This window comes from Halorubrum zhoui (genome assembly GCF_051194155.1).
Taxonomy (GTDB): domain Archaea; phylum Halobacteriota; class Halobacteria; order Halobacteriales; family Haloferacaceae; genus Halorubrum.
The window spans coordinates 389,096-444,561 of record NZ_JBLZNJ010000002.1; the positions used below are offsets into that span (position 1 = coordinate 389,096).

55 protein-coding genes and 2 tRNA genes (1 of these 57 cut by a window edge) are annotated in these 55,466 nt (G+C 69.0%); 25 read left to right on the plus strand and 32 right to left on the minus strand.

Annotated features, from left to right (window positions below; genetic code table 11):
• Positions 1-30: 30 nt before the first annotated feature.
• Complete coding sequence (locus ACNTAO_RS03750; RefSeq protein WP_435160609.1) at positions 31-870, minus strand: YkgJ family cysteine cluster protein; 840 nt, start codon at positions 868-870, stop codon at positions 31-33.
• Positions 871-1,032: 162 nt separating this feature from the next.
• Here ACNTAO_RS03750 and ACNTAO_RS03755 point away from each other — a divergent pair, with 162 nt between their 5' ends.
• A complete protein-coding gene (locus ACNTAO_RS03755) occupies positions 1,033-1,473 on the plus strand; it encodes a DUF5788 family protein (RefSeq protein ID WP_435160684.1) in 441 nt (146 codons plus the stop codon).
• Between the two features lie 28 nt (positions 1,474-1,501).
• Here ACNTAO_RS03755 and ACNTAO_RS03760 read toward each other — a convergent pair whose 3' ends face one another.
• The 5 genes from ACNTAO_RS03760 to ACNTAO_RS03780 form a co-directional block, all read right to left on the minus strand.
• Positions 1,502-1,972: a Rieske (2Fe-2S) protein gene (locus ACNTAO_RS03760; protein ID WP_435160610.1), complete on the minus strand. Its 471-nt coding sequence runs from the start codon at positions 1,970-1,972 to the stop codon at positions 1,502-1,504.
• Between the two features lie 407 nt (positions 1,973-2,379).
• Positions 2,380-3,285 (minus strand): aminotransferase class IV, encoded by a 906-nt coding sequence (locus ACNTAO_RS03765; protein WP_435160611.1) that lies wholly within the window; start codon positions 3,283-3,285, stop codon positions 2,380-2,382.
• A complete protein-coding gene (locus ACNTAO_RS03770) occupies positions 3,282-3,968 on the minus strand; it encodes an anthranilate synthase component II (protein WP_435160612.1) in 687 nt (228 codons plus the stop codon). Before ACNTAO_RS03770 ends, ACNTAO_RS03765 begins: the two co-directional genes overlap by 4 nt.
• Complete coding sequence (locus ACNTAO_RS03775; RefSeq protein WP_435160613.1) at positions 3,965-5,674, minus strand: anthranilate synthase component I family protein; 1,710 nt, start codon at positions 5,672-5,674, stop codon at positions 3,965-3,967. The genes ACNTAO_RS03770 and ACNTAO_RS03775 overlap by 4 nt, the downstream gene beginning before the upstream one ends.
• Positions 5,675-5,754: 80 nt before the next feature.
• Complete coding sequence (locus ACNTAO_RS03780; protein WP_435160614.1) at positions 5,755-6,306, minus strand: helix-hairpin-helix domain-containing protein; 552 nt, start codon at positions 6,304-6,306, stop codon at positions 5,755-5,757.
• A gap of 101 nt (positions 6,307-6,407) precedes the next feature.
• On the opposite strand from ACNTAO_RS03780, the gene ACNTAO_RS03785 reads away from it, so the two are divergent.
• A complete protein-coding gene (locus tag ACNTAO_RS03785; protein WP_435160615.1) occupies positions 6,408-6,872 on the plus strand; it encodes a transporter in 465 nt (154 codons plus the stop codon).
• A gap of 24 nt (positions 6,873-6,896) precedes the next feature.
• Here the strand turns inward: ACNTAO_RS03785 and ACNTAO_RS03790 are convergent, their stop codons facing one another.
• From ACNTAO_RS03790 to ACNTAO_RS03810, 5 genes are all read right to left on the minus strand, one after another.
• Positions 6,897-7,703 carry a shikimate dehydrogenase gene (locus ACNTAO_RS03790; protein WP_435160616.1) on the minus strand — a complete coding sequence of 269 codons (807 nt, stop codon included), beginning with the start codon at positions 7,701-7,703 and terminating at the stop codon, positions 6,897-6,899.
• 35 nt (positions 7,704-7,738) lie between these two features.
• On the minus strand, positions 7,739-8,908 hold the full coding sequence (locus tag ACNTAO_RS03795; RefSeq protein ID WP_435160617.1) for a DUF373 family protein: 1,170 nt from the start codon (positions 8,906-8,908) through the stop codon (positions 7,739-7,741).
• A 78-nt stretch (positions 8,909-8,986) separates the two neighbouring features.
• Positions 8,987-9,922: a signal peptide peptidase SppA gene (gene sppA, locus ACNTAO_RS03800; RefSeq protein ID WP_435160618.1), complete on the minus strand. Its 936-nt coding sequence runs from the start codon at positions 9,920-9,922 to the stop codon at positions 8,987-8,989.
• Positions 9,923-10,001: 79 nt separating this feature from the next.
• Complete coding sequence (locus ACNTAO_RS03805; protein ID WP_435160619.1) at positions 10,002-10,925, minus strand: coiled-coil protein; 924 nt, start codon at positions 10,923-10,925, stop codon at positions 10,002-10,004.
• 257 nt (positions 10,926-11,182) lie between these two features.
• On the minus strand, positions 11,183-11,863 hold the full coding sequence (locus ACNTAO_RS03810) for a 2,5-diamino-6-(ribosylamino)-4(3H)-pyrimidinone 5'-phosphate reductase (RefSeq protein ID WP_435160620.1): 681 nt from the start codon (positions 11,861-11,863) through the stop codon (positions 11,183-11,185).
• A gap of 120 nt (positions 11,864-11,983) precedes the next feature.
• Between ACNTAO_RS03810 and ACNTAO_RS03815 the strand changes: the two genes are divergently transcribed.
• Together ACNTAO_RS03815 and ACNTAO_RS03820 are read left to right on the plus strand one after the other, a co-directional pair.
• Positions 11,984-13,444: a PAS domain-containing protein gene (locus ACNTAO_RS03815; protein ID WP_435160621.1), complete on the plus strand. Its 1,461-nt coding sequence runs from the start codon at positions 11,984-11,986 to the stop codon at positions 13,442-13,444.
• 39 nt (positions 13,445-13,483) lie between these two features.
• Positions 13,484-13,903, plus strand: a complete 420-nt coding sequence (locus ACNTAO_RS03820) for a VOC family protein (RefSeq protein ID WP_435160622.1) — start codon at positions 13,484-13,486, stop codon at positions 13,901-13,903.
• A gap of 25 nt (positions 13,904-13,928) precedes the next feature.
• On the opposite strand, the gene metG is transcribed toward ACNTAO_RS03820, so the two are convergent.
• The 4 genes from metG to ACNTAO_RS03840 all read right to left on the minus strand — a co-directional run bounded on the left by metG (position 13,929) and on the right by ACNTAO_RS03840 (position 18,461).
• Positions 13,929-16,145: a methionine--tRNA ligase gene (gene metG / locus ACNTAO_RS03825; RefSeq protein WP_435160623.1), complete on the minus strand. Its 2,217-nt coding sequence runs from the start codon at positions 16,143-16,145 to the stop codon at positions 13,929-13,931.
• A gap of 86 nt (positions 16,146-16,231) precedes the next feature.
• A complete protein-coding gene (locus ACNTAO_RS03830; protein ID WP_435160624.1) occupies positions 16,232-17,179 on the minus strand; it encodes a thiamine-phosphate synthase family protein in 948 nt (315 codons plus the stop codon).
• Positions 17,176-17,766, minus strand: coding sequence for a dCTP deaminase (gene dcd / locus ACNTAO_RS03835; RefSeq protein ID WP_435160625.1), 591 nt, complete (start codon positions 17,764-17,766; stop codon positions 17,176-17,178). The genes ACNTAO_RS03830 and dcd overlap by 4 nt, the downstream gene beginning before the upstream one ends.
• 68 nt (positions 17,767-17,834) lie before the next feature.
• Positions 17,835-18,461, minus strand: coding sequence for a PAS domain-containing protein (locus tag ACNTAO_RS03840; protein ID WP_435160627.1), 627 nt, complete (start codon positions 18,459-18,461; stop codon positions 17,835-17,837).
• A gap of 144 nt (positions 18,462-18,605) precedes the next feature.
• On the opposite strand from ACNTAO_RS03840, the gene pth2 reads away from it, so the two are divergent.
• The 5 genes from pth2 (at position 18,606) to ACNTAO_RS03865 (ending at position 23,956) form a co-directional block, all read left to right on the plus strand.
• Complete coding sequence (gene pth2, locus ACNTAO_RS03845) at positions 18,606-18,944, plus strand: peptidyl-tRNA hydrolase Pth2 (protein ID WP_435160628.1); 339 nt, start codon at positions 18,606-18,608, stop codon at positions 18,942-18,944.
• Positions 18,944-20,398: a tRNA pseudouridine(13) synthase TruD gene (gene truD, locus ACNTAO_RS03850; protein ID WP_435160629.1), complete on the plus strand. Its 1,455-nt coding sequence runs from the start codon at positions 18,944-18,946 to the stop codon at positions 20,396-20,398. Before pth2 ends, truD begins: the two co-directional genes overlap by 1 nt.
• Before the next feature lie 148 nt (positions 20,399-20,546).
• Complete coding sequence (locus tag ACNTAO_RS03855) at positions 20,547-21,107, plus strand: GMP synthase subunit A (RefSeq protein WP_435160630.1); 561 nt, start codon at positions 20,547-20,549, stop codon at positions 21,105-21,107.
• Positions 21,108-21,161: 54 nt separating this feature from the next.
• Positions 21,162-23,141, plus strand: a complete 1,980-nt coding sequence (locus ACNTAO_RS03860; protein ID WP_435160631.1) for a DUF2070 family protein — start codon at positions 21,162-21,164, stop codon at positions 23,139-23,141.
• Positions 23,142-23,458: 317 nt separating this feature from the next.
• On the plus strand, positions 23,459-23,956 hold the full coding sequence (locus ACNTAO_RS03865; RefSeq protein WP_435160632.1) for an Ig-like domain-containing protein: 498 nt from the start codon (positions 23,459-23,461) through the stop codon (positions 23,954-23,956).
• A 39-nt stretch (positions 23,957-23,995) separates the two neighbouring features.
• Here the strand turns inward: ACNTAO_RS03865 and ACNTAO_RS03870 are convergent, their stop codons facing one another.
• Together ACNTAO_RS03870 and purN are read right to left on the minus strand one after the other, a co-directional pair.
• A complete protein-coding gene (locus ACNTAO_RS03870; RefSeq protein ID WP_435160633.1) occupies positions 23,996-24,181 on the minus strand; it encodes a hypothetical protein in 186 nt (61 codons plus the stop codon).
• Between the two features lie 57 nt (positions 24,182-24,238).
• Positions 24,239-25,840 carry a phosphoribosylglycinamide formyltransferase gene (gene purN, locus ACNTAO_RS03875; protein ID WP_435160634.1) on the minus strand — a complete coding sequence of 534 codons (1,602 nt, stop codon included), beginning with the start codon at positions 25,838-25,840 and terminating at the stop codon, positions 24,239-24,241.
• A 176-nt stretch (positions 25,841-26,016) separates the two neighbouring features.
• Between purN and purB the strand changes: the two genes are divergently transcribed.
• Positions 26,017-27,498 (plus strand): adenylosuccinate lyase, encoded by a 1,482-nt coding sequence (gene purB, locus ACNTAO_RS03880; protein WP_435160635.1) that lies wholly within the window; start codon positions 26,017-26,019, stop codon positions 27,496-27,498.
• Between the two features lie 106 nt (positions 27,499-27,604).
• Positions 27,605-28,270, plus strand: a complete 666-nt coding sequence (locus tag ACNTAO_RS03885; RefSeq protein WP_435160636.1) for a sensor domain-containing protein — start codon at positions 27,605-27,607, stop codon at positions 28,268-28,270.
• Positions 28,271-28,295: 25 nt separating this feature from the next.
• Here the strand turns inward: ACNTAO_RS03885 and ACNTAO_RS03890 are convergent, their stop codons facing one another.
• Complete coding sequence (locus ACNTAO_RS03890; RefSeq protein WP_435160637.1) at positions 28,296-28,682, minus strand: VOC family protein; 387 nt, start codon at positions 28,680-28,682, stop codon at positions 28,296-28,298.
• A gap of 254 nt (positions 28,683-28,936) precedes the next feature.
• Here ACNTAO_RS03890 and ACNTAO_RS03895 point away from each other — a divergent pair, with 254 nt between their 5' ends.
• Complete coding sequence (locus tag ACNTAO_RS03895; protein ID WP_435160685.1) at positions 28,937-29,689, plus strand: formate/nitrite transporter family protein; 753 nt, start codon at positions 28,937-28,939, stop codon at positions 29,687-29,689.
• A 14-nt stretch (positions 29,690-29,703) separates the two neighbouring features.
• Here the strand turns inward: ACNTAO_RS03895 and ACNTAO_RS03900 are convergent, their stop codons facing one another.
• Complete coding sequence (locus tag ACNTAO_RS03900; protein ID WP_435160638.1) at positions 29,704-31,380, minus strand: acyl-CoA mutase large subunit family protein; 1,677 nt, start codon at positions 31,378-31,380, stop codon at positions 29,704-29,706.
• A 123-nt stretch (positions 31,381-31,503) separates the two neighbouring features.
• Between ACNTAO_RS03900 and ACNTAO_RS03905 the strand changes: the two genes are divergently transcribed.
• Both ACNTAO_RS03905 and ACNTAO_RS03910 read left to right on the plus strand, forming a co-directional pair.
• Positions 31,504-32,508 (plus strand): alcohol dehydrogenase catalytic domain-containing protein, encoded by a 1,005-nt coding sequence (locus ACNTAO_RS03905; RefSeq protein ID WP_435160686.1) that lies wholly within the window; start codon positions 31,504-31,506, stop codon positions 32,506-32,508.
• A gap of 77 nt (positions 32,509-32,585) precedes the next feature.
• The gene (locus ACNTAO_RS03910) at positions 32,586-33,611 is read left to right on the plus strand and encodes a lysylphosphatidylglycerol synthase transmembrane domain-containing protein (RefSeq protein ID WP_435160639.1); all 1,026 of its coding nucleotides are present in this window, start codon (positions 32,586-32,588) and stop codon (positions 33,609-33,611) included.
• Between the two features lie 41 nt (positions 33,612-33,652).
• Here ACNTAO_RS03910 and ACNTAO_RS03915 read toward each other — a convergent pair whose 3' ends face one another.
• Genes ACNTAO_RS03915 through mutL form a run of 3 tightly spaced genes read right to left on the minus strand, consistent with a single transcriptional unit; the run spans position 33,653 to position 37,792 of the window.
• A complete protein-coding gene (locus tag ACNTAO_RS03915) occupies positions 33,653-34,129 on the minus strand; it encodes a PhlB family protein (RefSeq protein ID WP_435160640.1) in 477 nt (158 codons plus the stop codon).
• Positions 34,126-35,286, minus strand: a complete 1,161-nt coding sequence (locus ACNTAO_RS03920) for a thiolase family protein (RefSeq protein WP_435160641.1) — start codon at positions 35,284-35,286, stop codon at positions 34,126-34,128. The genes ACNTAO_RS03915 and ACNTAO_RS03920 overlap by 4 nt, the downstream gene beginning before the upstream one ends.
• Positions 35,287-35,344: 58 nt before the next feature.
• On the minus strand, positions 35,345-37,792 hold the full coding sequence (gene mutL / locus ACNTAO_RS03925) for a DNA mismatch repair endonuclease MutL (protein ID WP_435160642.1): 2,448 nt from the start codon (positions 37,790-37,792) through the stop codon (positions 35,345-35,347).
• A 158-nt stretch (positions 37,793-37,950) separates the two neighbouring features.
• Between mutL and ACNTAO_RS03930 the strand changes: the two genes are divergently transcribed.
• On the plus strand, positions 37,951-39,258 hold the full coding sequence (locus tag ACNTAO_RS03930; RefSeq protein WP_435160643.1) for an acetamidase/formamidase family protein: 1,308 nt from the start codon (positions 37,951-37,953) through the stop codon (positions 39,256-39,258).
• A gap of 479 nt (positions 39,259-39,737) precedes the next feature.
• Here the strand turns inward: ACNTAO_RS03930 and ACNTAO_RS03935 are convergent, their stop codons facing one another.
• Together ACNTAO_RS03935 and ACNTAO_RS03940 are read right to left on the minus strand one after the other, a co-directional pair.
• A complete protein-coding gene (locus ACNTAO_RS03935; protein ID WP_435160644.1) occupies positions 39,738-40,253 on the minus strand; it encodes a TIGR04206 family protein in 516 nt (171 codons plus the stop codon).
• A 63-nt stretch (positions 40,254-40,316) separates the two neighbouring features.
• Positions 40,317-40,985 (minus strand): nitroreductase family protein, encoded by a 669-nt coding sequence (locus ACNTAO_RS03940; protein ID WP_435160645.1) that lies wholly within the window; start codon positions 40,983-40,985, stop codon positions 40,317-40,319.
• Between the two features lie 227 nt (positions 40,986-41,212).
• Here ACNTAO_RS03940 and ACNTAO_RS03945 point away from each other — a divergent pair, with 227 nt between their 5' ends.
• Entirely contained in the window at positions 41,213-42,193 is a 981-nt protein-coding gene (locus ACNTAO_RS03945; protein ID WP_435160646.1) for an NOP5/NOP56 family protein, read from the plus strand.
• The gene (locus ACNTAO_RS03950; protein WP_435160647.1) at positions 42,186-42,824 is read left to right on the plus strand and encodes a fibrillarin-like rRNA/tRNA 2'-O-methyltransferase; all 639 of its coding nucleotides are present in this window, start codon (positions 42,186-42,188) and stop codon (positions 42,822-42,824) included. The genes ACNTAO_RS03945 and ACNTAO_RS03950 overlap by 8 nt, the downstream gene beginning before the upstream one ends.
• Before the next feature lie 87 nt (positions 42,825-42,911).
• Here the strand turns inward: ACNTAO_RS03950 and ACNTAO_RS03955 are convergent, their stop codons facing one another.
• Positions 42,912-43,220, minus strand: coding sequence for a transcription initiation factor IIB family protein (locus tag ACNTAO_RS03955; RefSeq protein WP_435160648.1), 309 nt, complete (start codon positions 43,218-43,220; stop codon positions 42,912-42,914).
• 88 nt (positions 43,221-43,308) lie between these two features.
• On the opposite strand from ACNTAO_RS03955, the gene ACNTAO_RS03960 reads away from it, so the two are divergent.
• Both ACNTAO_RS03960 and ACNTAO_RS03965 read left to right on the plus strand, forming a co-directional pair.
• Positions 43,309-44,010, plus strand: coding sequence for an endonuclease III domain-containing protein (locus tag ACNTAO_RS03960; RefSeq protein ID WP_435160649.1), 702 nt, complete (start codon positions 43,309-43,311; stop codon positions 44,008-44,010).
• A gap of 51 nt (positions 44,011-44,061) precedes the next feature.
• Positions 44,062-44,145 (plus strand) — tRNA-Leu (locus tag ACNTAO_RS03965).
• A gap of 1,072 nt (positions 44,146-45,217) precedes the next feature.
• On the opposite strand, the gene ACNTAO_RS03970 is transcribed toward ACNTAO_RS03965, so the two are convergent.
• A complete protein-coding gene (locus ACNTAO_RS03970) occupies positions 45,218-45,475 on the minus strand; it encodes a DUF1289 domain-containing protein (protein WP_435160650.1) in 258 nt (85 codons plus the stop codon).
• 30 nt (positions 45,476-45,505) lie between these two features.
• On the minus strand, positions 45,506-46,573 hold the full coding sequence (locus tag ACNTAO_RS03975) for an NAD(P)/FAD-dependent oxidoreductase (RefSeq protein ID WP_435160651.1): 1,068 nt from the start codon (positions 46,571-46,573) through the stop codon (positions 45,506-45,508).
• A gap of 120 nt (positions 46,574-46,693) precedes the next feature.
• On the opposite strand from ACNTAO_RS03975, the gene ACNTAO_RS03980 reads away from it, so the two are divergent.
• Positions 46,694-47,011, plus strand: a complete 318-nt coding sequence (locus tag ACNTAO_RS03980) for a hypothetical protein (protein WP_435160652.1) — start codon at positions 46,694-46,696, stop codon at positions 47,009-47,011.
• A gap of 1 nt (position 47,012) precedes the next feature.
• Here ACNTAO_RS03980 and ACNTAO_RS03985 read toward each other — a convergent pair whose 3' ends face one another.
• Positions 47,013-47,717 carry a metallophosphoesterase family protein gene (locus ACNTAO_RS03985; protein ID WP_435160653.1) on the minus strand — a complete coding sequence of 235 codons (705 nt, stop codon included), beginning with the start codon at positions 47,715-47,717 and terminating at the stop codon, positions 47,013-47,015.
• A 107-nt stretch (positions 47,718-47,824) separates the two neighbouring features.
• Here ACNTAO_RS03985 and ACNTAO_RS03990 point away from each other — a divergent pair, with 107 nt between their 5' ends.
• The 3 genes from ACNTAO_RS03990 to ACNTAO_RS04000 all read left to right on the plus strand — a co-directional run bounded on the left by ACNTAO_RS03990 (position 47,825) and on the right by ACNTAO_RS04000 (position 50,718).
• Positions 47,825-48,568 (plus strand): hypothetical protein, encoded by a 744-nt coding sequence (locus ACNTAO_RS03990; protein ID WP_435160654.1) that lies wholly within the window; start codon positions 47,825-47,827, stop codon positions 48,566-48,568.
• Positions 48,568-49,245 (plus strand): metal-dependent hydrolase, encoded by a 678-nt coding sequence (locus ACNTAO_RS03995; protein WP_435160655.1) that lies wholly within the window; start codon positions 48,568-48,570, stop codon positions 49,243-49,245. Before ACNTAO_RS03990 ends, ACNTAO_RS03995 begins: the two co-directional genes overlap by 1 nt.
• Positions 49,246-49,446: 201 nt before the next feature.
• Entirely contained in the window at positions 49,447-50,718 is a 1,272-nt protein-coding gene (locus tag ACNTAO_RS04000; RefSeq protein ID WP_435160656.1) for an FAD-dependent oxidoreductase, read from the plus strand.
• A 542-nt stretch (positions 50,719-51,260) separates the two neighbouring features.
• Here ACNTAO_RS04000 and ACNTAO_RS04005 read toward each other — a convergent pair.
• Positions 51,261-51,331 (minus strand) — tRNA-Gly (locus ACNTAO_RS04005).
• Positions 51,332-51,365: 34 nt separating this feature from the next.
• Positions 51,366-52,001 (minus strand): class I SAM-dependent methyltransferase, encoded by a 636-nt coding sequence (locus ACNTAO_RS04010; RefSeq protein ID WP_435160657.1) that lies wholly within the window; start codon positions 51,999-52,001, stop codon positions 51,366-51,368.
• 102 nt (positions 52,002-52,103) lie between these two features.
• Between ACNTAO_RS04010 and ACNTAO_RS04015 the strand changes: the two genes are divergently transcribed.
• Complete coding sequence (locus tag ACNTAO_RS04015) at positions 52,104-52,556, plus strand: DUF5793 family protein (protein WP_435160658.1); 453 nt, start codon at positions 52,104-52,106, stop codon at positions 52,554-52,556.
• Positions 52,557-52,611: 55 nt separating this feature from the next.
• Here the strand turns inward: ACNTAO_RS04015 and ACNTAO_RS04020 are convergent, their stop codons facing one another.
• Entirely contained in the window at positions 52,612-53,463 is an 852-nt protein-coding gene (locus ACNTAO_RS04020; protein WP_435160687.1) for an SAM hydrolase/SAM-dependent halogenase family protein, read from the minus strand.
• A gap of 92 nt (positions 53,464-53,555) precedes the next feature.
• Positions 53,556-54,074 carry a nicotinamide-nucleotide adenylyltransferase gene (locus tag ACNTAO_RS04025; RefSeq protein ID WP_435160659.1) on the minus strand — a complete coding sequence of 173 codons (519 nt, stop codon included), beginning with the start codon at positions 54,072-54,074 and terminating at the stop codon, positions 53,556-53,558.
• A gap of 169 nt (positions 54,075-54,243) precedes the next feature.
• On the opposite strand from ACNTAO_RS04025, the gene lonB reads away from it, so the two are divergent.
• Positions 54,244-55,466, plus strand: partial view of an ATP-dependent protease LonB gene (lonB, locus tag ACNTAO_RS04030; protein WP_435160660.1) — the 5' portion only. The gene runs 1,153 nt beyond the window's last position; 1,223 of the gene's 2,376 nt are visible here — the first part of the coding sequence; the start codon lies at positions 54,244-54,246; its stop codon lies beyond the right edge, outside the window.

Sequence of the window (55,466 nt, forward strand, 5' to 3'; positions counted from 1 at the left end):
GGGTTCGGGGTGGTCTCTCCGTCGCCTGTCTCAGCCGTCGACGGGTTCACCGTCGTGTCGTTTTGGTCCTTCGGAGTCGAAGACGACGAGGTCGCTATCGGCCCGGTCCGCAGCCGTCGGATCGTACGCATCACGCACGCCGATCGCTTCCTCGAGTTCGCGGACGGCGCGTTCTTTGAGCGCGGCGGCTACGGCCTCGGCGTCCTCTCGAGAGATGTCGCGGCCGAGTCCCTCGCACTCGTGTGCGCGTACCATCCCCTCGGCGTCGACCGCCTCGCCCATCGGCTGGCTGGTCCCACCGAGTGCGACGCTGAACGGGTACGTCTGACAGATGAGCGGCCGGGCGTCGTGGACCGTGCATGCACCCTGTCCGTCCGACTCCTCGTAGAAGGTGCAGTCGCCACAGTCATCGGTCGCGAGCGCCCACTCGAACGTCTCTCCGACCGGCTGCCCGTCGGGGCCCTCAGAGAGGCCGTACGGCATCGGCCGCGCCACATCCCGCCAGTCGTACGCCACGGTGGCGGCCTCCTCGTGTGTCGACTCGGCCGTCTCCTCGTGTGTCGACTCGGCGGCCTTGACGAGTTCGCGAACCTCGTCCGGAAAGACGGTCGCGGTGTGGGGCTCGGGGTCGTCGCCGGCCTCGGGATCACTCGAGGGCGACTCGTCGGAGACGGTGGCCTCGTCGTCTGTGGCACCCGTCGCCTTCCCACCCGGCTCGTCCACCGGTGCGCCACCCGGCTCGTCGGGGGCGTAGCCGGTACAACACCCACCACAGCGCGTACACTCGAAGCCGATCGACTCGATGGCGTCTGCCAGCGCGCCAATCTCGAGCTCGCGGGCCGCAGCGAGCTCTGACTCCAGCGACTCCATACGTACTGTTCGGTGTGCAGCCCGGTTAAACGCCGTGTTTGCTCGACCAGGTGGTCCAGACGCCACACGGCAGAGATCGCAAAGGCCCGGGTGCGATGAATGTGTGCGGTGGCAAGCGCGCAGGCGAAGGAGCGAAGTACGACCGACGCGTACCGAATCGGCGTGAGAGAGTACGAACGCAAGGGGCTCTTAGAGCGCGTCGACCGCGAGGCAGCCACCATCGGCGTCGACATCCCCGAGGAGATCGACGTGCAGGGCGAGTCGATCGAGCTCCGCTCGTTCGTCTTCGAGATCGGGCGTCGTGACACGATCCCACCGGGTGAGCGCGAGCGGGTCGACCGCGCGAAACGAACCCTCCGGCGGGAGCGGCTCGAGCGGCTCGAACCCATCGAAGAGAACACCGTCGATTACGAGCGGGGCGAGGAGCTCGCCGCGTCTATCATCGGGATCGACCGGGCGCTGGAGGCGCTCGAGGGGCTCGACGCGCCCGACCCGGAGACGGAGGCGAGACGTCAAGAGACCGCAGACCGCAAGCGTTGGATGCGCTTCTTGCGGCAGGCGCTCGGACACGACGAGGTCTCTGGGTCGCGCTCCGGATTGTGAGTCGACTCCGGGAAACCCGGTGTGTCGGTCAGCTCCCGGTGAAGTCGATCCGCGACCCACTGGCGTCGCCCTCGCGGGTCGCCGGGCCCAGCCGGACGAACTCGTAGGCGTCGTCGGTGAGGTACACCGCGTCGTCGTCGACGGTCACCGAGACGGCGTCGAGCGTCGCTCCTTCACAGGGGCCAAAATCACAGTAGCCGGAGTCGCCTTGGAACGTCGCGCCGTGTTTCTGACAGAATATCTCGCCCTCGCGGACGAACGCGCCGTCGTCTTTGTCGAGTCGGACGTCGGTCCAGTGTTGACAGTAGTTGCGGAACGCGGCGACGTCGTCGCCGAGTCGCAGGAGAATTGCCTCCGCCTCCGTGGTCCCGTCGTCGGCCGTTCCCGCGTCGCCGTGGCCCTCCTCGACGGCTCCCGAGTCGTGCGGGCGGAGCGTCACGAGCAGCGTGCTGTCGGTCGGCACGTCGTCGAGGGGCGCGATCCGCCGGTCGGCGTCCATACCGATCACACGCCAGCAGCGGGTTTGAACGCTGTGATCGACACAGTAGAGCGCGCTCCACCGACAACTCGAGAGACACACCTAGAGGGGCGCGCGCCTCGTGGACCGCGATAGCGTGTCCACGAGCGCGTGCGAGGGATGAGCGAGGTGCCGCAGGCACCGAGTGAATCGGCTGGGGAGGGTGTGGCCCAACTCGCGTTCGGCGGTCGCGCGGTTGGCTCCAGCACACACCCATCGACGTCGGACAGAAACGAATCGGCTCCGGCACACGGACTCACGTTGCAGCCGCGCCCTCCCCAGCCGATTCGCTCGGTGCCTGCGGCACCTCGCTCATCCCTCGCGCGCTGTGTGCGCCCGACGGGCGCACACCGGAGCGCGCCACCGCAAGCACTAGTCGTCGGTGTGTGTCAACATCGCTCGCCGTCGTAGTGTCGTTCCTCGACGTGCCGGTCGAAGAGCCGTGAGAGCAGCGTCGTGAGCGGCCCAGCAGTCCCGGAACCATCTCCGGTGACGTCGATCCCGTCGACAGACGACACGGGTCTGAGCTCCCACGTCGAGTTCGTGAGGAAGACCTCGTCCGCCTCGCGAACCGCATCGGGCGTGTACGTCCCTTCCTCGACCGGGATACCCTCCTCGTTGGCGATGTCGATCACGGTTGCTCTCGTGACTCCCGGGAGCACGGGCCCGTCGAGCGAGGGGGTACACAACGCGGTGCCGTCGGCGAAGAACACGTTCGCGGTGGCCCCCTCGGCGACGTGTCCGTCGGGGTCGAGCATCAGTGCCTCGTCGGCCCCCGTCACCCGGAGCTCGAGGCGCGCGAGGATCTCGGTGAGGTAGTTGTGCGTCTTCGCGTCCGCAGGGAGTGCTCGGTCACCGGGCTTTCGCGTCTTCGTCGTCTGCACGGTGGCCGGGTCGCCGTACACGACGTCGCTCCCGACGCCGCCGCGCGGAAGCGGCCGTACGATCACCACTACCGTCGGGTCGACCACCGGATGTGGATCGAGCGTGCCCGGCTGGACGCCGCGGGTGATCGAGAGTTTCACGTACGCGTCGGCGAGATCGTTGGCGGCCAGCGTCTCGTCCACCCGACGTTTCAGCTCCGCGTCGTCGATCCCGTGGTCAAGCCCGAGCGTCTCGCAGGTGGCCGCGAGGCGATCTGCGTGTGCCGCCCACGCGAAGACGTCGCCGCCGTACGCGCGCATCGTCTCGAACGCCCCATCGCCGTACGCGAAGCCGCGGTCTTCCACCGAAACGGTCGCCGCCGACGCGGGCACGAGGTCGTCGTCGACGTGGTACTGCCGGTCGTCGCTCATCGAACGCACCTCCGAACGAAGTTCTGCACCAACCGCTCGCCCCGGGGCGTGAGGATGCTCTCCGGATGGAACTGGACCCCGACGTGGGGCTTCTCGCGGTGGCGCACACCCATCACGACCGCGCGGTCGTCGTCGGTGTGGGCGGTCTCGACCACCTCGTCGGGGAGCGCCGCGCGCTCAACACACAGCGAGTGGTACCGACCGACCTGTAGCGGGTCGGGGAGTCCGGCGAAGACGCCCTCGCCGTCGTGGGTGATCTGTGACGGCTTCCCGTGGACGACCTCGGGGGCGTGGCCGACGCGGCTCCCGCGGCTCGCACACAGCGCCTGGTGGCCGAGACACACGCCGAAGACGGGTCGGTCGAGGTCGAAGAGGGCCGTCGAGACGCCCGCCTCGGCCGGAGCTCCCGGCCCCGGCGAGACGACGATCCCGTCGGGGTCGAGCGCCCGGACGTCGGCGAGGTCGACGGCGTCGTTGCGGCGGACCGTCACCGCTCCCGCGACCGCGCCGACGTACTGCACGAGGTTGTACGCGAACGAGTCGTAGTTGTCGACGACGAGTATTCGTGCGTCGGCCGCGCCGGCTCCCGGCCGCCAGCCGGTCGCTGCCGACGAGTCGTCGGTAACAGACGGCTCAGCTTCCGCTGACGAGCCGTCGGCCACAGACGGGTCGACCGTCGTCATCGGGACTCGGCCACCTCCTCGACGGCCATCCCACCAGCAGCGAGCGCCTCGTCGACCGCATCGACGAGCGCCCGAGCCTTCGCGAGCGTCTCCGCGTATTCGGCGTCCGGGTCCGAGTCGTGAACGATTCCAGCGCCCACGCGGAGGTGGTACTCGGCCGCGTGTCGCACGAGTGTCCGGATGACGATGTTCAGCGTCGCGCGGTCGTCGAAGCCGGCAGCGAGCATCGAGCCGGTGTACGGTCCACGCCGAGTCGCTTCGAGCTCGTCGACGATCGCCATTGTTCGTGGCTTCGGCGCACCGGTGATCGTCCCGCCGGGGAAGCAGGCGGCGATAGCATCTGCGAGCCCGACGTCCGGCCGGGCCTCACTTTCGACGCTGCTCACGAGGTGCATCACCTCACTGTAGCGGTCGACTCGACGGTACTCCGTGACGTCGACCGTACCGAACCGTGACACCTTACCGAGGTCGTTCCGCTCGAGGTCCACTAACATCGCGTGTTCGGCCCGTTCTTTGGCGTCGTCGGTCAGCTCGTCGGCCAGCGCCGCGTCGGCCGCGGGCGTAGCACCGCGAGGGCGCGTCCCCGCGATGGGCTCCGTGCGGAGGTGCACACCGCGGTCGGGGTCGTCGGTCGGTTCGTACGCGAGCAAGAGCTCCGGGCTCGCGCTCACGAGGTCGACACCGCTCGGCCGTTCGCCGAACTCGACGAGCCCCGAGTACGGTGCCGGGTTTGCCCGCCGCAGCGCGTCGTAGGCGTCGACCGGGTGGACCGCGGCCGGCGCCGTCAGCCGCTGGGAGACGTTCGCTTGAAACGTCTCTCCGTCGTGAACCGCCGACTTGACCCGCCGAACCGCGTCGGCGTACCCCGCTCGCGCCACGTCGCTCTCGAACGTCGCCCGCGCCGCGGTCGGAGCTGGCGGTGGTCCAACCGCGGGGTCGCCGGTCTCGATGCGGTCGACGAGCGCCTCCGCTCGCGTCACCCCCGTCTCGAACAGCGCGTCGAGTGCGTCGTGGTCCGCGACGGGGTCCTCGAGCCCGTCGCGGACCCGAGGGCAGGCCGTCACACGGAGCGTGACGGACGACGACCCACCGCCGGCCGCTTCGTGATCGGCTGCAGGTCCGTCCGCTCCGACCGGACACTCCCACGCAGCGATGCGGTCGAAGTGAGCGACCTGGAGCCGCGGAAGCCCGCGGTCGTCGACCGCGCCGGAGCCCGCTGGGGGCGCCGGCGGGAAGTCCTCCAACTCGCGGGCGACATCGTACGAGAGCCAGCCGAACACGCCACACGGGTACGGCACGGCACAGTCGCCCCGAGCCAGCGCTTCTCCGCCGAGGAGCCCCTCCAGTGCCGCCAGCGACGGTGACGGCCGCCGATAGTCGCCCACGTCGCTCGCGTCGTTCGTGTCGCCTGTGCCGCCAGTGTCGTCCGTATCAGACACGCCGGTCGCCGAGCGGGCCGCCCTAGCGACCACCGCGTCGGCCGAGACGGTCAATCGCTCGACGGGGTCGACGCCGAAGTACCCCCAGCCGGACTGGCCGCCGGTGGTCTCATAAAAGAACCCGCCGGGGCCGTCTCGGGCCCGGCGGTACGCCGCGAACGGGTCGTCGACGTCGACCCGTACCTCAACCGGAATCCGTGCCTGCGCCGGTGCAGCGGCGGCGGCCGCACGGAACGTCTCCCGGTCGGTGTGAACCGTTCGCCTCATACAGATCGATTCGCGCGTGACCGGGAAACGATTGCGGTCGTGATGGCACCGTCGCCGACCGTGCGACCGATCGCGCGGGCTCAGAAGTCGTTTGCGCGGTCGATCCACGTGGTCGCGCGCTTCTCGCCGACGCTCGTCTCCTCGGCGACCGCTACGGGGTCGGCGTCGGCGAGCTCGTCGACGGTCTCGATTCCCATCGCTGCAAGCCGGTCGCCGTACGCCGGGCCGATGCCCGTTATGTGCTCGACCGGATCGCCGGCTGGCGACTCGTCGCTCCCGGTGGAATCGGCATCGTCCTCACCCGCCGGTGCCTCATCGTCCACATCTTCGACTCTCTCCGTCTCCTCGACCGTCTCCGTCTCCTCGACTCCCTCCGCTTCCGTCTCCTCGGCCACCGCTTCGGTGTCCGTCTCCGCGTCGTCGACCGGCTCCGTGGCCGAGTCGGACGGGACGGTGGCCGAAGACTCGCCCCCGCTACTCGGCTCTGGTACCGCCTCCCCGTCGGCCTCGTCGGCCGCGTGGTCGATCGCCTCGTGTGTGTTTTCTACGGTCACCGTCGGGTCACCAGACTCCTGAGCGGACGAGCCGCTCCCGAATCCGAGCGCCTCTTTGAGCTTCTGCAACAGGGCCATTGGCGACCGGTACACGCGCCCGATATTTAAACACTCGCGGCGCTCACCGCCCGCGCCGGGACACCCGACGGTTTAACCCCGATGGTGTGGAGAGTGCACGTATGTCTCTCGTCGACGCGGTCATGTGGTCCGTTCACGTCGGCTTCGCGGTGCTGTGGACGGGAAGCGTCTTCTTCGTCGCGCTCGCCGTCGTCCCGCTCGCGACCCGTGGGACCATCGGCACCGACGCGCTCGCGACGATCGTCGACCGGCTGCGGTGGATCACGCGAATCGCGGCGCTCGCGTTTCTCGCCTCCGGCGGACACATGGCTGGGACGCTGTACACCGTGGAGACGCTCACCGGGACGGGACGCGGTCACCTCGTCCTCACGATGCTCGCGCTCTGGTTCGGGATCACCGGACTCGTCGAGGTCGCGAGCGGCAAGCTCGCAGACGGCCTCGACGTCGGCAGACTTCGCGCCCCCGCCCGAGAGGCAAAGCCGTTCTTGTACGCCGCGGCCGGCCTCTCGGTGGTGCTCGTCGGTACCGCTGGGCTCCTCGCTGCTCCGACCGTCCCGCTCGGCTGACCGAACGCGCGAGCGTCGCCCGGCTCACTCGAGCCGCTCTCGCAGTGCCGTGTTCATCGCCGCGACGGGTGCCTCACGGTCGGTCCATCGCTCGAACGCCGCGACGCCCTGATACAACAACATCCACGCCCCCTCGACCGTCGTCGCGCCCGCGGCGGCCGCGTCTCGGAGGAGACGCGTCTCAATCGGCGTGTACACCGCATCGAGCACGGCGAGGTCGGCGTGGAGGAGCGACGCCGGCACGGGCGTCTCGTCGGCCTCCATCCCGACGCTCGTCGCGTTCACCAAGACGTCGGCCTCCGGCAGGTGCGTCTCGAGTTCGTCGAGCCCCCCACCGGTCGCGTCGGGCACCGCCGCGGCGAGGTCGACCGCCCGCGATGCCGTCCGGTTCGCGACGTGTACCGTCGCACCGGCGTCGGCAAGCGCGAACGCCGCGGCCCGCCCCGCTCCGCCCGCACCGACGACCACCGCCTCGGTCCCGTCGAGGACGACGTCGTGCGCCTCGAACGCCCGCGTTACCCCCGCAGCGTCGGTGTTGTACCCCCGTGGTGGTCCGTCCTCGGGGAAGGCGACCGTGTTCACCGCACCGATGCGTTCGGCGAGCGGGTCCGCGTCGACCGCTGCGAGCACGTCGCGTTTGAACGGGATGGTGACGTTGAGTCCGGCGACGCCGAGAGCGGCCGCGCCGTCGACTGCGGCAGCCGCGGCCGACGCCGCGGGCTCGAAGGTGACGTACCGTGCGTCGATGCCGAGCGCGTCGTACCCGGCCTCGTGCATCGGCGGCGACAGCGAGTGCTCGACCGGGTTCCCGATCAATCCGTACACGTCCATGGCCGACCACGGGGACGCGTCGACAAAAAGCCGCCTCACTCGGTCGCGTTCGTCCGCTCGCCGCCGGCACCGCCGTCCGTCTCGGCGTCGGCCGGCGCGTCGGCGTCGATCACGTCTTCCAGTGTCTCCGACCCGAGGTCGCTCACGAGTCTGACGCCGACGGCCGAGACGACGACGCCCGCGACGATGAATCCGGCCAGCCGCTGGGCGGGCGTCACGGTGACGCCCGCGACGAGCGCCGTCGCCGCCCGCGACTCCTGTGCGAGGAAATAGCCGGCGAAGCCGCGAACGACGAGCCCGACCGCGACGATGACGAACGGCAGATTGAGGTACGGCGTCCGTATCCCCTCGTCGCGGATCAGCTCGTCCAACAGTCGACCGACGGCCGCGGTCACGCCCGCTACCACGAGCCACGGCACTGCGACGTAGGTGAACTCCATGGCCTGGACGGCGATCGGCACGCCGCCGAGAGCCGTCGCGGAGAGGACGCCGAAGAAGCCGCCGACGAGCGTAAGCCCGACCGCCACCACGTACGTGACGACCGACACCTGGCCGGCGTACAGCGCCTCTTGGGTCCGCTCCGGCACGCCGGCGACCAGCCGGTCGACGCCGAGCCCCTTGTACAACAACGCCACGCCGAGTAAGCCGGCGACGCCCGCGATCGCCGCACCCGCGGAGAACCGTGCGAACAACGCGGGAAGCAACACCAACGCGGTTCCGATCGGGACGAGCACGGTCGACCGGAGCTGCTCGTCGGCGAGGAACTGTTTCAACAGGTAGTACGTCGACTCGAGGTCCCGGGCCTGTCTGACGACGACTCGGTCGACGCCGTCGACCGGGACTCGAGACTCGACGATGGGGAGCACCCGCTCGTCTTCGGCGGAGTCGACGACGACGATGCCCGCGTCAGGTGCGTAGCGGTCGACGAGGTCGTCGAGCTGCGTGGCGATCGAGCGGTCGGCCCCGATCGGGTCCTCGTGTGCGGCGGAGACAACCGCGACGACCGATTCCTCACGGTCGTCTCGAAGGTCACGGGCGACGCGCAGCGCCTCCAACAGGCAGTTGACGCTGGCGTCTTCGGGATCGCCGAGACCCGCGTCGGTCACGAGCGAGCGCACGGCCTCCCAGCCGGCGACCGGCATCGGGACGTTCGTCGCCTCCGCTATCGTCCCCGAACGGTCCACACAGATGACCAGCGTCGTCACACGCCACCACTCACCGCGCTGGAATAAAAACCTCTCCGTGCCCACGCCGAACGCCGTCTCGACGGCGGCAGTCGGCCACTATCGGAGCTCGACGTCGACGTCACGGCCGTCGCCGGCGACGACGCTCGCCGCGCCGCTACCCGCCGCGAACGCGACGCGCTCCGCTCCGATGCCGAGTCGGTCGACGAGGCCGCGCTCGGGGGTGAACTCGCGCACCGCGACCGCCTCGCCGATCGCGTCTTCGATCCGAGCTTCGACGTCGTCTTCGACGCCGAGAGCGTCGACGAGTCCGATGTCCAGTGCGTCTGGACCGAGGTACACGCGGGCTTCGGTCTCTCGGATCGTCTCCGGATCCATCGACCGACCCTCGCTCACCGTCTCGACGAACTGCTCGTAGTAGCCGTCGATGAGCGACTGGAGGTACTCGCGCTCGTCGTCTTCGATCTCCCGTAGCGGAACGCCGGCGTCTTTGTACTCCCCGGCGGTGAACTGCTCGTAGGAGATGCCGAGACGGTCGGCGAGTCCGGACGCGTTCGGTCGCGAACCGACGACGCCTATCGATCCGACGAGACTGCCGTCGCGCGCCCAGAGCTCGTCACAGCCGCTCGCGATCCAGTAGCCGCCGGAGGCACACAGGTCGGTCGCGTACGCGACCGTCGGCCCGTCGAAGTCGGCGACCGCCCGGCGGATGTCGTCGCTCGGGACCACCTCGCCGCCGGGCGTGTTGAGCTCGACGAGCAGGGCTGCGACCGCTTCGTCGTCGTCTGCCGCCTCGACCTGTTCGACGACCTCGTCGGCCACGACGCCGCCGCCCCCCGACAGCGGTGACGGCCGACCGCGGTCGCGCGCGATCGGTCCCGACACCGACACCTTCGCCGTGTTGTACTCGTCTGTCTCGCCGAACCGTCCGCGGGTGACCTTCGCGAGGAGCGTGCCGCCCGCGACGGTCGCCGTCGCGCCGACCGCGGCTGCGGCGAGGAGGTCCGTGCGTCTCGTGTGGGTCGCATCGTCCATACGAGCGAGACGGTGCGCGTCCGTTTATGTTCCTCGCCGTCGAGCACGCAGAACAACCGCGGGTCGAGCGAGTGACCGCCTACAGCAGGCCGGTCTTCTGCAGCTTCATCAGGTCCTCGGTGTCGAGCGTCTCGCCCTCCTTGAACTTCTGATAGATCTCTTCGGCCTCCTCTTTCTCCTCTTCGCGTTTTTCTGCGCGCTCGTCTTTGCGCTCTGCCTCTTCTTTCTTGTCGAGCTCACGGAGACGCTTCTGGACGCGCACGAAGTCCTCGTGATGGCGGTCGGCCGCCTCCTGGGCTTCGACGAAGAGCTCGTGCATCTCGTCGGCCTCGTCGCGGATGTCGTCGGCCTCGCGGTAGGCCTCGATCATCTGGTTGTGGTGCTCTTGGGCCTTGTCGGCGAGCTCCGTCACCTTCTGGTGGTGCTGTGACGCCTCCGAGCGGACCTCTTCTGCCTCCTCGACGAGTTCGTCGAGTTCGCTCGTGTCGTCGACCTTCTCCTGTTTTTCCGCGAGCTTCTCGCGTTTGTCGTCGATCTTCTCGATGAGTTCGCGTTCGTCGTCGGCGTCGAGCACCTCCGTCTGCTGGCGGAACTCGAGCGCTTCGATCTCCTCTTTGAGCTCGTCGATGGACTTGCCCGAACCGAGTTCCATCTCCTGTTTCAGCTCTTCGACCTCGTCGAACAGTTCGTTCGCGTCCGCGTTGAGCTCGTTTCGCTTGGCCTTGTGTTCTTGGACCTGCTCGTTGAGCTCGTCACGCTTCTCGCGGTGCTGTTGGGCCTCGTCGACTTTCTCACGCGTCTTCGCGTTGAGGTCGTCGCGGTTCGACGCCCGCTCAGAGGCCATCTGGTTCAGCTCGTTGCGTCGGTCTCGGAGCTGCCCAGCGCGTTTTATCAGCTGTCCTTTGGAGCCGTTCTCGAGGTCGTCCTCCGAGAGGTCGACGTTGTCCGCGGCTTCCATCGGTTCGATGTCGTACTGTTCGATGACTTCGTCTTTCGTTACCATTTGTTATCTCTCCATCACTGCTCCGGCGCAGCAGTCGCTCGCTGACGTTCCTGGAGACCGTGAATAAGAACTCCCGTTCATTTCAGCGTGCGATCCACCGGGCGCCAGAGGCGCTCTGGTGACAGAAAGTATCCAGCAACGATACATAAACACTTCGGTCTCCCGCATGGAAGACGGTAGCATGGGCCGTGTACCGGCCGATCTGCGGTGATCGAGCCGGCGTGACGTCGGGGGCAGGGGGCGTCGTCGATGGCCTTTCACTCCTGCTCGCGCGCTGTTTCGACCGCGTACGAGAGGACCACGCCGTCGTCGAGTCTGTCGACGTCGGTCAGCCGGAGCTGCGGAAACGACTCGACGAAGCCCGCACCGTCCACGAGCGTCGGTGCCTCGCGACCGCCGACGACGAACGACCCCACGTACACCTGGAGCTCGTCGACGATCCCGGCCGCGAGACTCGAGAAGATCACCTCGCCGCCGCCTTCGATCATGAGTCGGTCGACGCCACGGTCTGCGAGCGCCGCGACGCCATCGGCGAGATCGACCCGATCGTCACCGGCGACGATCACCGTCGCGCCGGTCGCGGCGAGCGCCTCGCGCCGATCGGACGAGGCCGCCTCCGAGAGGAGCAGGTACGTGGTCGCCGCGTCGTCGAGGATCCGCGCGTCGAGCGGGGTGCGGCCGGTCGAGTCGACGACGACTCGAGCCGGGTTGCCGGCGCGGCCGTTTCGCAGCCGCTCGACCCGGCGTGCCTCTTCGTCGAGCGTGAGGTGCGGGTCGTCGGCGAGGACGGTTCCGACACCGACGAGCACGGCGTCGGCCGCCGCGCGGATCCGGTCCACCCGGTCGAAGTCCTCGGCCCCGGAGATTGCGAGCTGTTCGCGACGCCGGGTCGAGAGCTTCCCGTCGACGCTCTGTGCGGCGTTGACGACGACGTACATACCGGGGACTCGCCGGGGAACCGAATGGCCGTTTCGGTCGAACGGCGGACGGGCGACGAGGAGACGACGACCACACACCGGCCGACATTTTTCTGTCGCCAGACAGAAGCGTCCGGTCTCATGCGCGATCCAGGGCGAGTCCCGGGCGTCCTCGCCGCGCTCGCCGGCGTGTTGACCCTCGGCGTCGGCTTCGACGTCGTCCAAGATTGGTACGTCCTCGAGATCGCACCGTGGATAGCCGTCGTCGAGAACGCGGTCCCCTTCGCGCTCACGGGGACGCTGTACTACGCGGCGTGGTGGGCGGCAACGACGGACCTCGATCCGGCACAGCAGCGCGCCATCGTAAGGTGGACGCTCGCCGGAGCCGCGACCATGGTGGCGTTCTCCGGCTGGATCGTCGGAGTCCAGCTCGTACAGGGCGGGCTTCAGCCGCTCGTCCTCGTCGTCCAGCTGGCCGCCATCGGCGCGGTGAGCGGGGTCGTCGTCGGCTACCGGACCGCCGAGGTCACCGGCACGCGCGACTCGCTCACCCAACAGCGAAGCTGGTTCGACGCCGTCTTCGAGAACACGTATCAGCTCACCGGGCTCGTCCAGCCGGACGGGACCGTCACTGCGATCAACGAGACGGCGGCGGCGTCGATCGACGAGCCGGAGTCGGCCGTCGTCGGTGAACCCCTCTGGGAGACGCCCTGGTTCGCCGAGCGCGAGGACGCACGAGCGACGGCTCGTCGCGGCGTCGAGCGTGCCCGAAGTGGGGAGCCGTTTCGCGACCAGGTGCGGGTTCGTGGAACAGCACAAACGCGCCTGCTCGAGGTCGCCGTGCGGCCGGTGACCGACGGCGACGGCGACGTGGACATCCTGATCGTCGAGGGGCGCGACGTCACGGCGCTCGAACAACGAGAGCGGCAGCTCCGCGTGACGAACCGGTTCCTCCGGCACAACATCCGAAACCGGCTCACGCTCATCTACGGCAACGCAGAGCGCATCGCGCGCGGAGAGGTGACCGGCGCGGACGCCACGGCCGCAGCCGAGGCGATCACGGATGCGGCGACGGAACTCGAGGTGACCGCGGGGACGGCACGGACGGTCAACGGACTGGTACAGAACGCCCCAGACCCGGTGGAAGTCGACCTCGCCGAGACGCTCGAACAGACGGCCGAGACCGTCGAGACGACGCGGCCGGACGCGTCGGTCGTCGTCGACGCGCCGGCGACGACTCGCGTGAAAAGCCTCCCAGAACCCGAGGCGGCGATCGAGAGACTGGTCACCGTCGCACTCACCGCCTGTGCCCCGTCGCCGAGCCCGACGGTTCAGATAGACGTCTCGACCGATGGAACCGTCACGGTGCGGCTCGTCGACGGCGCGCTATCGGACCCGGAGCAGGCGGTGTTGTGTGGCGACCTGGAGGTCGGCCCGCTCCACCACGCCGACGGGCTCGACGTGTGGTACGTCTACTGGTACGTCGAGCTCTCGGGGGGTACGATCGCGGTCGAGAACGACGGCCGCACGATCCGAGTCCAGCTTCCGCTCGCCGGCTCGAACGATCGGACGCCCGGGGAATCGGCCGTCACTCCTCGGTGAGCCGACACCGACTTGCCCGCCCCTACCGAGCGAACAGCTGTGACCGACCCGAGTCTCCACCACGTCGGCGTCACCGTCTCCGACCTCAACCGCGCCGTCGACTTCTACACCGACACGTTCGACCTGACAATCGTCGCCGAATTCGCCGTCGGCGGTGCGGCGTTCGCCGAGGCCGTCGACGTCGCGGGCGCGTCCGCGACGTTCATCCACCTCGACGGAGACGGGGCGCGCGTCGAGCTCGTCGAGTACGACCCCCAGGGAGCGGCGCTTCCGGCGCGGACGCTGAACCGGCCGGGAACGGCCCACCTCGGGCTCGCCGTCGACGACGTCGACGCGTTCTACGCCGGCCTCGACGACGCCGTCGAGACGCTGAGCCCGCCCCGCACGACCGAGAGCGGGACGACGATCTGTTTCGTGTGTGACCCCGATGGCAACCGGATCGAGGTGCTCGACGCCTGAGGGTTCCCGGGATTGCGCCGGACGCTCACAGCACCTTCGTCCCCGGCGGGGCGTCCTCGTGGGTCGTGAGCAGGTCTGCCTCCTCGCCCGCCGCGAGCACCATCCCGTTCGACTCGACGCCGAACAGCTCCGCTTTCTCCATGTTCGCGACCACGACGACCCGCGTGTCCGGAAGGTCGTCGACCGCGTGAAGGCCTTTCAGCCCCGCGACGATGGTGCGGGTCTCGACGCCGAGGTCGACGCGGAGTCGCAGCAGGTCGTCAGCGCCGTCTATCGGCGCTGCCGTCTCGATCCGGCCGACACGAAGGTCGAGTGCCTGGAAGTCGTCGAAACTGATGCGGTCGTCGGTAATGGGGTCGATGTCGGACATGGATTCGTCGGTGTCGGACATGGATTCGTCGGTGTCGGCGGCCGGGTCGTCACCGGCCGCGTCGTCGTCGGTCGGTTCGTCGTCGGCCGGGTCGTCACCGGCCGCGTCGGCCGGTTCGTCGTCTGGTTCGGCGGCCGCGACGCGCGACTCGAGCTTCTCGTTCAGCGCCTCGACGCGGTCGTCGTCGATCTTCTCGAAGAGCTCCGTGGGCTCCGTGAGGGCGCCCGTCGGCGGCTCGCGAGCCGCCTCGACGGTGACGTCGTGGACCGAGCCGTCCTCGCCGAGTTGGTTCCAGACGCGCTCACACTTTTCGGGTGCGATCGGCTCGAAGAGCACGGCGATCGCCTTCGCGAGCGCGACACAGTCGTGGACGACCTGTCTGGCCGCCTCGGGGTCGTCGTCGACGAGCGACCACGGCTCGTTCCGCTGGATGTACTCGTTGCCGAAGCGAGCGAGACGCGTGACGGCGTCGCCGAGCGCGCGAACCGAGTAGTCGTTGACGGCGGCTTCGACGTCGGCGATCGCCTCGTCGATCCGGTCGGCGACCGTCCCGCTCGTCGTCTCGGCTATCGGGCTCGACTCGTAGTTGCGGTGAGCGAACAACAACGAGCGGTAGAGGAAGTTGCCGACGGTGCCGACGAGTTCGGTGTTCACGCGGTCGCGGAACTTCTCCCAGGAGAAGTCGACGTCCTGTTGAAATCCACCGTTCGTCGCGAGGTAGTACCGAAGTGGGTCGGGGTGGAACCCCTCGTCGAGGTACTCGTCTGCCCACACCGCCCGGTCGCGACTGGTCGAGAACCCCTTGCCGCCGAGCGTGACGAACCCGCTCGCCATCACCGCCCGCGGCTCCGCGTGGTCGGTCGCCGCCAACATCGCCGGCCAGAAGATCGTGTGATGTTGAATGATGTCGCGGCCGATCACGTGGACGATCTCGCCGCCGTCGGGGTGGTCGTCGCTCGCGCCCTCGAGCCACGCCGTCTCCCAGTCGAAGGCGTCCGGGCCGACGCGCTCTGTGTACTGTTTCGTCGAGGAGATGTACTCGATCGGCGCGTCGACCCACACGTAGAGCACGAGGTCCTGGGAGTCGGCGGCTTCGCCGCCTCCCCGAGGCGACTCCGTCGCCTCGCCGCCGGGCAGGTCGATCCCCCACTCCATGTCGCGGGTGATACACCAGTCTTGGAGCCCTTGTTCGATCCACTCGCGGGGCTGGTTCTGCGCGTTCGCGGTCCCTTCGAGCCGGTCGAGAAAGTCGGCGAGGTAGTCGGCGAACGCCGACACCGCAAAGAACGTGTGGGTGCGCTCGCGGTACTCGGCCGGGTTGCCGGAGATCGTCGACACCGGGTCGTCGATCTCGCCCGGCTCGAGGTGTCGTTGACACCCCTCGTCGCACTCGTCACCGCGGGCGTGCGCACCACAGTACGGACACGTTCCCTCGACGTAGCGGTCGGGGAGGTACTGGTCGTCGATCGGGTCGTACGCGACCATGATCTCCTTCTCGTACAGGTGGCCCGCCTCGTCGAGGTCGCGGACGAGCTGTTGGGTCACCGCCGTGTTCGTCTCGTCGTGGGTGTGGCCGTAGTTGTCGAACTCGACGTTGAACTTCGGGAACGTCTCGGCGTACTGCTCGTGCCAGTCGAGCGCGAACGCCTCGGGTGAGACCCCCGCCTGTTCGGCGTTGACCGCGACCGGGGTACCGTGCATGTCGGATCCGGAGACGAAGGCGGTCTGCTGGCCGAGCCGCTCCAGCGCCCGAGCGTAGACGTCGCCGCCGACGTAGGTGCGGAGGTGCCCGATGTGGAGGTCGCCGTTCGCGTACGGCAGTCCACACGTCACCACCGCAGGGTGGTCCGTGGGGAAGTCGTCGTGGCTCATGTGTATGCGATGTGGTGGATACGAGCCAAAAGCCCGCTGGTTTCTGCGTCGCCGGCATGAGCCGACCAGCGCGCCGACGGGACCAGTCACACGAGTTCGCGCACGACGCGTGCCGCGGCCGCCGCCGTCGGTGCGAGGACGTAGACGATCGGCTCGACGCCGACCGCACCGGTCTGGTACAGGACGAGCGTGTCCGATACTGAAGCTGGTGACTCGGAGTCGCCGTCGCCGTCCGACACACCGCGTTCTGCGACCGACGTGACGGCCGCACGGACGGCGTCGTCCGAGGGCTGCGTGGCGTCGAACTCGACCGTCGGTCCCGCCTCGGCGAGCGCGGCGACGATATCGGGCGTGTACCGGACGTTCACCGCACCGCGGACCGGTGCGCCGGCCTCCCTGGCCGCGAGCAGCACGGTCGCGACGTGTTCGCTCACGCCGAACTCCGGCTCGCCCGGCACCATCGCGCGCCCCTTCACGTCGACGAGTCGACCGGGGACGGCGGCCACGTCGTCCACGTCGCGCGCGTCCGCGAGACACTCGGCGACGTTCGCTCCGACGTTCGGGATGAGCCCGGCGAACCCAGAGGTGTTGGTGAGGGTGCGGAGCCCCCGTCGAACCGACGCGAGGACGCGTTCGCGCTCGCGAAAGCCGCTCTCGGGGTCGTGGACCGAGAAGGCCGCGTCGGCGTCGGCGAGCGCTGGCATCGCCTCCTCGTGCAGCTCCGCGAGGAGGTCGCCGTCTTCGAGTCGCCGGATCAGCACCTCGATCTCGACGAGCGCGCCGACGGGGCTGAGGTCGCCGGCCGCGAGTCCCTCCCCGACCCGGTCGACGAGGGAACGAACCCGGTCGTCCTCGACGACGCGCTCGGTGCGGGCGACCTCGCCGTGAGCGTACTTGGAGACGGCCGACTGTGAGATGCCGAGTGCGTCGGCCACCTCACGCTGGGTGAACCCGCGCTCGCGGAGGTCCTCGGCCAACATCGACCGGACGGTCGGCAAGAACGCGTCGACGACGACTTCCTCGATGAACTTCATTCGTCTCCCCCGCTGAACTCCGCGTCCGCGCCGATTCGTGAGGCCTGTGGTCCCTCCTGGCCCTGGTACTTTGAGCCCCGCTCGGTGCCGTACGGTCGGTCGGCCGGCGACCGCAACTCGGTGAAGATGAGCTGTGAGACGCGCATCCCGGGCGTGAGCGCGACGGGGGCGGTCCCGAGGTTCGACAGCTCAAGCGTGATCTGTCCGGCGTACCCCGGATCGACGATACCGGCCGTGGCGTGGATCACGATCGCCAACCGGCCGAGCGACGACCGACCCTGGACGGTCGCGAGGAGGTCCGGCGGCACCTCCACGCGCTCTCTCGTCGTTCCAAGGACGAAGTCACCGGGGTGGAGGATGAACTCCTCGCCCGCCGGGACCGTCGTCTCGGTCACGTACTCGCCGACCTCGTCTGCGGCCGTCGGGTGGATACAGGGGATGTTGGTCCGTTGAAACTCTAAGAAGGTCTCGCCGAGTCGAAGGTCGACGCTCGCCGGTTGGACCTGTTGGTCGACGTCCGTGAGCGGCTTGACCACGAGGTCCCCGTCCGCAAGACGGTCGAGGATGTCGGTATCGGAGAGGATCATGCTCAGAGACGGAGCGGGGCCGATATAAAAACTCCCGGAGTGAGAGGCGACCCACGCCGTCGAGTCGCTCACGACGAGTCGACGGCCGCCTGAATCCCGACCCAGTTGGCGACCGCGCCGTCGGAACCCGCTATCGGGACGAGCGAGACCCGATTCACGAAGCCGGTCCCGTCGCGGCGGTAGTTCCGTAGCTCGGTCGTGACGGGCTCCCAGATGGAGACCGCCTCACGAAGCGACTCGACCGCTGGGTCGTCAGTATCCGGCCCTTGGAGCAGCCGGAGGTTCTTCCCGCGAACCGCCGAGAGCGGGTAGCCGGTGAGTCGTTCGAAGCCGTCGTTCACGTAGCGTACCGGGGTGTCCTGGTACGCCGGGCCGGCGAGCGTGAGGCCGAAGGGGACCGCATCGAGCACCCAGAGCCGCCAGACGAGGTCCCGTTCGAGTGGGGTCAGCGCCTCGAACGCCTCGAGATCTGACGGACCGTCGAACGCGGCTGGCGAGGGTGCGCGGTCGAGTCGGGCACGTGGGCTTTCATCGGTCGGCCCGCCGCTGGCGCTCAGCCCGTCGTCGGTCGGCTCACCGACCACGGTGACCGCATCTGGCTGGCCGGTCCCGACGGGCTCGAGTGCCAGGACGCGGTCTCGAAACGTCTCGACGTCGGCTCTGAGCGCCCCGATCAGTGGTCGTCGGTCGTCCATCGTCGTCGCACATCACTAGCCGGCACGGGAACAAACCTCCGTCGCCTGCGGAGGACACGCCGTCACCTGCGGGTGCGACGCTATCGGGTGGGAGTCCGCGCGCAGAGAGAACAGAGCTATACCCGCGGCGGGGCTCGTGCCGGTGTGAAACAGACCATCGTCGCCCGGCGAGACCTCGGGATGGGCGCGGGCAAGCTCGCCGCGCAGGTCGCACACGCGTCGCTGTCGGCGGTCGAGGACGCGAGCGACCGGGCGCGGACCCGGTGGCAGGGCGAAGGACAGACGAAGGTGGTGCTCGGCGTCGACGCGGAAGGCGAGCTGTTCGAGTTGGCGGACGCGGCAGACGCCGCCGGCGTCCCGTATGCGATCGTCCGAGATGCCGGACGGACGCAGCTCGAGCCGGGAACCGTCACCGCGCTCGCGGTCGGGCCCGCCCGCGACGATGCGGTCGACCGCGTGACCGGCGACCTCCCGCTGTACTGATGGCCGAGGACGTGACCGGCCGCGAGGCACATCCGATCGAGCGAGCGGTCGGCATCGACCGGTACGTCAGTACGTCGCCCGGCATCGGAGGGTCCCTCCGCGCCACCCCCGAAGACTTTCGGGTCACCGAGCTGGAGGCCGTCGACGCCGCGCCGCTCGACGCCGACACCGGTAGCTATCCGGTCCTCGTGGTGCGCGCGACGCTTCGCGACTGGGACACGAACGACTTCGCCCGCCGACTCTCGAACGGCCTCGAGATGAGTCGCGAGCGCATCTCCTGGGCCGGCACCAAGGACAAACGTGCCGTGACGACGCAGCTGTTCGGCCTGCGCGGAGTCGCTCCAGCGGATCTCCCGACGATTCGCGGTGCAGACATCGAGCCGGTCGGTCGGGTCGGCCGTGACCTCGCGTTCGGCGACCTCGCCGGAAACGTCTTCGAGATTCGAGTCACCGGGACCGTCGACGACGCCGAGCCACGAGCTGACGCGGTCGCGCGCGAGCTTCGGGCGTTCGCCGGTGTGGACTCCGCCGGCGGAGATCGCACCGACGTCGACGCCCCCGTGGCCGTGCCCAACTACTTCGGACAACAGCGCTTCGGCAGTCGCCGGCCCGTCACCGGTCGCGTCGGCCTCGCGATCGTTCGCGGCGACCCGCGCGAGGCGGTCAGACGCTACGCTGGCGACCCCGCGCCAGCCGAGCCCGCGGACACCCAGGCCGGTCGCGAGCGCGTCGACGCGGCGTTCGGCGAGCGATCAGACGGTGATGGCGACGGTAGCCGAGACGCCCCCGGCGACGGCGACTGGGCGGCCTGTCTCGACGCGATGCCACGAAAGCTCGGATTCGAGCGGAGCATGCTCCACCGGCTCGACGAGCGCGACGTCGACCCAGCAGCACCGGCAGCCCACGACGACTGGTGGTACGCACTCGAAGCCGTCCCTTCGAACCTCCAGCGGCTCTTCGTCAACGCGGCGCAGTCGACGCTGTTCAACCGCATCTTGAGCGAGCGTCTCAGACGCGGGCTTCCCTTCGACCGCCCCGTCGCCGGCGACGTGGCGTGTTTCGCCGACCGTGACGCGCCGGACGAGCTGTACGCCCCCGATCCCGATCGACTCCAACGGGTCACCGAAGCGCGCGTGTCGGTGATGGAGCGCCACTGCTCGCGAGGGCGCGCGTTCGTCACCGCCCCGCTCGTCGGCACCGAGACCACGTTCGCCAACGGCGAGCCCGGGGCGATCACACGGGCGGTGCTCGACGAGGCAGGCGTCGAGCCGGCCGACTTCGCGCTTCCTGGTGCGTTCGACTCGAGTGGGACCCGCCGAGCGATACAACTCGAAACCGACCTCACGGTGCGATTCGATGACGACGACCCGACGTTCAGCTTCGCACTCCCGAGTGGATCGTACGCCACCGTCCTACTCCGTGAGTTCACCAAACGAGACCCGCTCGAGCCGTGAGGCGCACGCGGGTGGCGCCCCTCTCGGCGGTGACGCAGGCGAACTACGATCCGTATCTGTGGATCATTCGAGCACGAAACGGGCGTCGAGCGTCACGATACTGGGGTTGTTTCGAGTCGTTTTTGTGCTGTCCACCCGACCAAAGCGCATGACCCGAATCGTCGTCCTCGACCTTCACGGCCAGTTCACCCACCTCGAGCGGCGGGCGCTCAGAGACCTCGGCGTCGACACCGAACTCGTCGACGCCGACACCCCGCCGGACGACGTTGCGGCGGACGGCGTCGTCCTCTCTGGTGGCCCGGACATGAACCGCGTCGGGCGGGCGCGTGAGTACGTCGGCACCGACACCGACGTTCCGGTGTTGGGGATCTGTCTCGGGATGCAGCTCATCGCCGACGAGCTGGACGGGGCCGTCGGGTCGGGCGACTACGGCGGGTACGCCGACGTCAACGTCTCGATCGTCGACGAAAGCGATCCGCTCGTCGGGTCGCTCGCCCCTGAGACCCGCGTCTGGGCGTCACACGCCGACGAGGTGACCGAGCTCCCGTCTGGATTCACCCACACTGCGACCTCCGACGTCTGTACGATCGAGGCGATGTCGAACGCCGACGCGGGACTCTACGGAGTGCAGTGGCACCCAGAGGTCGTACACACCGAGGAGGGCGAAGCGGTGTTCGAGAACTTCCTCGCGATCTGTGCGTCGGCCTGACACGGGTGAGAGAAGCCGGAGAGTCTTTTATCGGCGGGCGTCGATTGGGAGCCAGTGACCGCGACACAGGGGCGGCTCGCCGGGCTCTCCAAGTTCATCTTCCGTGCGCCGCGGTGGCCCCGGACCCTCGCGTTCGCCGTGCTCCTCGGCGGGTTGACCGGTATCGCCGTCTTCGACTCGACGAGCACCATCGGGTCGACGTATCCGGTGTTGCTCATCGGCCAGGACGCCTGGCAGGGGATCGTGTTCTTGGCTGCACCGACGGTCGTCGCCGCGCTCGCGACGACACCGGTCGACCGCTGGCTCGGGGGGAGCCTGACGCACGACCGGTCGGCACTGCTGGCGCTGTGTTGTGAGCTGTTGGTCGTCCTCGTGCTCGTCGTCGCCGGCGTGCTCGCGGCCGTGTTCGGGCTCTCACAGCGGTTCGTCTTCGACGTGCTGGTCGTCGCACTCGCGTCCATCTTCGCGGTTCGGCTGCTCGCCGTGCTCGCGGTGTCACGGCTCCCGTTGCCGCTCGCGACCGTCCCCGCCGCGGTGCAGACGGCCGCGGCCGCGGCGCTCCTCTTCGTGTACGGTGGTACCGCACGCCTCCTGCTCGACGGCGACTCGCCGTACCAGGCGTACGTCTTACGGCTCTCACGACCCGACCAGAGCCCGCCCGTGTTCGACGCGGTGACGATCGACCACTTCCTGCTCCTCGGTGCGCTGTGTCTGCTGTACGCCGTCGCCGTCTGGGGCTTTCTCGTGGGGATCGACCGGCCGTGGCGACGCAGCCTCGACGTCTCGGTGCTCGATTTTATTCACGGGTTCATCGGCTACGCCGCCGAGGAGTCCCGTGACCTCGAGCGCTTCTTCGAGCGACTGGGCCAGGACGCCGTGGTACCCGTGTCGGTGCTCTCGTTTCGCACCATCGATCGACGACCGTCGGCGGACGGCGGAAGCGGGACGGACGCCGGGGCGGACGAGGAGGTCGTCGCGTCCGACCACCTCGGCGAGGAGAAGGCCCGGGTCGTCCTCCCGATGATCCACCCGGGGCCGCTCGGTGAGATCGGTGGCGGCGACCTCCCGCGGCGGGTCGCGGTCTCCTCGGAGGGGCTCGGGTTCCCCCCCCACGCGACCGCCGGCCACGACTTCAACCTCGTCTCCGAGACGGAAGTCGACGGCGTCATCCGCGCGGCAGACCGCGTGCTCGACAGCGCGACGTACCGGCACACCGGCACCCCGCCGCAGACGGTCACGGCCGGGGAGTCGACGGTGCTCTCACAGGGGTTCGGTGACGCCGCGCTCGCCGTCTCGACGTTCGCGCCGGGCTCCGCCGACGACGTGGACTTCGCGGTGGGCCAGTCGGCGATCGCCGAGTTCCGGACCGGCGGCGTCGACGACGTCTTGCTCGTCGACGGCCACAACTCGCACACGGGGCTGTCGGGGAGCGACCTCGGGCACGTCACCCCGGGATCGAAGCGGTCGTACGACCTGTACGAGGCGGCCGCCACGGCGGGTGCGGCGGTCGCAGACGCCCCCGAGGGGACGCTCGAGTTGGGCGTCGCGTGGGCGCCGACGCCGTGGACGCCGGACGACGGGATCGGCCCGCTCGGCGTCCGGGTCGCCGTCACGCGGGTCGCCGGTGTCGAGGCCGCGTACGTGCTCATCGACGGCAACAACATGATTCCTGGGCTGCGTGCCGACCTGCTCGAGGCCGTCGGCGACGCGACCGGTATCCATCACGTCGAGGTGATGACGACGGACAACCACGTCGTGAATCGGACCCAAGCAGACAACCGGGTCGGCGAGCGAGTCGACGAGACCGAGCTGGCGCGGATCGTGCGCTCGATCGCCACCGACGCGCACGACGACCTCGAGCCCGTCGCCGTCGGCGGCGGCACCGAACGCGCCACCGTCACCGTCTTTGGCAACGACCGCACCGAGACGCTGGCAACCCAGGCCAACGCAGCGCTCTCTCTCGGTGCCGCGCTCGCGGCCGCCGTCACCCTGTTCGCGATGGCCGTGAGCATACTGTTGTTCTTTCTCGCGTGACCGAACGACACAGCGCCAGCAGCCGCCATCACACGTCCCCACCCACCTGCGATGGCGCGCGCCTCGCGGGCCGCGAAGCGTGCCCGCGAGCGCGTGCGAGGGATGAGCGAGTCGCCCATGGGCGACGAGCGAATCGGCTGGGGAGGGTGTGGCGGTAACTGGTGTCCGGCGGTCGCGCGGTCGTCTCAGCCATACGACGATGATCAACGTAGCGAATCGGCCCGGGAGGGCGTGGCCCAACGCGGGCCAAGTGAGCCGACACCGAGCAGGCGACGCACCCAGCCATTATGTTCAACGGCAGCAGAGCTACCCGCCACGTGCTGCGACGACGCCTCGTCGGTGGGCTCGGAGCCACACTCGCCGCGTGGACCGCGGGCTGTGTGTCCCCCACCGATACCCACGACGGAACGACCCCGACGGAAGAAACCGACACCACCACCACCGACACCACCAACGACACCGACACCACCACCACCGATACCACCAACGACACCGACACCACGACGGCGATGCAGCGATCACGGCCGATCCAGATCGTCGTCAGGTCGTCCGACGCCGCCACGAGGACGGTGACCCTCGAGCTGTCGACGGACACGGAGACGATTGACACCACGACCGTCGACCTCGACCCGGATACGCGAGCGGCTCTCGACACGCCGATATCCGAGCCCGGGCGTTACGAACTCACCGTCTCGGCAGACCCCGGGCCGACGACCACACGGCCGTTCGCGATCGACGACTACGACCTGCGCGCGGGGTCGAACCTAATCGTGGAGGTGGACGAATCGGAGGTGACCGTGCTACTACAAGAGTGAGGGACCCGATCGGGAGGCGCGCGGCCTCACCGCACCGCGCTACGCGGTCGTATTGCCCATCGACCCAGACCCACTCAGCCCCTCGAAGAAGCTGATGATCGCGTCGATGAGCGACTGAAGCACACCGAGGTCGACGTTGACGAGTGAGGATCCGCCGTCGCCGAGCCCGGCGAACAACAGGACCCCGGCCCCGAGCACGGCCACCGACAGCATTGTGCGATGCATATCGCATCTACAGTCACCACGAACTAAAGCCCTGTGGCGGGTCCGTCCCCGGCGTCACTAGTCGTGACGGAAACACCGCGTACCCGTGAACGCCATCGCCATGTCGTGGGCGTCCGCAGCGGCGATCACGTCCTCGTCGTTGACCGAGCCGCCGGGTTGGATCACCGCGTCGACGCCCGCGTCGGCCGCCTCTTCGATCGCGTCGGGGAACGGGAAGAACGCGTCCGACGCCATCACGGCACCGTCGGCGGACTTCCCCTCGGCGTCTGCGTCGGCTTTCATCGCCGCGAGCGTCACCGCGTCCACGCGCGACACCTGTCCCATCCCCACGCCGACCGTCTCCGTACCGGTCGCGAGGAGGATCGCGTTCGATTTGACGTGTTTGATCGTCTGCCACGCGAACGTCATCGTCTGGAGCTGGGCGGCCGTAGGCTCGCGCTCGGTCACCACCTCGAGGTCGTCGACGGTCGGCGACTGGGCGTCTCGCTCCTGGACGAGCCGACCGCCGAGGAGCGGCTTCTCGGTGAACTGCTCGCTCGGCCCGGCGTCGTCGGCGAGCGGCCCTACCTCGAGCACGCGGAGGTTCTGTTTCGCGGTGAGGACGTCGAGCGCGCTGTCGGTGTAGTCGGGAGCGACGACGACCTCCTTGAACGACTCGGCGACCGCTTCGGCGGTGTCCGCGTCACACCGTCGGTTGAGCGCAACGATACCGCCGAACGCCGACTTCGCGTCGGTCCGCAGTGCCCGGTCGTACGCGTCGGCGAGCGTCTCGCTCGTCGCACATCCCGCCGGATTGGTGTGTTTGATCACGGCCGCCGCGGGGTCGTCGAACTCGGTGACGAGTCGGAGCGCGGCGTCGGCGTCGTTGTAGTTGTTGTACCCCATACCCTTCGCGCCGGGGTTCAGCTGGTCGGCACCGACGACGGTGGCGCTCGCGCGGGTGGCGTCGGCGTACAGCGCGGCCTCCTGGTGCGGGTTCTCGCCGTACCGCAGCGTCTCGGCTCGGTCCTCGGAGACGAGACGGCGCGTGGGGAAGGCCCCGCCGACGTCGGCGTCGACGGTCACCGAGACGGGGATGCCCGCGTCCGTCGTCTCGACGTCGACGCTATCCGAGGCGAACCACCGCAGCGCCCGTGGATACGCGCTGAACTCGGCCTCGTACAGGACGCGGTCGGCGAGCGTCTCGACGTCGTCGTCTGCGTACACCGGAACGGGTTCTTGAGCGAGGATCGGGCCGTCGTCGACCGCCTCGGTGACGAGGTGGACGGTACAGCCGGTGGTTCGCACACCGGCCTCCAGCACCTGCTCGTGGGCGTCGGTCCCAGGGAAAGACGGGAGCAACGACGGGTGAACGTTGAGCGTCGGCGGCGCCGCCGACAGGAACGTCTCCGTGAGCACGCGCATGTACCCGTCGAGACAGACGAGGTCGGCGTCGTAGTCGGCCAGTCGGTCGAGAATGCGCCGTTCGTGGCTCTCGCGTGATTCGCCCGCGTCGCGCTCCACGACCTCGGTCGGGACGCGGCGCTCGGCGGCCGCCTCGAGGATCGGCGCCCCCTCGCGGTTGCTCACCACGACGGAGAGTTCGGCGCCGCCCGGCGCGACATCGTCGATGTGTCGAAGGTTTCGCCCGCGGTTGCTGGCGAGTCCGGCGATCTGCATGTGCGAACCGTCCGACCGGCCGCGTTTATCCGTTGCGGTCGAGCCCGGAGAGTGTACACGAACACGGACAGATACGGGCGTCTATCGGTCCATCTGCCGCCGACGTATCCACTTCCGTGCACGCACCGGTCGGTCGCATCGACACGCTTTTGCGCGCGCCGAGGGCAGTCGCCGACATGACCGACGACACGATCGCGGGGCTCTCCCGCTCGGATCCGCTCGCCGCCGTCTCGCCGCTCGACGGCCGGTACGCCGGGCGAACGGCGCCGTTGTCGCCGTACGCGAGCGAGGCCGGATTGATGCGCGCGCGGGTGCAGGTCGAAGTCGAGTACCTGATCGAGCTGGCGGCGCTGTCGGCGACGCCGATCGCTCTCGACGACGACGCCATCGATGCGCTCCGAGACCTGTACGAATCGTTCTCGGCCGACGACGCCGAGCTAATCAAGGCCCTTGAGGTCGACGGCGCCGCGGGATACGCGGCCACCAACCACGACGTGAAAGCGGTGGAGTACTTTTTGCGCGTGCGCCTCGACGAGTGGACCGAGAGCCCCGAATCGCCGCTACACGACGCCGAATCGCTGCACCCGTGGATCCACTTCGGCCTCACGAGCGAGGACGTGAACAACCTCGCCCAGCGGCTGCTCGTCGGGCCGGCGGTCGAGACGGTGCTCGTCCCTGCGATTCGCGACGTGCGTGACGCGCTCGTCGAGCTGGCACACGAGTATCGGGACGTACCGATGCTCGCTCGGACACACGGCCAGCCGGCGACGCCGACGACCTTCGGCAAGGAGATGGCCGTCTACGCGGCGCGACTCGGCCGCGCGCTCGGTCGAGTCGCGGACGCTCGAGCGACCCTCTCGGGGAAGCTCGCCGGCGCCTCCGGGACGTACGCGGCACACGTCGCCGCGTACCCCGAGGTCGACTGGCCGTCCGTCTCGCGGGCGCTCGTCGAGCGACTCGGACTCGAGCACATGCCGCTCGCGACGCAGGTGAACCCCTGTGACGACCTGGCAACGCTGTTCGACGCGTTACGAGGCGTTAACGACGTGCTGCTCGATCTCGACGTCGACGCCTGGCTGTACGTCTCCGACCGCTACCTCGGCCAGCGCGCGGTCGCCGGCGAGACGGGGTCCTCGACGATGCCGCACAAGGTGAACCCGATCGACTTCGAGAACAGCGAGGGGAACCTCTCGGTGGCGAACGGCGACCTGGCGCTGCTCGCCGACTACGTCACGAGTTCGCGACTCCAGCGGGACCTCTCCGACTCGACGGTGAAACGAACCATCGGCGCCGCGTTCGCTCACTGTCTGATCGGCTACTCGAAGACGGCCGACGGGCTCGAGACGGTCGTGCCGAACGAGGCCGTGATGCGGGAGGCGCTGGAGTCGACGCCCGCAGTGATCGGTGAGGCGGTCCAGACGATACTCAGGCGCGAGGGCGACACCGAGGCGTACGAGCGCGTCAAAGAACTCACCCGTGGGTCGTCGGTGACGCTCGGGGACTTCCACGAGCTCTTTGCCGAACTCGACGTGGCCCCGTCGGTTCGCGAGGAGCTCCGCGCGCTCACACCGGCGACGTACACGGGAATCGCCGCCGACCTCGCAGACGATGTCGGCGAGCCGGCGACCGACACGACGGACGCCGACGACGCGTCGTGAGCGACGGACGGACGAGCCGGACGACCGCTCGGTACCACTGTCCGAGCGGTTGAGCGACTGCCCCCGAACCACAACGCATTTTTGTCGTGCGCCGCCACCGGCGTGCGTGTCTGCCCTCCACACGCTCTCTCGTCGGTCGCTCGCGGGTCTCCCGGTGATCGGAGTCTGTTTCGAGCGGCGGACGTACGCGAACGTCGCGTACCTGATCGTCGGCGTCCCGCTCGGCCTCCTGTACTCGGTCGTCTTCGGTCTCGGGATCACGGTCGGGGCGCTCTCGAGTATCGTCGGCGTCGGGGTGGCGTTGTTGGCCGCGGTGTTGTTCGGCTCCCGGCTGGTCGCCGGCCTCGAGCGTCGGCTGGCGAACGCCGTCTGGCCGGTCGACCTCCAGCGGCCGACGGACGTGGGCGATCCAACGGGGAACGTGGCTATCCTTCGAGCGTACGTCGATGCGCCGTCGACGTGGCGCGGACTCGGGTTCCTCTCGATGCGGGTCTGGATCGCCCCGCTCGCCGCGATAGTGCTCGTCGTCCTCGCGAACGCGATCGCGGTCGCGACCGTGCCGCTGCGGTACCCCGCGACCGTGACGTTCGGCGAGCTCAACGGCGAGCCGGTGACGTGGGCGGTCGACACCGTCCCCGAAGTGGCACTCGCGGTTCCCGCCGGACTCGCCGGCGTCGTCGTCGCCGGTCACGCCGCCAACGGCGTCGGCGGCGTCGCCCGACGGATGGCGCTCGCGCTGCTCGGGTCGGAGCATCCCGAGCCGTCGTCGTAGCCTACCGAGCTGCCATCGTACCGTATCACGTCTCCACGAACTCGACGAGGACGCCGCCCGTCGACCGCGGGTGACAGAACGCGACGCGGTGCCCGCGCGCGCCGGGCCGCGGCGACTCGTCGACGAGCTCGACGCCGAGACCACGGGCGCGGTTGAGCGTCGCGCCGATCGCGTCGGTCGCGAACGCGAGGTGGTGGACGCCCGACCCCGACGCGTCGAGGTAGTCGGCGATCGGACCGTCGCCGGTCGGCTCGAGCAGTTCGAGGGTGGCTCCGCCCTCGAGCTCGACGAAGACGACGCACATGGCTTCGAGCGTCTCTTCGTGGACGACCGCTCCGTCCAAGAGTGCCGCGAACCGCTCGGCGAGGGCGTCGACGTCTCGGGTGGCGATGCCGGCGTGATGGAGACGCATACCCCGTGTGGCTTCCCGTCCGTACATAAGCTGTCGGGTCGCCGGCGGACGCGCTCTCGACGGTTCGACGAAGGGGATCGTTTGTGTGGCTCCGGCGGCAACTGATCGATAGACAGCTCGTGAGCGATCCACCACGCGACGCCTCGACGAACGCGACGAGGACGGCACCGAACGTGTCGGCGAGCAGCGTCACCGACCGCGGTACGGCCGCCGACCCACCGCCCGACACAGGCAACCAGAAGAGCTCACGGACCATCCTCGGGTCGCTCATCGAGACCGGGCTCCACGAGATGCGCCGCGAGTCGTCTGGACTCCTGCTCTCTGGGCTGTCTGCGGGCCTCGACATCGGCTTCGGACCGCTGATGATGGCGGTCGTGTTGACGCTGTCGCCGGGGAGCTACGGCGACCTCGGCACCGAGTTGTTGTTGGCGGTCGTCTACTCGATCGGGTTCATCTTCGTCATCCTCGGTCGCTCGGAGCTGTTCACCGAGCACACGACCCTCGCGGTCGTACCGGTCATCGACGGGCAGGCATCACCCCGACAGCTGGCACGGCTCTGGGGGCTCGTGTACGCCGGCAACGTCGCCGGGGGCGTCGCGTTCACGCTGCTCGTGAGCCTCCTGATACCCGAGCTCGGCGTCGTCTCGCCGGCGGCCTTCGAGACGATAGCGAACAAGCTCGTCACCCACTCGCTGACGTGGCTCTTCGTCGGCGGTATCTTCGCCGGCTGGCTGATGGGACTGCTCGCGTGGCTCGTCACCGCGGCCCAAGAGACGACGAGCCGGTTGATCCTCATCGTCGTCGTCACCGCCACGATCGGACTGCTCCACCTCCCGCACTCGATCGCCGGCAACGTCGAGGTGCTGTTCGGGCTGTTCACCTCGCCGGCAATCGGCGTCGCCGACTACCTCGCGTTTCTCGGGCTCGCGACCGCAGGCAACGCCGTCGGTGGAGCCGTATTCGTCGCGCTGTTGAAGTACGGACACGTGGTCCGCGGGGCGAGCTGAGTCGACCCGACACCTCACCGGTTCGGCGTGTACTCGCCGAACTCGTCGCGAAAGACGTCGCTTATCTCCTGGACCGTCGCGTACGCTTTCACCGCCTCGAGGATCGGCGGGAGGACGTTGTCCTCGCCGCGCGCCGCCGCCCGGACGGCGTCGAGTGCGTCGTCGACGGCCGCGTCGTCGCGGTCGCGTTTCACCGCCGCCAGCCGATCGCGCTGGGCCGCTTCTTGCTCCGGATCGACCGCTTCGAGGTCCATCTCCGGCTCCTCGTCGGCCTCGAAGGCGTTGACGCCGACGATGACCCGCTCGCCGGCTTCGATCTCGCGCTGTCGCTCGAAGGCGACGTCCTGGATCTGGCGTTCGACCCAGCCGCTCTCGATGGCCGCGAGCGCCCCGCCGCGACGGTCGACCTCCTCGACGATATCGCGGGCGGCCGCCTCGAGTTCGTCGGTGAGCGACTCGACGTAGTAGGACCCCGCGAGCGGGTCGATCGTGTCTGCGGCGCCGGACTCGTGTGCCAGGATCTGTTGGGTCCGCAGGGCAGTCCGAACGGACTCCTCGGTCGGAAGCGCGAGCGCCTCGTCTTTGCCGTTGGTGTGGAGACTCTGAGTGCCGCCGAGGACCGCTGCGAGCGCCTGATACGCGACCCGCACGACGTTGTTCTCGATCTGCTGGGCGGTGAGCGTCGACCCGCCGGTTTGGGTGTGGAACTTGAGCTGCGTCGAGGCGGGGTCGTCCGGGTCGAACCGCTCCTCGACGAGCCGCGCCCACAGCCGCCGGGCGGCGCGGAACTTCGCGGCCTCCTCGAAGACGTCGTTGTGCGAGTTAAAGAAAAACGAGAGCTGTGGGGCGAACGCGTCGACGTCGAGCCCAGCGTCGACCGCGGCCCTCACGTACTCGAGCCCGTTCGCCAGCGTGAACGCCACCTCCTGGGCGGCCGTCGACCCCGCCTCGCGGATGTGGTACCCGGAGATGGAGATGGGGTTCAGCTTCGGCACCTCCTCGGCACAGAACGCGAAGACGTCCGTGATGAGCCGCATCGACGGCTCCGGAGGGTAGATGTAGAGGTTGCGCGCGACGTACTCTTTCATGACGTCGTTCTGGACGGTGCCGCGGAGGTCGGTGCGGTCGACGCCCTGTCGGTCGCCCATCGCGACGTACATCGCGAGCAGGATCGCCGCCGGCGCGTTGATCGTCATCGACGTCGACACCTGGTCGAGGGGGATCCCCTCGAACACCGTCTCGAAGTCGGCGAGCGTGTCGATGGCGACGCCCGAGCGGCCAACCTCTCCGGCCGCCATCGCGGCGTCTGAGTCGTACCCCATCTGTGTCGGCAGGTCGAACGCCATCGAGAGCCCCGACGACCCCTCGTCGATGAGGTAGCGAAACCGCTCGTTCGTCTCCGCTGCCGTCCCCATGCCCGCGTACTGACGCATCGTCCAGAGCCGACCGCGGTACATCGTCGAGTAGACGCCACGCGTGTACGGCGGCTCGCCCGGGACCCCCACGTCCTCGCGGTAGTCCGCGTCCGCGCGGTCCACCGGGGTGTAGAGCGCGTCGACGGACCGACCGCCGGTGTCGGTCGTAAACGACGCACGCCGCTCGCCGAACCGGTCGACGGCGTCGCCGTACGGGCCGTCCTCCCACGCCCGCTTCGCGTCCCGTATCGCGGCCAGTTCTTCCGGATCGTACATTACGATCACGCTCGCCCGACCGCGACTTAACCGTTGTCCGTTCGGTCCCACCGCGCCGGAAGCGCCAGAACCGCCAGTCGTTAGGGGCTCGCGCGCGGAAGGAACACCGTGACTACCGAAACGATGCGTGCGATGCGGGTGCCGGCGGCCGGCGAACCGTTCGAGGCAGTCGAGGTCCCGATTCCCGAGCCGTCGGCCACGGAGGTCCGCGTCGCCGTCGAGGCGTGCGGCATCTGCCACAGCGATGCGTTCGTCAAGTCCGGGGCCCATCCCGCCGTCGAGTACCCGCGGATCCCGGGCCACGAGATCGCCGGCCGGATCGACGCGGTCGGCGACGACGTCGAGCGCTGGGAGCCCGACGACCGTGTTGGGGTCGGCTGGCACGGTGGACACTGTTTCACCTGTGACCCGTGTCGACGCGGCGACTTCCAGGGGTGTGAACGCGGCGATATCACCGGGCTGACGTTCGACGGCGGGTACGCCGAGTACGCGACCGTCCCGGCGGAGGCCGTCGGCGCGATCCCCGACGCGCTCGGTGCCGTCGAGGCGGCTCCACTCCTGTGTGCTGGTATCACGACGTTCAATGCGCTGCGAAACGCCGAGGCCGACCCAGGCGATCTCGTCGCCGTCCAAGGGATCGGCGGACTCGGCCACCTCGGCCTCCAGTACGCACACGAGATGGGCTTCGAGACGGTCGCGCTCTCTCGGTCGGCCGACAAGGAATCGCTCGCGACGTCGCTGGGGGCTGACCACTTCGTCGACACGAGCGAGCGCGACGCCGGCGAGGCGCTGCAGTCGCTCGGGGGTGCCCGCGTAGTGCTTGCGACTGCCCCGTCTGCGGACGCCATCGCCGCGGCGGCCGCCGGCATCGGCCGTGACGGATCGCTCGTCGCGGTCGGCGTGCCGGACGAGTCCGTCGAGGTCGACGTGCAACACCTCGTCGGCACCCGAGGGGCTGTCGAGGGGTGGGCCTCCGGACACGCCGCCGACTGGGAGGACACCCTGGCGTTCAGCGCCCTCCGGGACGTGACGCCCACGGTCGAGACGATGCCGCTCGAGGAGGCCGGGGCCGCCTACGAGCGCATGCTGGCGAACGACGCACGGTTCCGGGTCGTCCTCGAACCGTAGTCCGACGACGAGGGGACGCCTCCCCGACTGCGCGGCCGATCAGACGCTTTGAAGTCGCCCACCACGAGAGGGGAGATATGCCAACCGGCGACCGGCGCGTGTTGCTCGTGGGAGCGCTCGGAGCGGTCGTCGTGCTCGCCGTGTTGTTCACGCTCGTGGGGCCGACGGCCGTGTTCGAGACGCTCGCGGCTGCCGACCGCCGGCTCGTCGCCGTCGTCGTCGGGTTCGCGCTCGTTTGGCTCGCCGCCTGGGGACTCATGCTGCGGGCAGTTCTCGCCTCGTTGAGCGTCGAAGTGCCGACACACACCGCGATCGTCGTCTACGTCGGGGCGGTGTTCGCGAACAACGTGACGCCGTTCGGGCAGGCCGGCGGCGAGCCGGTCGCTGCGCTGCTCATCTCGAAGGTCTCCGACTGCCGGTACGAGACCGGGCTCGCCGGGATTGCGAGCGTCGACGTACTCAACGTCGTCCCCTCGCTCTCGCTCGTGTTCGTCGGCGTCGGGTACTACGCAACCACCGCGGCCGTCGGCGATCGGCTCGTGACGGCCGTGACGTCCGCGGTCGTCGTTATCGGAACCGTCGTCGCCGTACTCGCGCTCGCCTGGCGGTACCGCGAGGCGCTCGTCGACCGCCTCCCGGCCGTGATCGCGCCGATAGTCGGCCGGGTAACTCGCGGTCGGTCCGACCCCGATACGCTCGAAGACGGACTCAGTGAGCGGCTCGAACGCTTCTTCGCGGACGTCGAGCGGGTCGGGACCGACCGCCGGCAGCTCTCGGTCGTCGTTGGCTTATCGCTTGTCGGGTGGCTCGCGCAGGCCGCCGCGTTGACCGCTGCCTTCGCCGCGATGGGCCAACCCATCCCGCCACACGTGGTGGTGTTCGCGATCCCGCTGGCGAACCTCGCCGGGGCGACACCGCTTCCCGGCGGACTCGGCGGCATCGAGGCCGCGTACGTCGCGCTGCTCGTCCCGACGACCGGCGTGGCCGCCGCGACGGTCACGGCCGCCGTGCTCGTGTTTCGTGGGGCGACGTACTGGATGCCGGTCGTACTCGGCGGGGTCGTCACGGCCGCCTTCGGCGTCTCGGCGGTTCGTGCCGACTGAGCGCGGGCGCCGTGGCCGCCGGTCGCCTCGAGTGACCCGGCTCACTCGACCGGCCGGAACCGGAAGCCGTCCCACGACTGGCTGGCCGGCTCGCGAATGCCCGCCTCGGGGTCGCGCAGCTCCGCGACGTAGACCGGCTCGACCCGGTCGCCGATGGCGACGACCTGCGCGTCGGTTCCTGGTTGCTCCTCGCTAGCGTCCTCGCCGTCTGCGGCTTCGTCGTTGGGGGTACCCTCGTCTGCGCTATCATCGTCAACGACGACCTGACCGAGCGCCCGGACCGGCGGCCCGTCGTACGACGCGCCGAGGTCGAACTCGACGATAGCGAGCGTGTTCGGCTGCCTGACGCCCGGTGGCGTCGCCGTCGACGTCGTCCACGTCACCACGTGTGCCTCGTACTCGCGGAGGTCGAGCGTGTCGGTGCGCTCGGCGCCGTCGGGACCGACCGGGTGTGACGGGTACGTGACCGATCCGTCGGCGTACACCGCGGCCTCGAACGGCGGCGCGTCGTCGGTCATTGGGCCCCCTCCACGACGGTCGTCGTCACACAGTTGCCGAACCCGCCGACGTTACACGCGAGGCCGACGTCCGCGTCGACCTGGCGCGGTCCCGCGGTTCCTCGCACCTGGTTGACGACCTCGTACACCTGTGCGACCCCACTCGCGCCGAGCGGGTGCCCCTTCGATTTGAGGCCGCCGGAGGTGTTGATCGGGAGGTCGCCGTCCCGCTCGGTGACGCCGTCCTCGACCGCACGCCAGCCGGCACCCTTCTCGAAAAAGCCGAGGTCTTCGCTCTGGAGGAACTCGAGGATCGTGAACATGTCGTGGAGCTCGGCGACGTCGACGTCGTCCGGGCCGACGTCGGCCATCTCGTAGGCGATCGCGGCCGAGTCGCGGACGCCGCCCATCGTCGTGAGATCTGCCCGTTCGTGGACGACGTGGGTGTCCGTCGCCCCGCCGATCCCCGAGATCACGACGTACTCATCCTCGTTGACGTACTCGTCGGCCACGGAGACCGGACAACAGACGAGCGCGGCCGAGCCGTCCGTGATCGGACAGAAGTCGTACAGCCGGAGCGGGTCGGCGACGATCGGGGATTCGAGGACCGTCTCGAGGTCGACCTGCTTTCGAAACTGTGCGTGGGGGTTGTCGACCCCGTTGGCGTGGTTCTTCACGGCAACCTTCCCGAGGCTCTCACGGGGGGCGTCGTACGTCTCGAGGTAGTGTCTGGCGGTGAGTCCGGCGAACGACGGGAGCGTCACCCCGTGTTTGTACTCCACCGGGTGGGTGAGCGAGGCGATCACGTCCGTCGCCTCGGCGGTCGACCGGTGGGTCATCTTCTCACCGCCGACGAGGAGCGTACAGTCGCTCACGCCGGAGGCGACCGACTGCCACGCGGCGTAGACGCCGGCGCCCCCGGACGCCGACGTCTGGTCCACGCGGGCGGTGTAGGCGGGCGTGGCCGCGAGGTCGTGTGCGAGCGCGTTGGCGACGCCCGTCTGTCCCTCGAACTCACCGCTGGCCATGTTCGAGACGTAGAGGTGATCGAGGGCTGCGCCCGTGACGTTCGCGTCGGCCAGCGCGGCCTCGCCGGCCTCAACGAGCAGCTCGCGGAGCCACGCGTCGCGCTGCCCGAACTGGGTCATCGACGCGCCGATGATCGCTACGCGTTCCATAGGCTCGGGTCCGGCGGGCGAGTCAAAAGCGTACCCTTCTCGTCGTCGGCCCGGGCGGTTACTCGCTCCGACGGCCGGCGTGACCCGGGTAGTCGCGCTCGAACCGAGCGCCCAGTTCGTCGTGGTCGAGACGGATTACTACCGGTCGGCCGTGTGGGCAGGCGTATGGGTTCGAACAGTCGTCAAGTCGGTCGAGGAGGTCGACGACCCGGCCGTCTGTCAGCGACGTGTTACCCGTGATCGAGGGGTAACACGCGAGGTCGGCGAGCAGCTCGTCGATCGCGTCGGCGACCACGGGCGCGTCGGCGATGGTGTCGGTGGCTCCCGCAGGTCCGCCGGCGTCCGCGTCACGTTCCGCGGCCGCGTCGGCGGCGAACTCGGCGAGAACGTCGCGCAGAAGCGTCGGGTCGAGCGTGGTGTCGAAGACCGCGGGGACGGCCTCGACCGTGACTTCGCGCTCGTCCGTTCGCTCTGCGCGGAAGCCGACCGCGTCGAGGTCCGCGAGGAACTCGTCGAACAGCGCGGCTTCTCGCGCGGTCAACGCGACGGTCACCGGTTCGGCGAGCGCCTGGGCCGCGGGACCGTCAGCGAACGCGGCTCGAAGGCGCTCGTAGTGCACCCGCTCGTCGGCTGCGTGTTGGTCGATCAACACCAGTCCGTCGGGTGCCTCCGCGACGACGTAGGTGTCGTGGAGCTGGCCGAGCACCCGCAGCGACGGGAGCGAGTCGTACGCGCGCTTAGTTCCGGTCTCGTCGCCGTCGAGAGTGTGTTGGGTCGGTTCGGTCCGTCGCGTCGTCCCCGCGTGACGGTCGGGCGTCTCGGCTGCGTCGGGTCGTACCGCCGGGTCGGCCCCCGAGACCGTCTCGGCTTCGTCGGATTGTGCCACTGAATCGGTCTGTGAGACCGATCCGCGAGCAGCCGATTCGGTGGTCGACCCGTCCGTGTCCGTGAGCGCTCCCGGCCGTGTGGCGTCCGGTGGCTCGGTGTCGCTGGACGTGTCGGTTCCGCTGGACGTGTCGGTTCCGCTGGACGCGTCGGTTCCGCTGGACGTGTCGACGTCACCACTCGCGTCGACGTCGTCACGCGTCGCCTCCGACACCGGCGTCTCCGCTCCGGGGAGTCCGTCGACCGACCACGCCTCGTTGTCGTCCGGATCGAGCGCTTCGGCCTGGCGACCGGAGCCGCGCTCTGACGGTGTCGTGTCAGTCGCATCTGCGGTGTCAGTCGAGTCTGTGGTGTCCGTCGCGTCTGTGGTGTCCGTCGCGTCTGTGGTGTCCGTCGCATCTGCGGTGTCCGTCGCGTCGTCGGGGTCGCGTCCGGGTGCGCCTGCGGCACCGCCGAGGACCTCGTTGGTCGGGCTCTCTGGAGCGACGTCGACCTCGTCGGGTGCCGACTGGCCACGCGGGGCTGTCGACCGGATCAGGCCGTGGTCGAGCAGCGCCGACTCGACGGCCGACTCGACGGCCGACCGCACCGCCGCCTCGCGGTCGAACCGGACCTCGAGTTTGCGGGGGTGTACGTTCACGTCGACGTCGGCCGGCGGGACATCGACGAAGAGGACCGCGAACGGGTACCGGTCCGGCGCGAGTTGACCGCCGTAGGCGTCGAGCACCGATTCTCGAAGCGCACCCGCGGTGACGTACCGTCCGTTGACGTACGTGGTGAGGTAGCCGCGGCTCGCGCGCGTCGTCTCGGGGTGTGAGACGAGTCCTGCGACGCGACGCACCGGCTGATCGGCATCGGCACCATCGTCACCATCCCGTGTGTCGTCGCCACTCGGCGCATCGTCGCCACCCGGCGCATCGTCGTCGCCCGGCGTCCACTCGACGTCGATCATCGACTCGGCGACCGGCCGGCCGTAGACGGCGAGGACCGCAGAGCGGCGGTCGTCGTTGCCTTCCGTGGCGAACGTCTCGCGGCCGTCGTGCTCGAGTGAGACGGCGACGTCCGGGTTGGCGAGCGCGTAGCTCGAGACGACCGTGTTGACGTGGTCGAACTCGGTCGTCACTCGCTTGAGGAACTTTTTTCGCGCGGGAGTGTTGAAAAAGAGGTCCTCGACCTCGACGGTCGTCCCAATGGGACAGCCGACGGGCCGAACCGTGCCGACCTCGCCGCCCTCGACGGTGACCTCGGCGCCGGCATCCGCGCCGGGCGGGCGCGAGCGAACGGTCAGCCGCGAGACCGCACCGACCGTGTACAGCGCCTCGCCTCGGAATCCGAGCGTCCCGACGCCGGCTTCGAGGTCGTCGATGTCGGCGATCTTCGAGGTGGCGTGTTCGGCGACTGCTGCCTCCAGCTGGTCGGCCGGGATCCCGACGCCGTCGTCGCGAACGCGGATCCCCTCGGTGCCGCCCGCCTCGACCGCGACGGCGACGCGGCTCGCACCCGCGTCGAGGCTGTTTTCGACCAGCTCTTTCACCACGCTCGCCGGGCGCTCGACCACCTCGCCGGCGGCGATCCGCTGGACCGTCTGTTCGTCCAACCGCTCGATCTCCGGCGGCTCCATCACTGCCCGTCACTCCGCACAGCGCCTACTTGAACTCGTCCCCCGCGTCGTCGTCATCTCCGCTTCGTCTCCCGCGTCGTCGCTCCCCAGAGGTCGCCTCGATATCCGGTTCCGCGAGCGCTAGGATTATGCCGTCACCGCTCGTGCTGTTTTAGCACATGTCACAACAGTCCGTTCAAGAGGAGCTACACGTCGACCAGTACACGCTCGGGCTCGTCGGGCCCGACCAGGAGTGGGCCGGGACCGTCGCCGACGGTGGGCGCGTCACGACGTACACCCCGCCGGGCTGTTGGGGTCCGATGGTCACTCCCTCGTTCCGTGGCGGCCACGAGGTGACCCGGCCGATCCGCGTCGAGGGGGCGTCCGTCGGCGACGCGGTGGCGATCCACATCCGTGACGTCGAGGTGACGAGCATGGCGACGAGTACCGGGTCGATGGCCGAGCGGGAGGCGGCGTTCGAGGACGACCCGTTCGTGGACCACCGCTGTCCCGAGTGTGGGACGACGTGGCCGGACTCCGTCGTTGAGGGCACCGGCGAGGACGCGATCCGCTGTGCGGAGTGCGGCGCAAACGCCTCCTCGTTCGGCTTCGAGTATGGGTACACCGTGGCGTTCGACCACGAGAACGGGGTCGGCGTGACCCTCGACGCCGACGGGGCCCACGAACTCGCCACCGACGCCGAGTCCGTGATGGACATCCCGGAGAACGCCCGCCAGCATCCGATACTGCTGTACGAGCCCGACGGGATGCCGGGGACGCTCGGCCGACTCCGACCGTTCGTCGGTAACATCGGGACGACGCCGCCGGTGACCATCCCTGACTCACACAACGCCGGCGACTTCGGACAGAGTCTGATCGGTGCCGACCACGACTACGGCGTCGAGACCGAGGCCGACCTCGAACAGCGGACCGACGGCCACATGGACGTTCCCGAGGTCCGTGCGGGCGCCACGCTGATCTGTCCGGTCGCCGTCGACGGCGGCGGCATCTACGTGGGCGACCTCCACGCGAACCAGGGTGACGGCGAGCTCTCGTTGCACACGACCGACGTGAGCGGCACCGTCACGATGGACGTCGAGGTGATCCACGACCTCGAACTCGACGGGCCGATCCTCTTGCCGAACGAGGAGGACCTGCCATTTATCAGCGAGCCGTACGACGACGCCGAGCGCGAGGCCGGGGTCGCGCTCGGGGCCGACCACGGGGTCGACGTTGAGACCGAGATGGCGCCGGTCCAAGTCATCGGGTCGGGTGCGACGGTCAACGACGCCACGCAGAACGCCTTCGACCGGGCGGAGACGTTGTTCGACATGAGCGAGGGTGAGGTTCGCGCCCGGTGTACGTTCACCGGTGGGGTGCAGATCGGTCGGCTGCCGGGCGTGGTCCAGCTCGATATGTTGGTTCCGAAGCCACTGCTCGCAGCCCGTGGACTCGACGAACTCGTCGAGACGCAGTACGGAGCCTGAGACGAACCATCACCACCACACCGCAGTCGATCCGGTCTCGACCCACAGACCGCTTCCGATGGCCGGCACGAGGCGATCTCTCAGGAACGAGGATCGGCATCCGCGGTGGCGCGCGCCTCGTGGACCGCGACAGCGTGTCCACGAGCGCGTGCGAGGGATGAGTGAGGGAGCGAAGCGACCGAGCGAATCGGCTGGGGAGGGTGTGGCCAATTGGTGCCCGGGTGTCGTGCGATCGTGTTCGTCACGGAATTGCTACCACACACGTACGGAATCGGCTGGGGAGGGTGTGGCCAACTGGTGCCCGACCGTCGCAGCGTCGCCCCATCCACACGACCGCTCTCACACCCGCATAGAATCGGCCCCGGAAGCCGTGACTGAAACGTGTGCCTGGGTGTCGCGCGGTCGTGGTCGTGAGCGCGCGGCTCACCGGGGTCCGCGTGTCTCGGAGTCGTGACGACCGAGCCGCCTGCGTGTCGTCCTCATCGCACACCGAGTGCAGTCCGGAGGTCACGGCGGTACGACACCCACACGAGCGCGACCGTCACGACGGGGGCGACTGGCACGACGGCGAGGAGCCCGGCACCGGTTCCGACGCCGAAGCGCCCCGCGAGCCCGAGGCCGACCCACAGCGTCGCGAACGCAGCGAACACCAACAACCCCCCGGTGACCCGCCGGTCCTCGTGACCGAACAACACCCCACCGGTCGCGCTCACGGCCGCGAGCAGGTGGAAGAACGCGCCGAGCGGCCAGACGCGAATCGACGCCGGGAGGCGTCCGAACGCCCGAGGCTGGTCGAAAAAGTACGTCCAGATCGGATAGAGACCGACGCCACCTGCGGAACCGGCCGCGCCGACGTTGACGAGCCCCCACAGACTCACCACCGTGGGCTCGCCACCGCCGAGCGCCGGGACGACGGCCACCGGAACGACGAGCAGCGTGACGATCGCAGCCAGCTCTCTCCGACCAGAGAGCGTGGGCGACGACTCCCGAGACATACCGGCTCGTAGCTTCGGCACCCGCTTAACTCGGCCGGTCGGTACCGGCTCATCGAAGCGCGACTACTCGGCTGGCTCGTCGAGCGGGGTCTCCGCGACCGGCTCGAACTCGTCGTAGTGGACGACCTCGTCGACCGGTCGGCGGGCCTTTCGCTCGTTTTCGACGTCGGCGGCGTCTTCGGCCGGGTACCCGAGCGTGACGAGCATCACGGGCTCGTAACCGTCCGGAACGTCGAACGTCTCGACGAGCGCCTCGGGGTCGAACCCCTCCATCGGGCAGCTCGCGATGCCGTGGTCCCACGCGGCGTACATCAGCGTCATCGCAGCGAGGCTCGTCGACCGGGTGGTCCAGATTCGGCGTTCGTCCACCGGCTGTGCGCCGATCCCGTCGACGTTCTCCAGCAGGGCGTCACGGACCTCCTCGTTCGGAATGTACCCCTTCGCGAGCCAGTCGTCGAACACCGGCTCGGCGTGGGCGGTGGGGTCGGTGTTTCCGAGCACGACGACTGCGGTGTCGGCGGCGGTGACGTGTTCTTGATCGAACGCGACCTCACGAAGCGCCTGCTTCTTCTCGGGGGCACGAAGCGCGAGGAACTCCCACGGCTGGAGGTTGTATCCAGAGGGGGCGAGCGTGGCGGCTTCGAACACCGCGTCGAGGGTGTCGCGGTCGATCGGTTCGTCGCTGTACTCGTGTACGGAACGGCGGGTCGAGACGACGTCTTCGAACTCCATCGTCGGTACGTAGGCGACCCACTGATATACCCCACGTGCTACCGGCAGCCGACTCTCGTTGGTGGTCGGCGACGCGTCGGTCGGGTTGATGACTCGTCGGTCAGATCGACGACGCGCCGGTCTGATCGACGACGCGCCGGTCTGATCGACGACGCGCCGGTCTGATCGACCGTGACCGCGGCGCCGGTCGGGAACGCCTATACAATCGGGGCGATTAATCGGGAGCGATGACCGATACCGACGAGACGACCGAGACCGACCCACCCGCGGCCGTATCCGGGGCGGGCGACGGCGACGGGGGGTGGTTCGTCGGGCTCGCCGGCGACGCCGATCCGGAGGGGGACGCAGAGCGCGTCCAAACGGGCTCTGCGACGGCGCCCCGCGATTGGCCGTCGATCGCCGTCGACGAGGGGGTCGTCGACTCGCGGGCCACCTACTACGACCGTCTCCACGCGGCGACGACTGCAGCGACCCGGTCGGCGGTTCGCGAGCGCGAGCGCGCAGACGACCAACAACTCGTCCACGCGGTGCGTGCCATGGACGACTGTGAACAGCTCGCCAACGAGCTGGCCGAACGCGTTGCGGCGTGGGCTGGCAGTCGATTTCCGTCGTCATCGCCCGGAATAGCCGGTGCGCGCGCTCTCGCGGACGAGGCACAAACCGACGAGGCACAAACCGACGAGCTGGATCGGCGGGTCGTCTCGCTCGCGACCCGCGTCGCCGAGCTGGCCGACGAGCGCGACGCACTCGAGACGACGATCGAGCGGACGGCGCCGGCGGTCGCGCCGAACCTCGCGGCGATGGCGGGGGCGACGCTGGCTGCGCGGTTGATTGCTCTCGCGGGTGGACTCGAGTCGCTGGCCAAGAAGCCTGCGGGGACGGTACAGGTGCTCGGCGCCGAAGACGCCCTCTTCGCGCACCTCGCCGGCCGAGCGCCGTCGCCTAAACACGGCGTCATCTACACCCACGAGTTCGTTCGCGGTACCCGCCCCGACGACCGCGGGTCGGCCGCACGGGCGCTCGCGGGGAAACTCGCGCTCGCCGCTCGCGTCGACCACTACGCCGGGACGTATCGTGCGTCACTGCACGATGACCTCCGCGAGCGGATGGCGACGATCCGTGCGCGTGCCGACGGAAACGGTGAGACCGACGGGACCGACGGAACCGACGGGGCCGACGGAGAGACACGCGGAGGGAACGATGCGTGATTCGGCGCTGCCGGCGGGCGTCGAGCGCCGGGCGTTCGACGGCACGGCTCGGCTGGCGACCCGTGGCCCGCCCGTCTACGGGGAGCCGACCGACGGCGAGTGGCGCGCGTGGGACCCGACCCGGTCGAAGCTCGGGGGGATGCTCGAGGGAGGCGTGGAGACGGGACTCACCGGAGGCGAGACCGTCCTCTACTTGGGGGCTGCTGCCGGGACCACCGTCAGTCACGTCGCCGACTTCGCGGGGCCGACGTACGCCGTCGAGTTCGCGCCGCGTCCCGCCCGCGAGCTCGTGGCGGCCGCGGAGCCACGCGAGCGTCTCTTTCCGCTGTTGAAAGACGCGAGACGGCCGACGACGTACGCGCACGTGGTCGAGTCGAACGTCGACGTGATCGTCCAGGACGTCGCAACCCGCGGGCAGGCGGCCGTTGCGAACCGGAACGCCACGTTCCTGGCCGACGACGGGCGACTCGTGCTGGCTATCAAAGCCCGCAGCGAAGACGTGACGGCCGACCCCGAGACGGTGTACGCCGACGTGCTCACCGAGCTCGAGACGACCTACGAGGTGCTCGAGACCACGCCACTCGACCGATTCCACGCGGACCACCTCGGTGTCGTCGCGACGCCGCGGTGAGCGGAACGCGTGGCCGAGAAACCCACCGCGTGCGGCTTCGCGGTCGTCGCACTCGCGGCCTCGTCGACGACACACCGGGAGTCGTGTTCACCACGTCGGTGGCGTGAACCCGGCGTCCGCCAGAATCGACTTCCAGCGCTGTTGGACCGAGAGCCGCGAGACGTCCATGGCGTCTGCCACCGCCGACTGCGAGCGCTGCTGGCCGCGAATCAGTGCCGCGGCGTAGAGGCTTCCGGCGGCCACGACGCGCTTGCCGTCGATGGAATCGGGCGCCTGTGATAAAAAGAGATCCGTCGCCGTCGAGCGCGTCTCTGCGTCGAGGTCGAGTGTCTCACTGGCGGTTTCGAGTCGCTCGATCCACGCTGCGTGTTCGACGCGGTCACTCGCTCGGTACATACTCGGTATGGGCGGGTGAGCGATAAAAACCCGACGCGTAGACGGTGGTGACCGCGGCGCTGAAGTCCCTCCCGGCGTAAGCGGTGGTATGTCGACACAGGCGTGGACCGAGTCGCGGGTGCGCGAGCTACACGCGGACCTCGTTTCGCTGTACGAGCCGGTCGATCGGGTGGCCGAACACGGTGCTGACCCCACCGCGGCACCCGGCGAGGGCGTTCGACAGCTCGTCGGGACGATCCTCTCACAGAACGTCGCGGACACGAACACCCGGCGGGCCGTCGAGGCGTTGTTCGACCGGTACGACGACTTCGCGGCGATCGAGGCGGCCGACCACGACGAGTTGGCCGAGACGATCCGCGTGGCCGGGCTGCCCGACCAGAAGGCTGCACGAATCCAGCGCTCGTTGTCGGCGATCCGCGAGGAGACCGGTGGGGCCTACTCGCTCGCCTTCCTCGACGCGATGGCCACCGAGGAGGCGAAGGCGTGGCTGATGGACATCAAGGGTGTCGGGCCGAAGACCGCGAGCGTGGTGTTGAACTTTCACTTCGGGAAGCCGACGATGGCCGTCGACACCCACGTCGAGCGCGTCTCGAAGCGATTCGGGCTCGTTCCGGAGTCGGCGTCGAACGAGCGGGCACACGACGTGCTCGACGAGGCCGTTCCGGACGAGTTGATCTACCCGCTTCACGTGTTGTTGATCCGGCACGGGCGGACGCACTGTTCGGCGCGGAACGCCGACTGTGCGAATCCAGTCTGTGAGACGTACTGTAGTTGTTCGTTCTGTGTGTAACCTACGGCGGTTCGTCAGGTTCTTTTGTGGCTTGGGTGTATGTGCCACTGCGCGCGGGTAGCCAAGCCAGGAAACGGCGCAGCGCTTAGGACGCTGTCTCGTAGGAGTCCGCCGGTTCAAATCCGGTCCCGCGCATTGCGAGGGACGACCGAAGGGAGTCCCTCGAAAGGCGAGCGGGGAGTGAAACGACCCGCGAGCCAGTTGAGAACGACGTGAGCGAAGAGCAGGAGCGGATTTGAAGCAGGGAACGAACCGAGCGACGCGAGTGGAGTGAGTGAGGTTCAAATCCGGTCCCGCGCATTGCGAGGGACGACCGAAGGGAGTCCCTCGAAAGGCGAGCGGGGAGTGAAACGACCCGCGAGCCAGTTGAGAGCGTGGGGTCGGCTTCGGTGGTCCGCCCATGTACTAACGGAGCGAGTGAAACATCCTGCGGTGGCGCGCGCCTCGTGGACCGCGACAGCGTGTCCACGAGCGCGTGCGAGGGATGAGTGAGGGAGCGAAGCGACCGAGCGAATCGGCTGGGGAGGGTGTGGCGGTAATCGGTGTCCGGGTGTCATGCGGTCGTGTCCGTCACAGAACTGCTACCACACACGTATCGAATCGACCCGGGAGGGTGTGACAACGTGGTGTCCGACTATCGTGCGGTCGTATCGGTCACGGAGCTGCGACACGCCTATGGAATCGGCCGGACGCCACGTGGACGTCCCGGCTCGAACCGGTGAGAACGAGCAGGTCGACCTGGACGGCCAGCACACGTAGTGACCTGCGAGCACGCAGACGACCGGCCGCCGAGATCGAGTTGCGCCCCGACGGCGACAGACCCGACCGTACAGCAGCCGGGCACGGGTGAGCCACGTCCTCCCGGGCCGATTCGCGCTCGTACGTGTACGGTGATCGTGTGACCGAGACGACCGCACAACACCCGGGCATCACTTGCGCCACACCCTCCCCAGCCGATTCGCGCTCGTACGTGTACGGTGGTCGTGTGACCGAGACGACCGTGCGACCGCCGGGCACCAATTGGCCACACCCTCCCCAGCCGATTCGCTCGGTCGCTTCGCTCCCTCGCTCATCCCTCGCACGCGCTCGCGAGCCCGCCTGCGGCGACCTCGCGAGGCGCGCGCCAAGAGTCGCTTAATCAGCAGCCTACGCGAACGGGTGTGCGTTCGTGACGGAGGCAGTGAGCCGCCGCACCTCGTCGGCGGGTTCACGACAGCTCGTCGGCACTGGGTTCGGCCTCCACCTCCTCACGATCGACCGTCTCCTCACGATCGACCGTCTCCTCACGATCGACCGTCTCCTCACGATCGACGGACTCACCCTCGGCGGACGCGTGTTCGTCCATCCAGGCGCGTTGTTCGGCCGCGGTCATCGTGCTCCACGACGCGATCTCCGCGAGCGTGCGGCCACAGGCGACACACCGCTCGTCTTCGACCGCACAGACGTCGATACAGGGTGACGGCATCGAGAGTCGGCGTCCGTGGTGACGAGCCGATCAGTCGTCGTCTGCGGCGGCCTCGGTCGTCGGCGTGTCCCGTGGCCCTCCCGCGTGGCTCTCGTGGGCGACCGCCGTCTCCAGTAACGCGGGCGAGATAGCGGGCACCTCGGCGTCGTCGACGGGGCCCTCTCTGGCGATCGACTCCGTCGACCGGGGGAACGTCCGGAGGTCCTTGTGGAGTGCGATGCCGGCTTTTGCCCCCTGGCCCATCGCCACCGGAACCTGGTTGTGTCCGGGCGTGACGTCGCCGACCGCGTACACGCCGTCGACGCTCGTGCGGCCGTGGTCGTCGACGTCGACCTGTCCGTCGTCGGTCAGCGCACAGCCGAGCGACTCCGCGAGTGCGGTGTTGTAGTCGGCACCGTACATCGGGAAGCCACCGCGGTACGCTCGTCGGGTGCCGTCGTCGAACTCCATCGCCGCTAACCACCCCGTATCGGGATCGTTTTCGACCCCCGCGACGTCTTCGTGGACCACGTCGACCGGGTGCGCCTCAAGTTGTGCGGCCGTCTCGTCGCTCCACGTCGGCTCCGCGCCGCGGGTGAGCAGGTCGACCTCGTCCGTGATGTTGAGCATGATCATCGCCACGTGTGCGGCCGCCTCGCCGTGGCCCATCACGTACACGGGCTCGTCGACGAACATGTACGCATCACAGTGGAGACACCAGTGGAGTCCCTTCGCGTTGCGGGGCAGCGGCGGGTCCGGCCGCTCGTCCGAGAACCCCGTCGCGAGCACGACGCGGTCGGCGACGATCGGCGCCTCGTCGCCGGTGTCGAGGTGAAATCGCCCCTCGTCGTCGCGCTCGATCGCCTCCACGAAGCCGCGCTCGAACGTGCCGCCGTAGGAGGTGACCTGCTCGCGACCCGTCGCGAGGAGTTCGTTGCCCGAGACGTCCTCGGTGACGCCGATCACGTTGTGGGTGTCGGCCATCATGGCCGCACGACCCCCACCACGGTCGACGAGTACGGTGTCGTGTCCCAACCGGGCCCCGTACAGCGCCGTCGTCAGCCCCGCCGGCCCGCCCCCGACGACCGCGATCTCGTACCGCGTATCTCCATCGGTCATGTTCGCAGTAAGGGCCCGATCGCGTATAAATGCCCGCGTGGTGTGCACGGCGTCCGCCCAGCCGTGGGCGCGACCCGCGCGTGGGCACCGTTTATATCACCCGCCCGCGTCCGACGGGACGTGTCACGTCGCCTCGTCGCAGCGGTCACGCTCCTCCTCGTCGGCACCGTCGCCGACGTCTGGTCGACGTACCTCGCGATCTCGACCGGCGAGTTCGTGGAGGGGTCACCCGTCGGGCGGGCGCTCATCACGCTGCTCGGTCCGCTCCGTGGGATGCTCCTCACCAAACTGCTCGGGATGGTCGTGATCGGCGTGCCGGTGGCGGTCGCCGGCGGGAGTCGCCGACTGGTCGCGACGGTGATGTGTGGCGGCGTCGGGACTATCTCGCTCGTCGCCGCCGGGCGAAACCTGCTGCTCGTCGCCGGGCTGTGGCCCTGACTCACTCGCCGCTGGTGAGACGCTCGCCGGTCCGCGACGGAAGCCCGGCACGCTCGACGGCCTCGATCACCCGGTCGACGTCGTACGACACCCGGTGGAGGTCGACGGCGGGCTCGCTCGTCTCGAGAACCGCGTACGCGGCGTCCGGGTCGCCGTCGCGGGGCTGGCCGACGCTCCCCGGATTGACCACCAGTCGATCGTCGACTCGCCCGGTTCCCTGGACGTGCGTGTGGCCGAGCACGACGCCTTCGAGGGGGCCACCGCCGCCGTCGTCGGCCACTTCGACGGCCTCGATGGCAGGCGCGAGCGTCTCGAACTCCCGCGGATACACGTACGCGTCCTCGCGGGCCGGATCGGGGTGTGAGTGGACGAGCAGGAAGTCGCCGCCGCCGAACCGGGTCGCTCGCGGCAACGATCGGAGCCACGCCAACTGGTCGGCCGAGAGTTCACGCGTCGCGTGTTCGAGTCCCGCCTCGGCCATCCGGTTGGCCCGGTACCGCTCCGGCGTCTCGACGGTCCGGTCGTGATTGCCGCGGACGGTCGCGGCGGTGACCGACCGGATTCGCTCGACACACGCCGCCGGCCACGGGTTGTATCCCACCACGTCGCCGACGCACACGACCTCGTCTACCGCCGGCATGTCGTCGAGCACGGCCTCCAGTGCAGGGAGGTTCGCGTGGACGTCCGAGACCAATCCGATTCGCATCGTCTCCCGTTCGACCCCGACCGGGGAATATCTTCGGTGGGACACGCTGGAGGGTCGGCTCCACGAATCGACGACGTGCTTATCCCGGCGTGCGTGTAGGTGCTCGCATGGTTCCGGCCCTCGTGAACGCCGCCTTCGGCGGCCTGCTCGCGGCCGCGCTGCTCGGACCGGCGTTCGATCGGCGGACGGTCGCGCTCGTCGTCGGCGCGGCGGTGGTGCCCGACCTCGGGTCGGCCGCGGGCGTCGCACTCGGGTGGCCGGCGACCGCGGCGGTGCAGGCCGTCTGGCTCCCGCTCCTCGCCGCGCTCGTGCTACTCGTCGACACGCGGTGGCGCGAGCGGTCGGTGCTACGGGCGCGCTGCGGGTGGCGAGGCGTGCGCGTCGCGTGGGTCGCCCTCGCGAGCGCGTCCGTCGCCGGCGTCGCCCCGGACCTCTTCGGGACGCCGGGCGTCCCCCTCCTCTACCCGCTCGAGTCCGTCCGCTACACCGTCGACGGGCTGTTGCTGTACTCCACACAGGAAGGCGTGGTGCAGACGCTGTCGGCCGGTGGTGCCACGCCCGGGGTCCTGCCGCTCGCGAGCACCGACGGCGTCTCTGGGACTGCGGACGGGCGTCCTGGGACGGTCGTGCTCGTCGAAACGGGATGGCAGGCCGTGGTCGTCGCCACCGGAGCGCTCACGCTCTCGCTCCGGCTCGCCGGAGTCGGCGGCGGACGCCGGGACGCTGCGCCGACACGGACGACAGAAGAGACGACGAAGACGGCGGAGACACCAGGGACGACGAAGAAGACGGAGACACCAGAGACGACGGAGACACCAGAGACGACGAAGACGAACGCGGAGGGTCAGTAGTGGTCTCCACACTCGTTCACGCCGGACTCGCACTCGTCGTCGCCGCGGGACTGCTCGGTGACGCCGCGGACCGGCGAGCGCTGGGCGCGATCCTCCTCGTCGTGGTGTTGCCGGAGGCCGACGCGCTCCTCGGACCGGTCTATCCGGGTGCACACCGGACGGTCGGGCACACGGTGGTGTTGCCGGTGGCTGCAGGGCTCCTCCTCTACTACGACACCCAGCAACGCGAGCACTCCTGGCTCCGTGCGCGCATCGCGGACCGCTGGATCGGCGTGGCGTGGGTCGCCCTCGTCGTGCACCTCACCGCACACGTCGCGCTCGACTGGACGCACCTCGAGGGAGTGAACCTGTTCTGGCCGCTCCGAGACGCGTTCACCACCCTCGACGGTGCGCTGACGTGGTCGCTCACGGACGGGTTCGTCCAGACGTTCGTCGACGTCCGTGTCGACCCGGCGACGGGACAGACGCGGGTCGGGACGGACGTGACGGGGACGCGGGCGTCCGTCCACGTGAACAACCCGGTCGAGCCGGACGACCCGGCGGCACTCGCCGAAGCCGAGGTGGTCGACCGGCGGTTCCCGATCGCCGGACGCGGCTGGCGGCTGTACGTACTCGGACTCGGGCTGTTCACGGTCGTCGCACGGCGGCTACAGGGTGCGCCGCCAGCCGAGGTGTGATGCGTAGCGAGCGACGAGGGCCGGAGCGTACGGATTCGACCCGGGGGCCGAAGCCCCAGACGCGGGCGGGCCCCAGACGCGAGCGGCATCAATCGCCTGTTCGCGAGTGCACGGGCGTGAGTGCGCGGGTATACGAGTGTGAGTGCGCGGGCCCGCGCAATCCAAAGACAGATACTTCCCGGTGTATCGTCAACATCGCGTATGTCTACGGAACCCGACGTACTGGTGATCGGCGGCGGGGCGACTGGCACCGGAACCGCCCGTGACCTGGCGATGCGCGGCCTGGACGTCACGCTCGTCGAGCGCGACGGACTCTCGAGTGGCACCTCCGGCCGGTCGCACGGACTCTTACACAGCGGCGCTCGCTACGCAGAGAGCGACCCGGAGGGCGCAGCCGAGTGCATCGAAGAGAGCGAGATCCTGCGCGACATCGCCGGCGTGTGTCTCGAAGAGACCGGCGGGCTCTTCGTGAGCCTCGCGGGGGACGACGCGGACTACTTCGAAGAGAAACGCGAGGCGTGTGAGTCGGTCGGCATCCCAACCGAGACGCTCTCTGCCGCCGAGGCCCGCGAGCTCGTTCCCGAGCTCAGCGACGACGTCGACCAGGCGTTCCGGGTGCCAGATGGCGTCGTGTATCCGTCGCGGCTGGTCGCGGCCAACGCGCTCGACGCCGAAGCGCACGGCGCGACCGTTCATCCGAACGCGCCGGTCGAGTCGATGACCGTCGAAGACGAAGCAATCACCGAGGTTCGCGTCGGCGGGAGCGTCGACGACACGATCCGTCCCGAATACGTGATCAACGCGGCCGGCGCGTGGGCCGGGAACGTCGCGGCCATGGCCGGGCTCGAAGTCGACATGCAGCCGACCCGTGGCGTGATGGTGTCGCTCGCGTACGACGACCTCGGGCCGGTGTTGAACCGCTGCCGCGATCCGGACGACGGCGACATCGTCGTCCCGCACGGCGAGGAGGCGGTCGTCGGGACGACGAGCGTCCCGGTGAACGACCCCGACGACTACGAGCAGGCCCGGTGGGAGGTCGAGACGTCGATCGACGAGTGTGCGGCGATGCTTCCGCCGGTCGCCGACGCGCCGGTCGTCCGCGAGTGGTGGGGGGTTCGCCCGCTGTACGCCCCCGACGAGAACGAGCGCGGCGGCCGCGGGATCTCTCGCGGGTTCTTCCGGCTCGATCACGCCGCAGACGGCGTCGAGAACGCCGTGAGCGTCGTCGGCGGAAAGCTCACCACCTACCGGATGATGGCCGAATCGACCGCCGACCTCGTGTGTGAGCGGCTCGGCGTCGACGCGGCGTGTCGGACCGCCGAGGAGCCGCTCCCGGCAGTCGACGACCCAGCGCGCCTCGATGCGGCCGTCGACGCCTACGACGGTCAGGGGCCGACCGACGCGGACGTCGTCGACGCGGGCGCGTCTGCGGACGTCGCCGAGACCGTCGACACCGCAGAGACCGACGACTGACGCTGTACATACCGTGGCTGGCCGAACGGACTGGACGCGCGACACCCCGAGCACACGCTGTGTCACGCCCTCCAACGACGCGTGCAGCGGTGAGTGTGTGACAGAGACGACGCGGCGACACCCGGACACCAGTTACCGCCACACCCTCCCGGGCCGATTCTGTACGTGTGTGGTAGTGACTCTGTGACGAACACGACCGCATGACACCCGGACACCGATTACCGCCACACCCTCCCCAGCCGATTCGCTCGCATACGTAGTTGGTGGGTTTGTGATCGACGCGACGACCGTACGACAGCCGGGCACTAGTTGGGCCACCCCCTCCCCAGCCGATTCGCTCGGTGGCTTCGCCACCTCGCTCATCCCTCGCACGCGCTCGTGAGCACGCCTTCGGCGCGCTCACGAGGCGCGCGCCACAGCATCATTGGTGTTGCGTTCGTTCACCGAGTTCTCTCGCCGTTCGAGAAACTGCGCCGGCCGGGAGTCCCGCGAGCGAACGCAGTGAGCGAGTGGGACTCCGGCCGGCGCACGACCGCAGGGAGTGCGCCGGCCGGGATTTGAACCCGGGCCATGAGCTTGGAAGGCTCAGGTCCTACCACTAGACCACCGGCGCGCAGCTTAACGAATTACATGCCGGAATAAGGACCTTACTCTTTGGGCTGGGGGTGAACGACCGCGTAACAGTTGCCGCTCGAAACGGTGACGTCCTCGGTGACGAGGTCGCTCGCCGCGAGGTCGGCCGCGAACTCGTCCGGATCGTAGATGTGGTAGTAGCGCGGCACGGTCTCACCGCCCGGCAGCGTCCAGTCGACGGTCGTGTCGAACCCGGTCTCGCGGTCGAACCGGTCGTGTGCGGTGCTCCACACGCTCACGAGCCCGGCACCACCGGGACGAAGCACCCGCGACAGCTCGGACAGACTCGCCACGCGGGCCGCCCGCGGCGACAGGTGGTGTAGGGTCGCGACGTAGGTCGCGAGGCCGACCGCGTCGGTCGCGATCGGGAGACGAGCCGCGTCGCCGTGGACGAACCCCGTCGCGTCCGCGAAGCCACGCTCGCGGGCCCGAGCGACCGCCGCGTCGAGGAGGCCGCGACTGAGGTCGACGCCGACTGCGAGCCGAGCGCGGGCGGCGAGAAGCTCTGTGTGCCGGCCGTTGCCACAGCCGATGTCGAGCGCGCGGTCCGTGGTCCGGTCCTCGAGGAACGTCGTCACCTCGGGCCAGGCATACTCGCGTGTGGCCGCAAAGTGGTCGGCGATCCGGTCGTACGTCGACTGCGGGTCCATGTGCGTCATCGGCCGGCCGACCGAGTTAGCTCTGCTGGCCGGCGCGCCGGCCAGAGCTGCCGTTACGTTGATACGGCGTCGTGACCAACGTTGCGGTAAGAAATGCGGCGAGATTACTTCGAACTGACCGTCGACGGCGTCGACGCCGACGAGCCGACGACCCCGACCGTCCGCATCGACTTCCACGGCCCGTCCGGACTGCTCCGTGACCGACTCACCGGGTCCGACGGGGACCTGCTCGCCGCCTCGGCGATCGACGTCGCGTTCCGGCTTCGCGACCCGCTCTCTGCTGACGAGGCCGCGGGCGTCGTCGCCGTGACGAACCGCTTCACCGGTGAGTTCGTCCTCGAGCTCAACGAAACGGCCGTGGACGTGCTTCCGTTCGTTCGGGCCGCCCGCGAGACCGCCGACGGCGACGACGCGAGCTACCGGATCGAGATCGATATCGAAGGAGACCACCTCGTCACCTACGACAAGGAGACGTTCCTCGTCTACGACCACGACGGCAACCTCCTGCGCAGCGAGAGTCTGATCCCGTCCGGCGTCGAGCTCTGAGCGGAGTCACACGGTGGGTACAGGACGCCCGCGCTCACACGTCCGAGCCGGCCGCTCACTCGCCACGTATTCGAACCACGTCGCCCGGCGACAACCCGAACGACGCCGCGCCACTGCCGTCGTTGACGTCACACTCGACGTAGCCGTGGCTCCCGACCGTGACGAGTTTCTCACCGCGGTCGACGTCTGCGAACGTCTCGACCACCGGGACGACCGTGTCGTTCATCCGAATACGGTCGCGGTCGGCGGCCTCGACGACGGTGCCAGGGACGTTCGTGATGGCGTTGCCGAAGTCGTCGACGACGAGCACCTCCCCATCGACGGCGAGACAGTCCGCCGCGGGGTAGCGCGTCGGTGTCGGAATCTCGCAGTCGACGTAGTCGTCGACGCGGGTCAGCCAGTCGAGGTCCTCGAGCGCCTCGCGGAGTGCGGACGGGTGATCGACGGTCCGTTCACCCGGCTGTGCGATCGCCGCAGCGATGTCGGCGGCTGCCGGGGCGAAGACGTCGCGGCCGTGGAAGGTCGCACTCGCGGGGTCGAAACCGTCGATGCGGTAGACGTCGATCCCAGACGAGGAAGACGGCGTGTCGACGCCATCACTCGAGTCGGCTGCCAGCGCCCGTGCCGGTGGGAGGGCGAGTCCGTTGTCCGGAGCGACGACGACGTGGGCACCCGCGCGGACGGCGACCGCGTCACGCTCGGTCCCGACGCCCGGGTCGACGACCGCACAGTGGACGGCCGGCGGGAACTCGGGGAGGACGAATCGAAGCCAGAAGGCGGCTCCGAGTGGGTCACCACGCGGGAGCTCGTGGCTCACGTCGAGGAGGTCGGCGTCGGTTCGACGTCGGATGACCCCGCGCATCGCAGCGGGGTACGGAGTGCCGAAGTCCGAGGCGAGCGTGAGCAGCGGCCGAGGACGAGTGGTGGTGGGTGCGTGAGTCATCGGCGAACGAGTGGGAGAGGGATCACGGGTCGGTGGTGGTCACGGGTCGGTGGTTGTCACAGGTCGGTGGTGGTGTCGGTCTCGGCGATGCGGCGGATTCGTTCGACGCCGTCGATCTCTTCGATGACGTCGACGACGGTCGTCGGGACGAGGTCCGTCCAGTCTCGGCCGTGGATCATGCGCTCGCGGAGCTCTGCGCCTTCGAGGACGTCACGGCGAAACATGGGGGACCCTCGGACCTCGACGCCGGCCTCCTCGAAGAGCCTGACGACGAGCGGATTGTTCGAGTACGCGACGTCGAAGCGGGGAGTCATGCTCCGGACGTGGCTCACCCAGACGGCGTTGCGGTCGAGGTCTTCGATCGGGACGACGTAGGTGGTGACGTCGAGGTCCTCGACGGCCTTCGTGACCATCATCACGCGCTCGCCGGCGGTGAAGGGGTTCCGGGTGGTGTGTGAGTCGCCGGCCGAGCCGATCCCCAACACCAGCTCGTCGACCTCGCCGGCGATCTCCTCGGCCATGTATCGGTGGCCGTCGTGGAACGGCTGGAACCGCCCGATGTAGAACCCCCGCATGGATTCACGTAGCGGGGGCTTCATTTATAAACTCCCCGGGACAGCCGTGAGCAGTAACACGGCCGGTACACGCCGATAACGGCCGCCTCACGGGTTTCGGATGCGATCTCCGTGGGGAGAAAGTATATCAGTAGCCGACCCTTCCGTTGAGCTAACGGTTACCGAGTTTATGAGCAACGAGAAGGACACGAACGACCCACCGGAGGAGGACGCCACGCCGCCGGACGACTCCGTGTCGCCGGCGTCGGACGCGGACGTCCGAGCCCCGGATGGGGACGACGATTCCCACGACGACCACGCCGCGGTCGACGACGAGACCGCAGCGCCCGGCCCGACCGAGGGCGGAGCCACGGAACCCGACCCGACCGAGGACGGGTTCCGCGAGCCGACGATCGCCGCGGCCGAGTCCGACGACGATCTCAACGATGACGGACGAGGCGACGACGGGCGAGGCGACGAAGCCGAGTGGGACGGCGGAGACGAATGGGACGATGGAGACGAATGGGACGACGGCATCACCATCGACGATGACCTCGGCGACGAGGGCGGTGACGCCGGCGTCGGTGCCGGTATCGACGGGCCCGACGACGGCGGAATCGAGGACCTCGGCAGCACCGTCGAGGTCGAGGGAGCCGAGATCGACGAGGACCCCGACGAGGACGACCTCCTCGGCGGACTCAACGTCGACACGACCGACGAGATATCGATCCCCGACCGGCTCGTCGACCAGGTGATCGGCCAGGAACACGCCCGCGACGTGATCATCAAGGCGGCCAAACAACGCCGTCACGTGATGATGATCGGCTCGCCCGGGACCGGGAAGTCGATGCTCGCGAAGGCGATGTCCGAACTCCTCCCGAAAGAGGAGCTGCAGGACGTCCTAGTGTATCACAACCCCGACGACGGCAACAAGCCGAAGGTGCGGACGGTGCCCGCCGGGAAGGGTGAACAGATCGTCGACGCCCACAAAGAGGAGGCCCGCAAGCGCAACCAGATGCGGTCGCTTCTCATGTGGATCATCATCGCCGTGGTGTTGGGCTACGCGCTCATCATCGTCGGCCAGATCCTCGTGGGCATCATCGCGGCCGGCGTCGTCTACTTGGTCTTCCGCTACCTGAACCGCGGCTCCGACGCGATGATCCCGAACTTGTTGGTGAACAACGCGGACACGAAGTCAGCCCCGTTCAACGACTCGACGGGTGCACACGCCGGCGCACTCCTCGGTGACGTCCGGCACGACCCGTTCCAGTCCGGCGGGATGGAGACGCCGAGCCACGACCGCGTCGAGGCCGGCGCTATCCACAAGGCCAACAAAGGCGTGTTGTTCATCGACGAGATCAACACCCTCGACATCCGGAGCCAACAGCACCTCATGACGGCGATCCAGGAGGG

Excerpts from the sequence above, each read along its gene's own strand:
- truD (WP_435160629.1), top strand. The coding sequence starts at position 18,944 with ATGGCCGAGGACGTGACCGGCCGCGAGGCACATCCGATCGAGCGAGCG.
- mutL (WP_435160642.1), bottom strand. The coding sequence starts at position 37,792 with ATGGAGCCGCCGGAGATCGAGCGGTTGGACGAACAGACGGTCCAGCGG.
- ACNTAO_RS03780 (WP_435160614.1), bottom strand. The coding sequence starts at position 6,306 with ATGGCCCTGTTGCAGAAGCTCAAAGAGGCGCTCGGATTCGGGAGCGGC.
- ACNTAO_RS03970 (WP_435160650.1), bottom strand. The coding sequence starts at position 45,475 with ATGCCGTCACCCTGTATCGACGTCTGTGCGGTCGAAGACGAGCGGTGT.
- ACNTAO_RS03905 (WP_435160686.1), top strand. The coding sequence starts at position 31,504 with ATGCGTGCGATGCGGGTGCCGGCGGCCGGCGAACCGTTCGAGGCAGTC.
- ACNTAO_RS03785 (WP_435160615.1), top strand. The coding sequence starts at position 6,408 with ATGTCTCTCGTCGACGCGGTCATGTGGTCCGTTCACGTCGGCTTCGCG.
- ACNTAO_RS03830 (WP_435160624.1), bottom strand. The coding sequence starts at position 17,179 with ATGAAGTTCATCGAGGAAGTCGTCGTCGACGCGTTCTTGCCGACCGTC.
- ACNTAO_RS03920 (WP_435160641.1), bottom strand. The coding sequence starts at position 35,286 with ATGGAACGCGTAGCGATCATCGGCGCGTCGATGACCCAGTTCGGGCAG.
- ACNTAO_RS03930 (WP_435160643.1), top strand. The coding sequence starts at position 37,951 with ATGTCACAACAGTCCGTTCAAGAGGAGCTACACGTCGACCAGTACACG.
- ACNTAO_RS04010 (WP_435160657.1), bottom strand. The coding sequence starts at position 52,001 with ATGGACCCGCAGTCGACGTACGACCGGATCGCCGACCACTTTGCGGCC.
- ACNTAO_RS03840 (WP_435160627.1), bottom strand. The coding sequence starts at position 18,461 with ATGGACGACCGACGACCACTGATCGGGGCGCTCAGAGCCGACGTCGAG.
- ACNTAO_RS04015 (WP_435160658.1), top strand. The coding sequence starts at position 52,104 with ATGCGGCGAGATTACTTCGAACTGACCGTCGACGGCGTCGACGCCGAC.
- ACNTAO_RS03915 (WP_435160640.1), bottom strand. The coding sequence starts at position 34,129 with ATGACCGACGACGCGCCGCCGTTCGAGGCCGCGGTGTACGCCGACGGA.
- ACNTAO_RS03750 (WP_435160609.1), bottom strand. The coding sequence starts at position 870 with ATGGAGTCGCTGGAGTCAGAGCTCGCTGCGGCCCGCGAGCTCGAGATT.
- ACNTAO_RS03760 (WP_435160610.1), bottom strand. The coding sequence starts at position 1,972 with ATGGACGCCGACCGGCGGATCGCGCCCCTCGACGACGTGCCGACCGAC.
- ACNTAO_RS03990 (WP_435160654.1), top strand. The coding sequence starts at position 47,825 with ATGGTTCCGGCCCTCGTGAACGCCGCCTTCGGCGGCCTGCTCGCGGCC.
- ACNTAO_RS03960 (WP_435160649.1), top strand. The coding sequence starts at position 43,309 with ATGTCGACACAGGCGTGGACCGAGTCGCGGGTGCGCGAGCTACACGCG.
- ACNTAO_RS03815 (WP_435160621.1), top strand. The coding sequence starts at position 11,984 with ATGCGCGATCCAGGGCGAGTCCCGGGCGTCCTCGCCGCGCTCGCCGGC.
- ACNTAO_RS03910 (WP_435160639.1), top strand. The coding sequence starts at position 32,586 with ATGCCAACCGGCGACCGGCGCGTGTTGCTCGTGGGAGCGCTCGGAGCG.
- sppA (WP_435160618.1), bottom strand. The coding sequence starts at position 9,922 with ATGGACGATGCGACCCACACGAGACGCACGGACCTCCTCGCCGCAGCC.
- ACNTAO_RS04000 (WP_435160656.1), top strand. The coding sequence starts at position 49,447 with ATGTCTACGGAACCCGACGTACTGGTGATCGGCGGCGGGGCGACTGGC.
- ACNTAO_RS03900 (WP_435160638.1), bottom strand. The coding sequence starts at position 31,380 with ATGTACGATCCGGAAGAACTGGCCGCGATACGGGACGCGAAGCGGGCG.
- ACNTAO_RS03855 (WP_435160630.1), top strand. The coding sequence starts at position 20,547 with ATGACCCGAATCGTCGTCCTCGACCTTCACGGCCAGTTCACCCACCTC.
- ACNTAO_RS03955 (WP_435160648.1), bottom strand. The coding sequence starts at position 43,220 with ATGTACCGAGCGAGTGACCGCGTCGAACACGCAGCGTGGATCGAGCGA.
- ACNTAO_RS04025 (WP_435160659.1), bottom strand. The coding sequence starts at position 54,074 with ATGCGGGGGTTCTACATCGGGCGGTTCCAGCCGTTCCACGACGGCCAC.
- dcd (WP_435160625.1), bottom strand. The coding sequence starts at position 17,766 with ATGATCCTCTCCGATACCGACATCCTCGACCGTCTTGCGGACGGGGAC.
- ACNTAO_RS03985 (WP_435160653.1), bottom strand. The coding sequence starts at position 47,717 with ATGCGAATCGGATTGGTCTCGGACGTCCACGCGAACCTCCCTGCACTG.
- ACNTAO_RS03805 (WP_435160619.1), bottom strand. The coding sequence starts at position 10,925 with ATGGTAACGAAAGACGAAGTCATCGAACAGTACGACATCGAACCGATG.
- ACNTAO_RS03975 (WP_435160651.1), bottom strand. The coding sequence starts at position 46,573 with ATGACCGATGGAGATACGCGGTACGAGATCGCGGTCGTCGGGGGCGGG.
- ACNTAO_RS03790 (WP_435160616.1), bottom strand. The coding sequence starts at position 7,703 with ATGGACGTGTACGGATTGATCGGGAACCCGGTCGAGCACTCGCTGTCG.
- ACNTAO_RS03940 (WP_435160645.1), bottom strand. The coding sequence starts at position 40,985 with ATGGAGTTCGAAGACGTCGTCTCGACCCGCCGTTCCGTACACGAGTAC.
- ACNTAO_RS03810 (WP_435160620.1), bottom strand. The coding sequence starts at position 11,863 with ATGTACGTCGTCGTCAACGCCGCACAGAGCGTCGACGGGAAGCTCTCG.
- ACNTAO_RS03950 (WP_435160647.1), top strand. The coding sequence starts at position 42,186 with ATGCGTGATTCGGCGCTGCCGGCGGGCGTCGAGCGCCGGGCGTTCGAC.
- ACNTAO_RS03935 (WP_435160644.1), bottom strand. The coding sequence starts at position 40,253 with ATGTCTCGGGAGTCGTCGCCCACGCTCTCTGGTCGGAGAGAGCTGGCT.
- ACNTAO_RS03765 (WP_435160611.1), bottom strand. The coding sequence starts at position 3,285 with ATGAGCGACGACCGGCAGTACCACGTCGACGACGACCTCGTGCCCGCG.
- purB (WP_435160635.1), top strand. The coding sequence starts at position 26,017 with ATGACCGACGACACGATCGCGGGGCTCTCCCGCTCGGATCCGCTCGCC.
- ACNTAO_RS03775 (WP_435160613.1), bottom strand. The coding sequence starts at position 5,674 with ATGAGGCGAACGGTTCACACCGACCGGGAGACGTTCCGTGCGGCCGCC.
- ACNTAO_RS03870 (WP_435160633.1), bottom strand. The coding sequence starts at position 24,181 with ATGCATCGCACAATGCTGTCGGTGGCCGTGCTCGGGGCCGGGGTCCTG.
- purN (WP_435160634.1), bottom strand. The coding sequence starts at position 25,840 with ATGCAGATCGCCGGACTCGCCAGCAACCGCGGGCGAAACCTTCGACAC.
- metG (WP_435160623.1), bottom strand. The coding sequence starts at position 16,145 with ATGAGCCACGACGACTTCCCCACGGACCACCCTGCGGTGGTGACGTGT.
- ACNTAO_RS03890 (WP_435160637.1), bottom strand. The coding sequence starts at position 28,682 with ATGCGTCTCCATCACGCCGGCATCGCCACCCGAGACGTCGACGCCCTC.
- ACNTAO_RS03945 (WP_435160646.1), top strand. The coding sequence starts at position 41,213 with ATGACCGATACCGACGAGACGACCGAGACCGACCCACCCGCGGCCGTA.
- ACNTAO_RS03770 (WP_435160612.1), bottom strand. The coding sequence starts at position 3,968 with ATGACGACGGTCGACCCGTCTGTGGCCGACGGCTCGTCAGCGGAAGCT.